Annotated in this window: 52 protein-coding genes and 1 other annotated feature; of the genes, 30 read left to right on the top strand and 22 right to left on the bottom strand. The window is 35.7% G+C overall.

The genetic code is table 11. The annotated features are described in order from the left end of the window. Positions 1-244: 244 nt before the first annotated feature. From GMD78_RS19905 to GMD78_RS19900, 3 genes are all read right to left on the bottom strand, one after another. Positions 245-445: a DUF3813 family protein gene (locus tag GMD78_RS19905; RefSeq protein ID WP_155671553.1), complete on the bottom strand. Its 201-nt coding sequence runs from the start codon at positions 443-445 to the stop codon at positions 245-247. After that, positions 446-595: a hypothetical protein gene (locus tag GMD78_RS21465; protein ID WP_196493880.1), complete on the bottom strand. Its 150-nt coding sequence runs from the start codon at positions 593-595 to the stop codon at positions 446-448. A gap of 115 nt (positions 596-710) precedes the next feature. After that, the gene (locus tag GMD78_RS19900) at positions 711-1,547 is read right to left on the bottom strand and encodes a Cof-type HAD-IIB family hydrolase (protein WP_155671551.1); all 837 of its coding nucleotides are present in this window, start codon (positions 1,545-1,547) and stop codon (positions 711-713) included. 129 nt (positions 1,548-1,676) lie between these two features. Here GMD78_RS19900 and GMD78_RS19895 point away from each other — a divergent pair, with 129 nt between their 5' ends. The 6 genes from GMD78_RS19895 (at position 1,677) to GMD78_RS19875 (ending at position 5,681) form a co-directional block, all read left to right on the top strand. Further along, positions 1,677-2,438 (top strand): prolyl oligopeptidase family serine peptidase, encoded by a 762-nt coding sequence (locus GMD78_RS19895; protein WP_155671549.1) that lies wholly within the window; start codon positions 1,677-1,679, stop codon positions 2,436-2,438. A gap of 77 nt (positions 2,439-2,515) precedes the next feature. Further along, the gene (locus GMD78_RS19890; RefSeq protein ID WP_155671547.1) at positions 2,516-2,827 is read left to right on the top strand and encodes a metal-sulfur cluster assembly factor; all 312 of its coding nucleotides are present in this window, start codon (positions 2,516-2,518) and stop codon (positions 2,825-2,827) included. A 255-nt stretch (positions 2,828-3,082) separates the two neighbouring features. Next, on the top strand, positions 3,083-3,610 hold the full coding sequence (locus GMD78_RS19885; RefSeq protein ID WP_155671557.1) for a sigma-70 family RNA polymerase sigma factor: 528 nt from the start codon (positions 3,083-3,085) through the stop codon (positions 3,608-3,610). Further along, the gene (locus GMD78_RS19880; RefSeq protein ID WP_155671545.1) at positions 3,594-4,472 is read left to right on the top strand and encodes an LCP family glycopolymer transferase; all 879 of its coding nucleotides are present in this window, start codon (positions 3,594-3,596) and stop codon (positions 4,470-4,472) included. Before GMD78_RS19885 ends, GMD78_RS19880 begins: the two co-directional genes overlap by 17 nt. Positions 4,473-4,595: 123 nt before the next feature. Next, the gene (locus tag GMD78_RS21460) at positions 4,596-4,772 is read left to right on the top strand and encodes a hypothetical protein (protein WP_196493879.1); all 177 of its coding nucleotides are present in this window, start codon (positions 4,596-4,598) and stop codon (positions 4,770-4,772) included. Between the two features lie 48 nt (positions 4,773-4,820). Then, a complete protein-coding gene (locus GMD78_RS19875) occupies positions 4,821-5,681 on the top strand; it encodes a proline iminopeptidase-family hydrolase (protein WP_155671543.1) in 861 nt (286 codons plus the stop codon). Between the two features lie 46 nt (positions 5,682-5,727). On the opposite strand, the gene GMD78_RS19870 is transcribed toward GMD78_RS19875, so the two are convergent. From GMD78_RS19870 to GMD78_RS19850, 5 genes are all read right to left on the bottom strand, one after another. Next, entirely contained in the window at positions 5,728-6,030 is a 303-nt protein-coding gene (locus tag GMD78_RS19870; protein ID WP_155671541.1) for a metal-sulfur cluster assembly factor, read from the bottom strand. Between the two features lie 21 nt (positions 6,031-6,051). Then, positions 6,052-7,299 (bottom strand): hypothetical protein, encoded by a 1,248-nt coding sequence (locus tag GMD78_RS19865; RefSeq protein WP_155671539.1) that lies wholly within the window; start codon positions 7,297-7,299, stop codon positions 6,052-6,054. A 2-nt stretch (positions 7,300-7,301) separates the two neighbouring features. Continuing rightward, positions 7,302-7,520 (bottom strand): DUF2249 domain-containing protein, encoded by a 219-nt coding sequence (locus tag GMD78_RS19860; protein ID WP_155671537.1) that lies wholly within the window; start codon positions 7,518-7,520, stop codon positions 7,302-7,304. Then, a complete protein-coding gene (locus GMD78_RS19855) occupies positions 7,507-7,767 on the bottom strand; it encodes a DUF2249 domain-containing protein (RefSeq protein WP_155671535.1) in 261 nt (86 codons plus the stop codon). Before GMD78_RS19855 ends, GMD78_RS19860 begins: the two co-directional genes overlap by 14 nt. A 170-nt stretch (positions 7,768-7,937) precedes the next feature. Then, positions 7,938-8,630 carry a Crp/Fnr family transcriptional regulator gene (locus GMD78_RS19850; protein ID WP_155671533.1) on the bottom strand — a complete coding sequence of 231 codons (693 nt, stop codon included), beginning with the start codon at positions 8,628-8,630 and terminating at the stop codon, positions 7,938-7,940. Positions 8,631-8,835: 205 nt separating this feature from the next. On the opposite strand from GMD78_RS19850, the gene GMD78_RS19845 reads away from it, so the two are divergent. After that, positions 8,836-9,075: a DUF2249 domain-containing protein gene (locus tag GMD78_RS19845; RefSeq protein WP_155671531.1), complete on the top strand. Its 240-nt coding sequence runs from the start codon at positions 8,836-8,838 to the stop codon at positions 9,073-9,075. A gap of 174 nt (positions 9,076-9,249) precedes the next feature. After that, a complete protein-coding gene (locus GMD78_RS19840) occupies positions 9,250-10,380 on the top strand; it encodes a TIGR04053 family radical SAM/SPASM domain-containing protein (RefSeq protein ID WP_155671529.1) in 1,131 nt (376 codons plus the stop codon). A gap of 127 nt (positions 10,381-10,507) precedes the next feature. On the opposite strand, the gene GMD78_RS19835 is transcribed toward GMD78_RS19840, so the two are convergent. Further along, the gene (locus GMD78_RS19835; RefSeq protein WP_155671555.1) at positions 10,508-11,317 is read right to left on the bottom strand and encodes an undecaprenyl-diphosphate phosphatase; all 810 of its coding nucleotides are present in this window, start codon (positions 11,315-11,317) and stop codon (positions 10,508-10,510) included. 115 nt (positions 11,318-11,432) lie between these two features. On the opposite strand from GMD78_RS19835, the gene GMD78_RS19830 reads away from it, so the two are divergent. Further along, entirely contained in the window at positions 11,433-11,960 is a 528-nt protein-coding gene (locus GMD78_RS19830) for a hypothetical protein (RefSeq protein ID WP_155671527.1), read from the top strand. 161 nt (positions 11,961-12,121) lie between these two features. On the opposite strand, the gene GMD78_RS19825 is transcribed toward GMD78_RS19830, so the two are convergent. Continuing rightward, positions 12,122-12,301 carry a DUF2929 family protein gene (locus GMD78_RS19825; RefSeq protein WP_155671524.1) on the bottom strand — a complete coding sequence of 60 codons (180 nt, stop codon included), beginning with the start codon at positions 12,299-12,301 and terminating at the stop codon, positions 12,122-12,124. 176 nt (positions 12,302-12,477) lie between these two features. Between GMD78_RS19825 and GMD78_RS19820 the strand changes: the two genes are divergently transcribed. The 6 genes from GMD78_RS19820 to GMD78_RS19795 all read left to right on the top strand — a co-directional run bounded on the left by GMD78_RS19820 (position 12,478) and on the right by GMD78_RS19795 (position 17,911). Next, positions 12,478-13,089, top strand: coding sequence for a hypothetical protein (locus GMD78_RS19820; protein ID WP_155671523.1), 612 nt, complete (start codon positions 12,478-12,480; stop codon positions 13,087-13,089). A 32-nt stretch (positions 13,090-13,121) separates the two neighbouring features. Then, on the top strand, positions 13,122-14,081 hold the full coding sequence (locus GMD78_RS19815) for a BMP family ABC transporter substrate-binding protein (RefSeq protein ID WP_155671521.1): 960 nt from the start codon (positions 13,122-13,124) through the stop codon (positions 14,079-14,081). Positions 14,082-14,210: 129 nt separating this feature from the next. Continuing rightward, entirely contained in the window at positions 14,211-15,152 is a 942-nt protein-coding gene (locus GMD78_RS19810; RefSeq protein WP_155671519.1) for a beta-ketoacyl-ACP synthase III, read from the top strand. 65 nt (positions 15,153-15,217) lie between these two features. Next, a complete protein-coding gene (fabF, locus tag GMD78_RS19805; RefSeq protein WP_155671518.1) occupies positions 15,218-16,459 on the top strand; it encodes a beta-ketoacyl-ACP synthase II in 1,242 nt (413 codons plus the stop codon). 343 nt (positions 16,460-16,802) lie between these two features. Beyond that, positions 16,803-17,009: a YuzI family membrane protein gene (locus tag GMD78_RS19800; RefSeq protein WP_155671516.1), complete on the top strand. Its 207-nt coding sequence runs from the start codon at positions 16,803-16,805 to the stop codon at positions 17,007-17,009. A gap of 128 nt (positions 17,010-17,137) precedes the next feature. Then, positions 17,138-17,911, top strand: coding sequence for a YjbA family protein (locus tag GMD78_RS19795; protein ID WP_155671514.1), 774 nt, complete (start codon positions 17,138-17,140; stop codon positions 17,909-17,911). An 8-nt stretch (positions 17,912-17,919) separates the two neighbouring features. Here GMD78_RS19795 and trpS read toward each other — a convergent pair whose 3' ends face one another. Next, positions 17,920-18,921 carry a tryptophan--tRNA ligase gene (gene trpS, locus GMD78_RS19790; protein WP_155671512.1) on the bottom strand — a complete coding sequence of 334 codons (1,002 nt, stop codon included), beginning with the start codon at positions 18,919-18,921 and terminating at the stop codon, positions 17,920-17,922. A gap of 61 nt (positions 18,922-18,982) precedes the next feature. Beyond that, positions 18,983-19,158: a binding site (T-box leader), on the bottom strand. A gap of 593 nt (positions 19,159-19,751) precedes the next feature. Further along, positions 19,752-20,657 carry a nuclease-related domain-containing protein gene (locus GMD78_RS19785; protein ID WP_155671510.1) on the bottom strand — a complete coding sequence of 302 codons (906 nt, stop codon included), beginning with the start codon at positions 20,655-20,657 and terminating at the stop codon, positions 19,752-19,754. Between the two features lie 338 nt (positions 20,658-20,995). On the opposite strand from GMD78_RS19785, the gene GMD78_RS19780 reads away from it, so the two are divergent. From GMD78_RS19780 to GMD78_RS19770, 3 genes are all read left to right on the top strand, one after another. Further along, positions 20,996-21,286 (top strand): HesB/YadR/YfhF family protein, encoded by a 291-nt coding sequence (locus GMD78_RS19780; protein ID WP_155671508.1) that lies wholly within the window; start codon positions 20,996-20,998, stop codon positions 21,284-21,286. A 190-nt stretch (positions 21,287-21,476) separates the two neighbouring features. Further along, on the top strand, positions 21,477-22,703 hold the full coding sequence (locus GMD78_RS19775; protein WP_155671506.1) for a putative glycoside hydrolase: 1,227 nt from the start codon (positions 21,477-21,479) through the stop codon (positions 22,701-22,703). A gap of 165 nt (positions 22,704-22,868) precedes the next feature. Further along, positions 22,869-23,465: a GNAT family N-acetyltransferase gene (locus GMD78_RS19770; RefSeq protein ID WP_155671504.1), complete on the top strand. Its 597-nt coding sequence runs from the start codon at positions 22,869-22,871 to the stop codon at positions 23,463-23,465. A 44-nt stretch (positions 23,466-23,509) separates the two neighbouring features. On the opposite strand, the gene GMD78_RS19765 is transcribed toward GMD78_RS19770, so the two are convergent. Together GMD78_RS19765 and GMD78_RS19760 are read right to left on the bottom strand one after the other, a co-directional pair. Next, complete coding sequence (locus GMD78_RS19765) at positions 23,510-24,877, bottom strand: ammonium transporter (RefSeq protein ID WP_155671502.1); 1,368 nt, start codon at positions 24,875-24,877, stop codon at positions 23,510-23,512. 26 nt (positions 24,878-24,903) lie between these two features. Next, a complete protein-coding gene (locus GMD78_RS19760; RefSeq protein ID WP_155671500.1) occupies positions 24,904-25,245 on the bottom strand; it encodes a P-II family nitrogen regulator in 342 nt (113 codons plus the stop codon). 472 nt (positions 25,246-25,717) lie between these two features. Between GMD78_RS19760 and spxA the strand changes: the two genes are divergently transcribed. From spxA to pepF, 4 genes are all read left to right on the top strand, one after another. Next, a complete protein-coding gene (gene spxA, locus GMD78_RS19755) occupies positions 25,718-26,113 on the top strand; it encodes a transcriptional regulator SpxA (protein WP_155671498.1) in 396 nt (131 codons plus the stop codon). Between the two features lie 267 nt (positions 26,114-26,380). Continuing rightward, the gene (gene mecA, locus GMD78_RS19750) at positions 26,381-27,070 is read left to right on the top strand and encodes an adaptor protein MecA (RefSeq protein ID WP_155671497.1); all 690 of its coding nucleotides are present in this window, start codon (positions 26,381-26,383) and stop codon (positions 27,068-27,070) included. Between the two features lie 90 nt (positions 27,071-27,160). Further along, positions 27,161-28,327: a competence protein CoiA gene (locus GMD78_RS19745; RefSeq protein ID WP_196493878.1), complete on the top strand. Its 1,167-nt coding sequence runs from the start codon at positions 27,161-27,163 to the stop codon at positions 28,325-28,327. Between the two features lie 124 nt (positions 28,328-28,451). Continuing rightward, entirely contained in the window at positions 28,452-30,263 is a 1,812-nt protein-coding gene (pepF, locus tag GMD78_RS19740) for an oligoendopeptidase F (protein ID WP_155671493.1), read from the top strand. A 730-nt stretch (positions 30,264-30,993) separates the two neighbouring features. Here the strand turns inward: pepF and GMD78_RS19735 are convergent. The 3 genes from GMD78_RS19735 to GMD78_RS19725 all read right to left on the bottom strand — a co-directional run bounded on the left by GMD78_RS19735 (position 30,994) and on the right by GMD78_RS19725 (position 33,330). Continuing rightward, on the bottom strand, positions 30,994-31,881 hold the full coding sequence (locus GMD78_RS19735) for a ClpXP adapter SpxH family protein (RefSeq protein ID WP_343042452.1): 888 nt from the start codon (positions 31,879-31,881) through the stop codon (positions 30,994-30,996). A 118-nt stretch (positions 31,882-31,999) separates the two neighbouring features. After that, a complete protein-coding gene (locus tag GMD78_RS19730; protein WP_155671489.1) occupies positions 32,000-32,380 on the bottom strand; it encodes a globin domain-containing protein in 381 nt (126 codons plus the stop codon). Positions 32,381-32,760: 380 nt separating this feature from the next. Further along, entirely contained in the window at positions 32,761-33,330 is a 570-nt protein-coding gene (locus tag GMD78_RS19725) for a CYTH domain-containing protein (protein ID WP_343042451.1), read from the bottom strand. A 142-nt stretch (positions 33,331-33,472) separates the two neighbouring features. Here GMD78_RS19725 and yjbM point away from each other — a divergent pair, with 142 nt between their 5' ends. Genes yjbM through GMD78_RS19710 form a run of 3 tightly spaced genes read left to right on the top strand, consistent with a single transcriptional unit; the run spans position 33,473 to position 35,849 of the window. Further along, positions 33,473-34,078, top strand: coding sequence for a GTP diphosphokinase (gene yjbM, locus GMD78_RS19720; RefSeq protein ID WP_155671487.1), 606 nt, complete (start codon positions 33,473-33,475; stop codon positions 34,076-34,078). 46 nt (positions 34,079-34,124) lie between these two features. After that, a complete protein-coding gene (locus GMD78_RS19715; protein ID WP_155671485.1) occupies positions 34,125-34,952 on the top strand; it encodes an NAD kinase in 828 nt (275 codons plus the stop codon). A 15-nt stretch (positions 34,953-34,967) separates the two neighbouring features. After that, positions 34,968-35,849, top strand: coding sequence for an RluA family pseudouridine synthase (locus GMD78_RS19710; protein ID WP_155671483.1), 882 nt, complete (start codon positions 34,968-34,970; stop codon positions 35,847-35,849). On the opposite strand, the gene prpE is transcribed toward GMD78_RS19710, so the two are convergent. Together prpE and GMD78_RS19700 are read right to left on the bottom strand one after the other, a co-directional pair. After that, positions 35,846-36,592 (bottom strand): bis(5'-nucleosyl)-tetraphosphatase PrpE, encoded by a 747-nt coding sequence (gene prpE / locus GMD78_RS19705; RefSeq protein WP_155671481.1) that lies wholly within the window; start codon positions 36,590-36,592, stop codon positions 35,846-35,848. The genes GMD78_RS19710 and prpE overlap by 4 nt on opposite strands. A 21-nt stretch (positions 36,593-36,613) precedes the next feature. Beyond that, positions 36,614-37,786, bottom strand: a complete 1,173-nt coding sequence (locus tag GMD78_RS19700; RefSeq protein WP_155671479.1) for an FtsW/RodA/SpoVE family cell cycle protein — start codon at positions 37,784-37,786, stop codon at positions 36,614-36,616. 193 nt (positions 37,787-37,979) lie between these two features. Between GMD78_RS19700 and mgtE the strand changes: the two genes are divergently transcribed. Together mgtE and GMD78_RS19690 are read left to right on the top strand one after the other, a co-directional pair. Continuing rightward, complete coding sequence (mgtE, locus tag GMD78_RS19695; protein WP_155671477.1) at positions 37,980-39,338, top strand: magnesium transporter; 1,359 nt, start codon at positions 37,980-37,982, stop codon at positions 39,336-39,338. 342 nt (positions 39,339-39,680) lie between these two features. Beyond that, the gene (locus GMD78_RS19690; RefSeq protein WP_155671475.1) at positions 39,681-40,223 is read left to right on the top strand and encodes a CotO family spore coat protein; all 543 of its coding nucleotides are present in this window, start codon (positions 39,681-39,683) and stop codon (positions 40,221-40,223) included. A gap of 73 nt (positions 40,224-40,296) precedes the next feature. Here the strand turns inward: GMD78_RS19690 and GMD78_RS19685 are convergent, their stop codons facing one another. After that, complete coding sequence (locus tag GMD78_RS19685) at positions 40,297-40,779, bottom strand: CotY/CotZ family spore coat protein (protein WP_155671473.1); 483 nt, start codon at positions 40,777-40,779, stop codon at positions 40,297-40,299. 228 nt (positions 40,780-41,007) lie between these two features. Between GMD78_RS19685 and GMD78_RS19680 the strand changes: the two genes are divergently transcribed. The 3 genes from GMD78_RS19680 (at position 41,008) to GMD78_RS19670 (ending at position 42,022) form a co-directional block, all read left to right on the top strand. After that, a complete protein-coding gene (locus GMD78_RS19680; RefSeq protein WP_155671471.1) occupies positions 41,008-41,247 on the top strand; it encodes a hypothetical protein in 240 nt (79 codons plus the stop codon). 201 nt (positions 41,248-41,448) lie between these two features. Further along, positions 41,449-41,652, top strand: coding sequence for a hypothetical protein (locus GMD78_RS19675; protein ID WP_155671469.1), 204 nt, complete (start codon positions 41,449-41,451; stop codon positions 41,650-41,652). Between the two features lie 112 nt (positions 41,653-41,764). Continuing rightward, positions 41,765-42,022, top strand: coding sequence for a hypothetical protein (locus GMD78_RS19670; RefSeq protein ID WP_155671467.1), 258 nt, complete (start codon positions 41,765-41,767; stop codon positions 42,020-42,022). 33 nt (positions 42,023-42,055) lie between these two features. Here the strand turns inward: GMD78_RS19670 and GMD78_RS19665 are convergent, their stop codons facing one another. Together GMD78_RS19665 and GMD78_RS21500 are read right to left on the bottom strand one after the other, a co-directional pair. Beyond that, positions 42,056-42,754, bottom strand: a complete 699-nt coding sequence (locus GMD78_RS19665; RefSeq protein ID WP_155671465.1) for a DUF421 domain-containing protein — start codon at positions 42,752-42,754, stop codon at positions 42,056-42,058. Positions 42,755-42,824: 70 nt separating this feature from the next. Continuing rightward, a partial coding sequence (locus GMD78_RS21500) for a hypothetical protein (protein ID WP_215907227.1) occupies positions 42,825-43,038 on the bottom strand: 214 nt, incomplete at its 5' end.

Raw genomic sequence — 43,038 nt, 5'->3', positions numbered from 1 at the left:
CTAGCAAAGCTAGGCTAGTTGTGTGGGAGTTTATTTTCAATAAAAATTTCTTACTTAATAAAACAGTTATGACAGAATTAAAAAAGCTTGTAGAGAAAAAACACCTACTTTCTCTACAAGCTGAAAAGATGTCCTAAAAAAGGACATCTTTTCATTCTGCTTGCTTAAAGTAATTCTGTTTCATCGTTTTTAATGAATTAGAGATTACCATCACAAGCTTTCATTAACTTAGTGAACTCGGAGGTTAGCTAAGCTGGTGGTTTTGCAATTGTTGCTCTAACTGCTGTAACTGTTGTTTTTCTTGGGGGGAAGCGTCGTTATATGCAGCTTGAATTGCATTGTGTGCAGCTTGCTTATCTTGATCACTAGCCTGGTTATTATTTGTTAAACGATTGACGGCGTCCATAGCTTGTTGTAATAAGTTGTTGTTATTTCCGTTAGCCATTTAAAACCCTCCTAGCGTATGGTGATCTGCTTCATCGGCTTTGCGTTCAGCATCCGTAAAGTTGGATCGATATGGGAATTTCTCATCATGTTTTTTAACAGAATCAGCACTTTGTTGACTAAAGCGTTTTGATTTGCTCTTTTTACCCAAGATGATTCCTCCCAACAAATAAGTGAACGTCTTTTATAACGTTCACTAGCTAGTATGGATCATTTTCCTTTTTATATAGAAGGAAATTTTCGGCACAGGTTTAAAATACTAGTAATTAATACGTTTTAGATTCTAATTTTAAATAGTTCTCTAAAAACGTTCCAATTCCATCTTGTTCATTCGTATCGGTAACATGTTTTGCAATGGATTTTAACTCGTCAATGGCATTTCCCATTGCGACACCAACACCAGCATAATCAATCATTTCCAAGTCGTTATCTTCATCACCAAATGCAATAATTCGCTCGTTCGGGATATGATAATAATGAGCAATTTTTTGTAAGCCAACTGCCTTGTTCATCCCTTTTTTTACAATTTCAATGATATTCCAAGGCGCACCCCACTTACGGTGCTCAATGACCTCTGCATGAAATTCTGTTAAATGGTTTCTGATATCACGTATATGATCCTCTTTCGGATGAATTAGTAATGAAGTAGGATCCTCCGTTAAATTATTTTTTAAGCTACCAATTGTAAATGGAGATTCTTCATGACCTACATGTTGGAATAAATTAATGATTTCTTCATCATATTTATCTAAATAAACGTCATCCTTTACTTCTGCTAACAAGTTGTTAACATCTAAATCATAACAAGCCTCAACGACCCTAAGGGCTGTACGCTTAGGCATAGGACTATGAAGAGCATCCCATTTGTGATCAGTAGGATGATGGATTAGAGCACCATTAAAGTTAACCATCGGTGTTTTTAGTCCGAGTTGGTGGTAATATTGAATGCTTGCGCGGTGAGGTCTTCCTGTTGCTATGACAACTATATGACCTTGTTTCATGGCTTGAAATATAATTTGTTTGTTTTTAGTACTGATCTCTTTTTTATCAGATAGTAATGTCCCATCTAAATCTAGAGCAATTAAATGTTTTTTATTTTCCATCTATTTCACCTCGTATTTATTTAGTGTATAAGGGATTTTCAAATAAGTAAAGGAGTAATTCCTTTGCCTATCGTAAAAAAGGTATTATGATATTTAGTATAGATAAATTTTGATGAGGGGATTAACTATATGATTAGTGTATACAAAGAATCCATACAAAACATACCAAGTTTAATTGTAGTGGATATAGCTAAAAAGGAAGAACCGTTACCAGTCATTACATACTTTCACGGCTTTACGAGTGCCAAAGAACATAATTTGCCTTTAGCTTACCTTCTGGCTGAAAAAGGATATCGTGTGATTTTACCTGATAGTAAATATCATGGGGATAGAGAAGTAGATATTTCATCCATTAAACTACAGATTTCATTTTGGGACATTGTCATGCAAAACGTAAAAGAATTAAATGACATTTGGAATGATTTAGAGCAACGCGGACTCATATTGGATGGAAGGTTTGGTGTTGCTGGGACAAGTATGGGAGGAATTACAACCTCTGCAGCACTAACTCAATATCCTTGGATTAAAACAGCTGCTATCTTAATGGGCTCTCCTAAAATAACCACATATGCCAAAACATTGGTCAGCAGCTTTAAGAAAACAGGGAACCTGCCTTTAACGGACGATGTAATCGAACAGCTATATGAGCAGCTTGAAAATCTTGATCTATCCTTGCAGCCTGAAAAGTTAGACCAGCGACCATTACTATTTTGGCACGGAGATCAGGATCCAACCGTACCATTTGATCATTCTTATACATTTTATGAAGATGCAAAAAAACGATATCATCAACAAGATGATATTGAATTCATACAAGAATCTGGTCAAGGTCATAAAGTAACTAGGTATGCGATCTTAGAAACCGTTAAGTGGTTCGATCAACACCTGTAATGTGTGATGAAAATCATTTTTAATTGCTTGGAAAATATGTTTAAATAATAGTATGAATGGTAAAGGAGGTTGAGGTCATGGATGAAGCGTTAAAAGAAAATTTGATGGGCGCATTAGAAAATGTAATTGACCCTGAATTAGGAATTGATATTGTTAATCTAGGCTTAATATATGATGTAGATTTAAATGATGAGGGTTTATGTACGGTAACAATGACTCTTACTGCAATGGGGTGCCCTCTTGCTGGCCATATTGAGTCAGATGTTAAACGTGCACTTTCAGATATCCCTGAAGTAAAGGAAACGAAAGTAGATATCGTTTGGAACCCACCATGGGGCAAAGAAAGAATGTCACGTTACGCTAAAATTGCATTAGGTATTCCTGATTGATCGGAATCGGATAAAACATAGAGAAACACTTGCAGGTTTAGAAATAAATTTGCAGGTGTTTTTTTATTTGGCAGGTAGGAAAGGATGAACTTCCTATCCTGCATATTTGCAATTAAGGTATTCACCATAAAGGCTTGACGAAATATCAAGTTTTCTAAATAATCGTTAGAAAGTTGAGGAATGTTGAAACCATTTTTATTCGGTAGTCGTCAAATGGTCAAATTACTATATAGATTGAAGAAAGAAGGGGGAATTATGGATACACCAAACGAAGAGATATTAGAAAACATAATGATAGAACACGGAAGTGACTTAGTACGATTAGCATATCATTATGTTAAAGATAAAGAAACGGCAAAGGATATGGTCCAAAATACGTTTATCAAGTGTTATGAGAATTTAGATGATTTTCGGTATGATTCCACTATTAAAACTTGGTTATATCGAATCACAATTAATCAGTGCAAGGATTATTTAAGAAGTTGGCATTATAGAAAAGTTCAATTGAAAAATGTATTAGAAAGTACCATTCCAACCTTATCAAGAACTGAAGATGCAGTGATAAAGGATCTACATAGTGTGGAGATGAAACAGGTTATATTTTCACTACCTAAAAACTATCGAGAAGTTATTTTTTTGTATTACTATAAGTCACTTTCAATAACTGAAATAGCTGAAGTAACTGAACAAAAGGCAAATACAGTTAAAACAAGGCTCAAAAGAGCAAGAGAAAAATTGAAACCTTTAATAGAGGAGGCGGATATCTATGGGGAAAGAGTTTAATAAGGAATCTTTTTCTTACCTTGATGAAGAGGGTCTACTCTTTTCTAAAGAAGATAGGGAAAAAACATGGAATAAAATTAAAAGAAATAATAATAAAAAACGAACAAAGAATTCCATGCTTATGCTTTTTGGAAAACGATATGTAACTCCTATCGTTGGAACACTGATGGTATTGCTATTAGCTATTGGTGTGTTATTACCAACTCTATTTTCAGGAAATGATCTACGTATGCAGGGAGAAAATGATCACCAAAAATCCCAGTCAGAAAGCATATCCTTTTCTGTATTATTAATAGGTGAAGAACCTATAAGCCATAGGAACACATTGAATATTTTGCTTACGTATAATAGTGGAAATAATAGTATAAAATTAGTGCCAATCCCTCATGACGTATATGTTAATTTATATAATTCTGAGGGGGAAATGATAGGTGAAGACAAATTAACTCATACCTTAGCGTATGATTCAGAGCCGGAATCGGTGTTAATAACTGTATCTGATCTGTTTAATATTCCGATTGATTATTATGCTGTTTTTCCTAGCGAAGATATGTATCAAATCTTAGAAATTAGTGATCAGGAAAAAAGTACTTACCACGATCAAGATATAGTTGATTTAGTAAAAGAGCGTTTAACATTTTCTGAAATTAAAAGTATTATTAGTGAGAATAAAACCAATATGACGGAGGATATATACAATAGATTTCAAATGGATGAAAATCGTCCACAAGCGATACAAGTATTAAATCTAGTAGAAGGAATTGAAGAAAAATATATTGATGATGTCTATTATTTAGATATCAATCAGAGCGTATTAAACATGACTTCTCAAACCTTGAAACAGCATTTAGGTAAGCAATAATCTATTCTTAGGTTTCTTAGGCGGTATAAAATAAGGACCACCAACGTTTATTGAATCTTTTGCCTTTGTAAATCGTAGAAATGGTAGTAAGGATATCAGTGGATAAGGGAAAGGAGGTATCATATGAAATTCGTTAAGGGCTTATATGTTTCGCTAGTACTAATGAATTTTGCTGTTCTTATCAATACAACGATATTTGATGATGCCTATTCTGGTATAGTTATGTTTTTATGTGCTGCATTATTTTTAATTGGTACAGTTTTTTATATAAATGCTGTAAAGTTAGATAAAGAAAGGTGAAATTAGTTTGTAGGAAAAATAGGGGAAGTTGAAATTGGAGGAAATAATTTGACTATTAAAGAAGGTTTTATCGAAGTAACGGGTGGAAGGGTTTGGTACCAAATACATAATAGACATTTAGAAGAGACACCTGTCATTTTATTACATGGTGGTCCAGGCTCATCTCATTGGTCCATGCAAGGATTGGACGTTTTAGCAGAGGAACGACCAGTTATCTTTTATGATCAATTAGGGTGTGGAAAATCTGATCGACCAACAAATACTTCTTTATGGAACATTGACCGTTTTGTGGAGGAATTACACCAAATAAAAGAAGCGCTCCAGCTAAAGGACTTTCATATACTTGGTCATTCCTGGGGAACAACACTAGCTGCAGCTTTTTATTTAACATATCCTGAGGGAGTGAAACGTATCATTTTCTCTAGCCCATGTTTAAGTGCACCGATGTGGGCTCGAGACCAGGAAAGAAATCGCAAGAAATTACCAGTTGATGTACAAGAAATTTTAAAAACATGTGAGGAGAATGGAACAACCGATTCGGAGGAATATAAAGAAGCAACGAAAGTATTCAATAAGCACTTTGTTTGTAGACTAGAAGATGTACCAGATTTTCTCAAAGAGGGTTCACAGTATAAGAATAGAGAAGTTTATAATATAATGTGGGGACCATCGGAATTTCATGTTACCGGTAATTTGAAAAATTTTGATTGTACCTCAAAACTTAAAACAGTTACAATTCCAACCCTATACACCTGTGGTCGGCATGACGAGGCAACACCAGAGTCAACGAAATATTTTAGTAATCTAACACCAAATAGTAAATTCCATGTGTTTGAAAATAGTGCACATATGCCATATATAGAAGAGCCTGAATCGTATGTACAAGTAATTAGGGATTTTTTGAAATAAATACGTTTAAACGCTTGGAAAACGAGACATTTTCCAAGCGTTTATCTTAGGAAAATCCAAGCATTTCTTTAGCCTTTTCACTCATTTTTGCAGGAGTCCAGGCTGGTTCCCAAATAATATTTACATCTATTTCGCCCACACCTTCCACCTGGCTGACTTGATATTGGACACCATTTTTAATACTGTCATGCATAGGACATCCAGGAGTAGTTAGTGTCATTGTGATTTTTATGTTATCTTCATCATCGATTTCAATGCCATAAACAAGGCCTAAATCCATAATATTAACACCAAGCTCCGGATCAATTACTTCAAATAAAGAAGCTCCGACCTTTGTGAGTAAGGACAATTTGAACACTCCTCTCTGATATTACAGGAATAGAATACGTATGATGGAAATGGTATAAAGTAGGGAAGCAATAGTAAGAATTCCTTGGAAAAGGACAACCACTAATCCATATTGAGCTAGTGCTCCTAAAGTTAACCCCACAACACTAATAATAAAAAGACTAAACAGTACAATATTTGCTTTTTCATTAATCAGATCTTTAAGTAGCGGAACTTTTTCCTTACCAATTTTCTCTGAGTACTTATATGTCCACCAAAGAACAGGAACAATTTTATTTAGATAACCAAGGATGCTAAAGATGATCCATCCCATAATATAAAGGAAAATAAGCCAACTCCACACGATCGAGTCATTCATTCCTACTAATCGAAATATTAATGCTAGGGCATGTATTGTCAGGCCATTGATAATTGCTAGCAAAGCAAATGAGAATGACTTATCTAGCTTTTTCTTTACACGCTTTGATAGGATATCTTTTATATCAAGGCAAAAGAAACCAAATCCAAAAAATAAAAGCCCCCATCCAATTGTTTGACCAATTTCCCTACTCGACCAAAAAGAGCTTATTAAAACAATAAGTCCGATTACGTAAGTTAATAGTGCCGGTTTAGCCCACTTCATTGAGAATCCATGGGATAGACTAAACATGGGAACAAGCTTATACGAAAAACCAAAAATTAATAGCGTAAACCACCCTGCAACACCTAATAGGATATGAGTTGATAATATGGTGTTGTGGTTTCCAATTCCTCCAACAGAGATATTCCAGGCTAAAAGAAAGCCAGCTATGATGGTTAAGAAAAAGCAGGCAATTGCCCCAATGACAAAATAAGTCATCATTGTTTTCTTTTCCTGATTCCAAATCGACATAACCATTTGGAAAATAAACATAAGGATACCGGCAATAGCGATAATTCCTCCAAATATAGCCTTGTCTGGGTTAACTCCTAATAAAATGGCGAAAGCAGTCACCCCAATTACGGTTATTCCTAGCTGAACAAAACCAAATTTCTGACTCCAAATGGGTGTTAAAAATGCTACAGGAACGAGCTGGTACATAGCGCCCATTGCAACCATTACGGCATAACCCAATAGAAGAAAATGTGCTCCCATCCATATGTCAGGAATTCGAAAGTGACCTGTTAGTAAGGCATCATTGCTTACGAATAGAATTACTTGTGAGATTACAAGAGCTAATAGACCATAAAGAATAAACGATAATGGTAAGCGAATGTCTGTATCTATTTTCATATTTGCTCCAGGCATCATTATTAATCACCTGTTTTCGTTATGGTTATTTTAAAGCTTCCATCCTCCTGAGGCTCCGTTTCATGTAAGTATCCCAGGTCGTTTAATTCTTCGTACAAAAACATTGGTCGACGATCGTTTATAATAGATAGCTTTTCGCCTTCATCCATCTTTTCTAATGCTTTTAATGTGCGCATCATTGGTTGTGGTGGTTCCAGCCCGCGATTATCAATTACTAGCATTATTTGGAGCCTCCTCCTTGGTATAGGTCACTTTCCAATGCTTCTTTTCTATTTTTTCTGATTCATAGGTAAAGCCTTTTCGACCCAATACTTTATGAAGTGGAACAGGGTTAAAAGGGGCGTGTAAGATAAAGGCCTGGCCATCCTTTAATTCCTTCACAGTTCCCATGATTTTATCGAAAGGCTCTTTCTTTAAACGTAAATCTTCACGAACATCTAATTCAACAAATGATTCATTGTTGCTCATTCTCATCACCTCATGATTAGAATTAATAAAGGATGTTTCCCTCTAAACCTATGATAATCATTTTCAATTAGAAAAGAAGTGACGAAACTCACGGATGTAAAAGGAAGTAAGAAAAAACGAGGAGTGCCTGTCACTTGTCGAATTTTGACAGGTGACGGGCACTCCTTCGATTAAAATAATTCAGCTTCGAGGGCTTCTACGTCTAAGAGGATGTTTCCTTTGCTGTCATTACTGATTAGTTCTGCTTTTTTTAGTTGGGTTAGTGTCCGGCTTACGGTTTCACGACTGGAACCAATCATATTTGCCAGCTCTCGATTGGTAAATTGTGTCGTTATTTTGACATTTCCATCTTCTAGTTCCTTTCCATATTTCTTGGATAGGCGAATCAATAACATAATAATTTGCTCATATGTATTGAGCATGATTTTTTCTTCAAGCCTTCTTTGTAGATCAACAATAATATCACCAAGTACTCGAAATAGTTTTACGCAAATTTCCGGATGTGTGAGAAGAAAGTTTTCAAATAAGTTAATTGGAATATAGATTAGCATGGCATCCTCAGCAACCTCTGCATGTGCCGGATAATCATCTTGCCGGAAGAAGCCTTGGTGTGGAAACATATCCCCTTTTTGCAGGACATTCACAATTTGTTCCTTTCCATGTAAATCCGTTTTATATATTTTTACTTTTCCTTGGTGAATAAAATAAACATTGGTGAGTGGGTCTCCTTGCATAAAAATATGGGATCCCTGCCGATACATCCGATGCTTCGCCAAGTCTAGAATTGGTTCCATTTCCGCATCGTTTAAATCTTTGAAGATAGGAAACTTTTGAAGCAACTCTTTTACAGATTGTATATTCATAATAAACTCCTTTCATATATGTAAAGAAATATAATTTTATAGGTGTTTGTAATTCCACCTAAATAGTAACACGATATGTTTCAAATGTAGACATAAATCTTAGCGTCCGTGATAAAAATCATATGCTGAACGTGTGTTTTCTCACATAGAGAGAGTAAAAAACACTTTAAGATATAGACGTAAATGAATAATAGGAGGGATTTCAATGAATGAATTAAAATATGCTGCAAAATTACACGCTCCAGATATTGAGCCAAGAATAAGACATCCAAGAATCTTTGAAGTGTTTGATGGACTAAAAGAAGGTGAGTTTATGGAGCTTACCAATGATCATGATCCCAAACCATTACACTATCAATTTATGATGGAAAGAGAAGATACGTTTACTTGGGAATACGTAGAAGAAGGACCAACACTATGGCGTGTTGTTATAGGTAAAAAATAAAGATGTAGAGTAGATCCTGGCATTAGGGGGTCTACTTTTTATTTTTATCTTCCAATCGGTGTCATTTTTTGTCCGTTTTATGAACAATATCGTAATTAGTGAAATATATCACATCTTTTGAGTGTGAACTATATTAAGGTTGAATTAAGTCATTAAGAAGGCTGGAGGGATAATATGTTTTCTCGAGATTATAATGAAAACCCATTTATCGTCATATGGGAGTTAACCCGAGCATGCCAATTGAAGTGTCTACATTGCCGTGCAGAAGCTCAATATCATAGACATCCATTGGAGATTACATTTGAAGAAGGTAAAAAGTTAATTGATGATATATATGACATGGATAATCCAATGCTTGTATTCACTGGAGGAGACCCATTAGAACGACCAGACGTATTTGATATTGCTGAATATGCTGTTAAAAAAGGTGTACGTGTTTCCATGACTCCATCTGCAACACCAAATGTGACGAAGGAAGCAATGCAAAAAGCGAAAGATGTTGGATTGTCCCGTTGGGCATTTAGTATTGATGGTCATTGTGCAGAGGTGCACGATCATTTCCGTGGAACATCTGGTTCTTTTGATTTAACGATGAATGCGATCAATTATTTACATGAGCTAGATATGCCATTACAGATCAATACGGTTATTTCTAGATATAACTATGAATATTTAGATGAAATGGCTGAAATGGTAGAAAAGCTAGGTGTTGTATTATGGAGTGTATTCTTCCTCGTTCCAACTGGCCGTGGAAAAGAATCCGATATGATATCACCAGCAGAACATGAAAAAGTACTTCGTTGGTTATATAAACTTTCTAAACGAGTTCCATTTGATATCAAAACAACTGCAGCACAGCATTATCGACGAGTTGTTATACAGAGCAAAATTCGTGAGCAAAAAGGAATGAGCGACAAGGATCATATCTTTTATGAAGATGCGCTTATGAATGGAAAAACGGGTTCTATTGACGGTTTAGGACGAGCACCAAAAGGCGTAAACGATGGAAACGGATTTGTATTTATTTCCCATACGGGTGATGTTTATCCAAGTGGATTACTTCCAATTAAAGCTGGGAATATTCGTCAAACTCCATTAGCTGAAATCTATCGTGAATCCGAAGTGTTCAAAAATCTACGGAATCCAGACAAGTATAAAGGGAAATGTGGAGTATGCGAATTCAGACATGTATGTGGGGGATCTAGGTCAAGAGCCTACAATGTCACAGGTGACTACATGGAAAGTGAACCATACTGCGTATATATCCCAAGAGCAATGCGTGAAAAGAAAAAAGCTAAAGCATAGGATTTGGGCTCCTTGCTCGTACAGGGAGCTTTTTGGTAGATAGGAAAGCATAAAGCCTATGTGCTAATTAATATATTTACCAAAAATAAAAAGGAATTGCATGCTTGTGCAATTCCTTTCTCTAATTTTAGCGCATAAATAAGATAGCCAAAATACCCACGATGAAACAGTAAAACGCAAAATATTTTAAGTTTCCTCTAGCCATAATTCCCATAAACCATTTTAGAGCAAAATAAGATGCGATAATGGATGCCATAAATGCTAGCAAGTATGGGATCGCTAAGGCACTCATATTAGGATCTGTGATCATATCTCCAACAGATAGTATTCCGAGTCCTAAGCTAACTGGGATATATAATAGGAACGAAAATCGAAGTGCAGTTTCCTGTTTCATGCCAAGAAGCATGGCAGCAACGATGGTAGCACCAGATCGACTGATTCCCGGAATTAATGCAACTGATTGAGCTAGTCCAACGATAATGGCATCTTTAACCGTAATTTCTCCATCATTTTTGTTCCCACGTAGGTTACGGATAATCCATAATGCCCCTCCAGTTATCAGTAATGTAATCCCTACTGTAAATGCAGTACTTTCTCCAAATAAATCTTCAAAGAGGAACCCAATAATTCCAGTTGGGATCGTAGCGATAACTAAGAATAAAATAAATCGAAAATCACTTTGTGCCTCTGGGTCACGTGATACAATGTACCGAAATCCGTTCTTTATTAAACGAATAATGTCATTGCGATAAACAAGTAAAACGGCAATCAAGGAACCAAAGTTTACGAATATCTCAAATGACAGCCCTTCCACCTCTAAATCAAATAAATCTCTTAAAATAACTAAATGACCACTTGAAGAAATCGGAATAGGCTCCGTTATTCCTTGGATGGTTCCTAATAAAATATATTTAACTATTATCCAAAATTCACTCATCGCTTCCAAACTATTTACCTCCTAAAACGTTTTGCTATCAATTCCATTTACTCTCTCCGCCATTGTCACCATTTACTAGGCATATGAATAGTCTGTTGGTGAGGAGGTTGGTAAAATGCACAAACATAAACATATGTACGATTTGTGTAAAACTCACATGCATTCGTATGTTTTAGCAGAACTTAATGATGGATCCCAAGTTGATGGAATAATTACGGGGTTAGACGATGATTATGTCTATATGGCAATTCCAATAGATGGTGATCCAGCAGCCCAAACTATGCCAGTGGGCCAAATGCCAGCAGGTCAACAAATGCCGATGGGCCAAATGCCAGCAGGTCAACAAATGCCGATGGGACAAATGCCGGCAGGCCAACAAATGCCAATGGGCCAATTACCAGCAGGTCAGCAAATGCCGACGGGTCAAATGCCAGCGGGTCAGCAAATGCCCCCTGGACAACAAATGCCGATGTGGCAATGGGACGATGATGATACCCGCTATGGTTTCGGATACGGATTTCCAGGTTATGGATTCCCGGGATATGGATTCCCAGGTTATGGATTTCGTCCACGTAGAAGATTCCGTAGACTTGTCTTACCATTAGCTGCACTGACTGCATTAAGTGTATTACCTTGGTACTAAAATTATGCAAATTTAAAGATGAAAACCCTTGCCGAGCTTTACCAGGTGGCAAGGGTTTTTCTTGGACACAGTAAGAAAGTATAAACTTTCCTATCCTGCGCATTAGCGCAATGGGGCACTAGTCAAAAGACTTAGCGAATGAATATGTAACATATTCACAATTAGTTTTCGCTATTAACCTTTAATACGCCATCACCTAAAACAAAGATAACAATGGAAACAATCGCTGATAATACAAGCGTATCTGTAACAGGAAATGGCTCTCCTGCCATACTAGATAATACGTAAGATAGTGTAGAACTTATTAACACAGCCCAAATAATCGTCATAAGATATCGCATACATAACACCTCATTCTTTAACCATATAATTTTAAAAACTAGTTTATTTATAGCACATATATAATATAGTTTACCAAATCATTAACCAAAATAAAAGCATTTCTTCACCGTTTGTCGGTGCCTGTCACTTGTCGAATTACATTGCGGATTACATGTGTGTGATGAGAGGGGATTATATGTCTATTTTAATTGCTAATTGTTTTCATTGGGTTGGGTTTCATTTATTAAATGAGTTACTTGATCGTGGGATAGAGGTAGCTGGGATCGATGCACTTGATACAGATAGAAAAGAGCATCTTTCCATGTTTATAGGTAGGAACAGTTCATTTTCATTCATTGATAATAGTGAAGCATCAAATTATGAAACATTTATTATCATTGATAACTCAGATGATATTCCATCCAATTTCACATCAAGAAAAATAAAAATTGGATTTGGAGAGAGTAGGGAGGAAAAAGAAAATATCGTTCATGTCCATGCACCAATATTATATGGGGAATGGATGCCAATGAACGAGAAGGGATGCCTGCATCAAGAACGATTTATAGACTTTGACTCTGAGGAATTTCAGTCAGAGGCGATTTATATTGGGGACTTTGTAAAAGCATTTATTCAATGGTTAAAGGTTGATAACTTACCAGGCCATATAGAAGTTCGAACAAAGAAAAATAATGAAGATCAAGCCCTTAAACTTGAAAATTCCATTTATATTCGTGACAATGTACCTAAAGAAGAAAATTTGAAAAGAGTCTTGGCCCATTATAGGCGCTATAAAGAATTCTATTAAGACGTATTGTTAACGAATGGAGTGCTCAAGTTTTGAAGAAGCGATACATCGTACTAATTACTATGGTTGCAACTCTACTCTTATTTACAGGCTGCAGTGGTGAAACCAAACAGGGTAATATTCAAAAAGTAGGCTTACTTTTAGAAGGGAAGATTACCGATCAAGCCTGGGGAGAAAAAGGTTACAAAGGATTATTAAACATCAAAGAAAAATATGAAGTAGATGTAGAATATAAAGAAGAAGTTATAACCGAAGAAGAAATAAAGGAAACGGTAGAAGAGTTTGCACGTGACGGTGTTAATCTTATTTTTGGACATAGTAGTACCTATGGAAAACCATTTTTTGAATTAAGCAATGAGTACCCTGACGTTCATTTCGTTTACTTTAACGGTACGTATTATAATGATAACGTTACTAGTTTAACCTTTAACTCGCATGCAATGGGGTTCTTTGCAGGAATGTTAGCAAGTGAAATGTCGACAACAAACCAGGTTGGTATTATAGCGGCATATCAATGGCAACCAGAGATTGAAGGGTTTTATGAAGGTGTAAAATATCAAAATCCTACGACTGATGTTCAAATGTCTTTTATTTATGATTGGAATGAATATCAAATTGCTTTAGAAATGTATGAGGATATGAAGGAACAAAATGTAGACGTGTTTTATCCTGCTGGTGATGCGTTCAGTGAGCAAGTAATTAAAAGGGCAAGTGAAGATGGATTATATGCGATTGGCTTTGTATCTGATCAATATGAGCTAGATCCTAACACCGTATTAACGAGTACTGTACAACGGGTCGATCGATTATATTCATTAACTGCTGAGAAGTTCAGTAAGGGAGACCTTGAAGGTGAAATTCTAACGTTTGACTTTAAGGATGACTATATTTCCTTTGGTGAATTTAGCCCCGAAGTACCAGAGGATTTTCAAGTAACGTTAAATGATGCAATTGAAGAGTATACAGAAACTGGATTTTTACCTAATCAATGATTAGGTATTTTTTTTATTCTAAAAAACCTAAAATTAGTATTCAACTTGCAAGAAATGTAATTATGCATTAAAATTAGTACCAAGTCATAAGAATTGATAATAAGATATACTACGTAAGGGGATGTCTATATGGGTGTTGGCGTATTAGGAACTGGACATTATGCTCCAATGAAAGTCGTTACCAATAAAGACTTAGAAAAAATAGTAGATACAAGTGATGAATGGATTCGTACAAGAACTGGAATAGAGGAAAGAAGAATTGCAGAGGATGACATGGATACATCCGAAATGGCTTTTCAAGCATCTTTGGCTGCATTAGAAGAGGCAAAGGTTAAAGCAGAGGATTTAGACCTTATCTTAGTAGCAACTGTAACTCCAGATACACCATTTCCATCAGTATCTTGCATGCTCCAAGAAAAATTAGGTGCAGTTAAGGCAGCAGCAATGGATCTTAGTGCAGCATGTGCAGGGTTTATGTATGGGATGGTCACTGCGAAACAATTTATTGAAACTGGTGTTTATAAAAATATTTTAGTAGTAGGGGCCGAAAAGCTTTCTAAAATTACGGATTGGTCTGACCGTAATACGTGTGTACTATTTGGTGATGGTGCAGGTGCAGCAGTAATCGGCGAAGTCTCTGATAATAAAGGAATTTTGTCCTTTGAATTAGGAGCAAATGGTGCAGGGGGAGAACATCTGTATCAGGATGCAAATGAAGGGTATTTACAAATGAATGGTCGTGAAGTCTTTAAATTTGCTGTACGCCAGATGCCAGAATCATCCGTTAATGTCATTGAGAAAATTGGCTACAATAAAGAAGATGTTGACTATTTAATTCCGCATCAAGCAAATATTCGTATCATGGAAGCGGCACGTGAAAAATTAGGAATTTCAGAAGATAGAATGGCTACTACCATTAAAAAATATGGAAACAATTCATCAGCATCTATACCTATGGCTTTATCAGAAGCTGCGAAGAGTGGTAGAATTAATGATAATGATCTAGTCGTATTAGTAGGATTTGGTGCAGGACTAACATGGGGCGCAATCGCTCTACGTTGGGGAAGGTAAGGATTCATTTTAGGAAAAAATATGCTAATAATTGTAGAATTTTAAGTAAGTAGGAGGGAGTATTAATGGAGGAAAGAAGAGTGGTCGTAACAGGACTAGGAGCGGTAACCCCTGTAGGTAATGATGTGAATTCAATGTGGGAGAGCATTATTACGGGCAAATCAGGTGTTGATTTTGTAACTCGAGTAAATAAAGATGACTTTCCAGCTAAAATTGCAGCAGAAGTAAAAGATTTTGAACCAACTGCATATATGGATAAAAAAGATGCACGTAAAATGGATGCATTTACTCAGTACGCGGTTGCTGCATCTAAAATGGCTGTTGAAGATGCTGGATTAACGATAGATGATTCCATTGCTAATCGTGTTGGTGTTTGGATCGGATCGGGAATTGGTGGTATGCAAACATACGAGGATCAATTCAGAAAATTTTTAGACAAAGGGCATAAAAGGGTTAGTCCTTTCTTTGTACCAATGATGATTCCAGACATGGCAGCTGGGCAAGTATCTATCCAACTAGGTGCAAAAGGAATAAACTCCTGTACCGTTACAGCGTGTGCATCAGGTGCAAACTCAATCGGTGATGCATATAAAGCAGTACAACGTGGAGATGTTGATTATATTATTGCAGGTGGTGCAGAAGCGCCTATCACAAACATGTCTTTTGCAGGTTTCTCTTCTGCTAAAGCATTATCATTTAATCAAGATCCGAAAACAGCTAGCCGTCCGTTTGACAAAAATCGTGATGGATTTGTTATGGGTGAAGGTGCAGGAATTTTATTACTAGAATCATTAGAAACAGCACAAGCACGAGGTGCACATATATATGCTGAAATCGTAGGATATGGCTCGACAGGTGATGCTTACCATATAACTGCTCCAGCAGAACACGGTGAAGGTGCAGGAAGATCCATGAAGCAAGCACTTGAAGATGCTGGAATTGACCCTACAGATGTTGACTATATTAATGCTCATGGAACAAGTACTGATCTTAATGATAAATACGAAACACGCGCAATTAAAGATCTATTCGGAGAACATGCATATAAAGTAGCCGTTTCATCGACGAAGTCAATGACCGGTCATTTACTTGGAGCAGCAGGTGGAGTAGAATCAGTTATTTCAGTTAAATCTATTACAGATGGAATTATACCACCAACAACTAACTATGAAACTCCAGACCCAGAATGTGACCTAGATTATGTACCAAATGAAGCTAGAAAACAAGAAGTAAATGTTGTAGTTAGTAATTCATTAGGCTTTGGTGGACATAATGTAGCGTTAGTATTTAAGAAGTTTGACGCGTAATTTATAATATTTTTTATGTGTAAAGGCTGATCCTTTTTGGGGTCAGTCTTTTTGGTTTTACTGTAGACTTTTTGAGGTATTATCTGCTCTTTATTGAGAGTTATCGGCTTTCAAGAGGGAGTATCGTCTCTCAAGCGGAACTATCTGCCTTCGAGTGTAGATATCGGCTCTCAGCCCCAAAATATCGTCCTCCATCTCACAAAATAAACCACACCCCGGATTCCAATCAAAATCATCCCTATATACCAGTCCCGATAACATCTCTCTATTAAATTTATCATTTATTCACATTTCCTAGCATAGGATGAATTAATAATATAACGGACAAGCATGGTGATAAAAAATGGGATATATGTTTTTATTTTTAATAGGATTTGGACTAGCTGTTACAGGTGGAGTAACTACCATTGCTTATATGAACTTTTTACCTGCAGGTGTTTCTTGGGTAGAATATTTTATTTTTATTAAAGGTAGAATAGAATTCTACTTCCTCCCAATCGGCCTTCTCATCATGACTCTTGTGATTTATCGTTTTCCAAATAAACCATAATCTTACTATCACTTAGAATAAATTTTTTAAGGATGGTCATAATGTATGTTAAGTGATGTTCAAGATCGCATAAATAAACGGTTTTGAACAACCTCGAAAATGATTCATTCAAAAGTGAGGGGTGTTGTATGTTATATTTGCACGATGTTTGGGTGAACTGGTTTGAAGGTGAGGAAAATGGCTATAACGTTTGTTATTATCACGAATGGCGTAAGGATGATAAGATTGAGCTATTAGACCAGGTTCCATTGTTATACATAACAGAAGGCTTATATAATTATATTGAAAATGATATGCATGACTTACCGAAGGCCTTACTAGATAGCATTTACAAACGAGCATATACTAGAAAAGGCCAAGAAAGAACCGGTTTAGACTATGCATGCGTTGTAACCGATGGGAATGATATAATAGCTTTTGACACAATTGGATACCGCATTCCAATTCGAAAAAGTAGACTTATTCCAAGGCAGGAACAACTCGTATACGATATGATTGAGAAAGTAAAACCGCAAGACTTTGATTTTGATGAAGAATCTTATGAAAAAGAATATCACATGCTTTCTATGTCACCAGATTTGGTATTTGGATTAACTAGAAGAGAGCGTCAACTTAAACAATTACTAATGATGGGACTAGATCAACTGCGTACAACCAACAATATTGAAGAATTAAGATATTGGTTAACCGAATGGAATCCGAAAAAATATCCATTCATACGATTTATGAATGAAGAAAAAGTATGGGAAGCATTATATGAAGGTGTAAAATATGGTTGGAGCCAAGCTCATGAGGAGCTTTGTGCAAAATTAATTAAAGGCCAACCGTTCTTAGAGAAAATGTGGGAAATTGAACACAGTTATGAACAAGGGATACCCAAACAAAAATCAAAAAATCAGTGAGAAGCGTCTCACTGATTTTTTTTCTTTTTAACCCGACCTAAGCCCATCGCTTTTTTTGCTTTTGAGATTGTTTTATTTGCTGTAAACGATGCTTTTTCAGCACCTTGATCAAGGATATCGTCTAGTTGCTCGGAGTCAATTAACTCATCATAGCGATCCTGAATTGGCTTAAGCACACTAATAACGGCATCAGCTACACCTTGCTTGAATTCCCCGTAGCCTTTACCAGCGTATTTTTCTTCGATAACTTCGATTGACTCACCAGTACAACTCGCATAAATATTAAGTAAGTTTGATACGCCAGGCTTGTTTTCTTTATCATATTTTACAATGCCTTCGGAGTCGGTAACAGCACTTTTAATTTTCTTTTCAATTTTCTTCGGAGTATCCAGCATCGAGATAAATCCTTTTTCGTTTTCATCAGATTTACTCATTTTTTTCGTAGGCTCTTGCAAGGACATAATACGAGCACCTACCTTAGGAATACTAACTTCTGGAATCTTGAAAATATCGTTAAATCTGTTGTTAAATCGTTGTGCTAAATCACGTGTTAGCTCCAAATGTTGTTTTTGATCTTCACCAACAGGAACAAGGTCTGTATTATATAAAAGAATATCTGCTGCCATTAAAGATGGATAAGTGAATAATGCAGAAGATACAGCTTCTTTTCCTTCTGACTTATCTTTAAACTGAGTCATGCGTTCTAGTTCCCCCATATAGCTTATCGATTGTAACATCCATCCCAGCTGAGTATGTGAAGGTACTTCCGATTGAACAAACAGCGTTGATTTTTGCGGATCAATGCCAGAAGCCAGGTATAATGCTGCAAGTGATCTGATATTCTGACGCAATTTTAAACGATCCTGTGGTACTGTAATGGCATGCTCATCAACAATACAAAAGTAACAATCTTCTTCTTCCTGTAGTTTTACAAACTGCTGGATAGCTCCCAAGTAGTTTCCGATTGTTAACGTACCACTAGGTTGTATCCCAGAAAAAATGGTTTTCATCTTGAAATTCACTCCTCTATAATTTTTGGGGAACGTAAAAAAAGCCCATTCATTCCCTCTGCTAAGGGACGAATGAACCGCGGTGCCACCCTAATTATTCTGTTCGTACAGAATCACTTCATTTAATAGATCAGCTCCAAAGTCCAATTCCAATTTACCTTGATGCTTGTTTCCACCAACCACAAGCTCTCTAAAAATCAGCGGGTAATTGTACTACGCCTTTTTCATTGCTAATGATATTGAGTTTTTTATATTATATAAATCCTGTTGAGGAAATGCAAGGGGAAAACTCATGAATTGTTATTTATAAGAATTTGATTATCCAAATAAAGATGGTAATGGAGGAGGACGGTACGAAAATAGAAGTGGGAGAGTTTGCAATAAAAATAGAGTCGATGAGTTACCGAATGAGGTGATGAGGAGTTCAAACGGTAACTCATAGAGCTGATGAGTGCCCAAATGAAGCGTAGAGAGTTCAAACGGTAACTCAAAAGTGAGATGAGTGCCCAAATGAAGCGATGAAGCACTCAAACGGTAACTCATAGAGCTGATGAGTGCCCAAATGAAGCGAGGAAGCACTCAAACGGTAACTCATAGAGTTGATGAGTGCCCAAATGAAGCGAGGAAGCACTCAAACGGTAACTCATAGAGCTGATGAGTGCCCAAATGAAGCGAGGAAGCACTCAAACGGTAACTCATAGAGCTGATGAGTGCCCAAATGAAGCGAGGAAGCACTCAAACGGTAACTCAAAAGCGAGATGAGCGCACAATGAAGCGAAAAAGTGATTAAACGAGCTTAGCTTTTCATTCTGATCAACCCCACTAAAAAGTTATTCATAGTAGGTCCATTGCTTGGCTCCTACAACTTTAAAATTATTTACCAAGATTCTTCTAAGGGTCTTCTTCGACCCCACAACGCGACACCAATCATAAATAACAGTAGTAGTAATTTTTTTATCTGGAAATAGAATCTTAAATTCTTTTATAGCTCTTAATACAGCATTTGTTACGAGCTCTACATTCCCACACTCCAGACACACGCATTTACTATTTGCAACAGTTACTGAAAATGAGTTACATGAAAGACAGGTAATTCCTTTTCGTAATTCATCATATTGATAGGCAGTAATTTGACTAAATGGGGAGTCGTCCAGATTCAATGACAATAGTTTCTCTGCAAGTTTCTTATGATTATCATTCAGTTTTGAAGGGGTTACATTCAAATCTTCCATGTGTTGATTAATTTGGGTGGGAAAAATAAAAGGTTTATCCAGAGGTGCTTGGTATAAGGTGAAAGTAGGGTTGATAAAAACAACGGATGCGTCAATGGGTGGATTGAAACCGAGGCTGAGGAGTAGTTGACGGAGTAGGGATTCGCTTCTGCTCAATTGGTGGAGAGGGTTAATAACTTCTATTCTTGGTTTCTTGAATAGTTTATCCGATTCGTAAATATAATCGCCTTCATAATTTTTCACCTCATAAAAGTAGATTTTCACTGGCGCAATCAGGAGGGAGTCAATTTGGAAAGTGGTATTATTTACTTTTAGCAATAAATCATTTAATATCAAGCATTCACACTGTAATTTTTCTGTTAGGGTATCAAATATCAGCTCTCCATCATAGCCCTTTTTTAGATTGAAAAGGTGTTGTTTTTCCTTGTTCGTTAACGTTTTGCGTTTGTTTAACAGCTCAAGAATGATCAATTCATTCGACTTGGTACGTGGTTTGTGTGGCATAATCTACATCTCCTTTATATAAATTATTTACTTTTAGTCAAATACGACTGTTTAACGACCCCTTTGTATATTATACTAAAAAATCCTACTTAAAATATAAAAAATTCAAATAATAAGTAATCCTATAACCGTGAGAGGAAGTAATATCCAAAGTATTTACGTCACCCAACAAAATTTCACATAAAATTCAAAGTATCATTGATAGACTGTCATACTTAAATGGAAAAAAATGAAAGCGGTTAAGTTTTGTGTTATCAAATTCGAATAAACTTGCAGAATAAAGATAGACTGAGTAGACTTGAATTGTATAAATAATTTCCAACAGAAGAGGTGTGACAATGAGTATCCATATTAGTAATGAAGCTGCAAAATGGTTTAAAGAAGAAATGGATTTGGAACAAGGTGATCACGTTCAATTTTTCCTAAAAATATACGGAGGCATCCCAACTGTTCATCCGAATTACTTTTTAGGAGTAGCGGTTGGAAAACAAGGAAGTATTAGAGAAAAAGATGAAACAGAAGGTATTACATTTTATTATAATGATGAGGACGAATGGTTTTTCTCTGATTATAATTTAGAAGTTATTCGAAAAAATGATGAAGTGGAATATATATTTAATAATAAATAACAACTTGCCGTCTGTTGAACAGACGGCTTTCAATTAAACTCCCCTACAAATCCAGTTCGACAAGTACTCCGAAAAAATCGACAAATTCTATCATTTTCCATTTAACTATTCTGTATTGTGCTATATAATAGACTCAAAGATTGTCTAGTAGCTATTTGTTTTTTAATACAAGAATAGGAGATTGATATATATGAAATCAAAACAACTTAAAATTGTAACCTTCGTTAGTATTCTCCTAATAATTATTGCCCTTCCCTATGTGATTCCGGAAAAAAGTAGTGGAGAAGAAGAAAGAGTAAGTAAATTGCATCAAGAAAGACAAACAAGTGTTCAACCTATTGATGAGGAAAAAGAACACCAACGGTTCACATTTGAATCTGGTTATCATTTTGAATATCCAGATGCTGTAAGAGGAATCTATGTTACTGGACATTCTGCTGGCGGCAGTCGTTTTGATACGTTATTGGAATTAATTGGTAAGACAGACTTGAATTCAATGGTAATTGATATAAAAGATGACCATGGATACTTAACATTTGAACCAGGTGAAGATTCACCATTTGAAGATATCAGTCAAAAATATATTCATGACCCTGAAAATATGATGCGTGTTTTAGAAGAAAATGAAATTTACCCGATTGCTAGAATAGTAGTGTTTAAGGATACTGTTTTAGCGAAGAAACGACCTGATTTGTCATTTACAGAAGATGGTGAGGTTTGGATCAATGGTCGTGGAGAAGCGTTTGTTAGTCCTTTTCAAAAAGAAGTCTGGGAATACAATGTAGAAATTGCAAAACTAGCTGCTCAAATGGGCTTTAAAGAAATTCAATTTGATTACGTTCGTTTCCCAGAAGGATTTGAACATCGTGATGAAATATTAGAATATACACAAGGTGACTATGCTGATTCTGAATTAGATAATATTAAGCGTCGTGTAGAAGCTGTAACTAACTTTGTCACATATGCTAAGAAGGAATTAGAATCATACGATGTGGATGTATCTGTAGATATTTTTGGATATTCTGCGACAATTGAAGAAGCTCCGGGTATTGGACAAAACTTCTCAAGAATATCTGAAAATGTAGATGTCATTTCATCCATGATTTATCCGAGTCACTGGACAAATAATTATTTTGATATTCCAATTCCAGATAAAGAACCTTATCGACTAACAGATGAATATGCTAAGGTTGAAAATGAAGTTCTTGGTAAATTGGAAAATCGTCCTGTATCTCGTCCGTGGATTCAAGATTTCGAAGCACCTTGGATTTATAGCGGAACAGGGGTCTCTGTACAACAATATGGAAAAGAAGAAGTAGAAGCACAAATCCGAGCGCTTCAAGATAATGGGATAAATGAGTTTCTCATTTGGAATGCAGGTAACACATATACGGAAAACGTTGATTATACGCCATAATAGCCGAAAAAAGCGGAACTTAAGTGAAAAGTTCTGCTTTTTTTTAGGTATGCGGAGAATACGTTTACAATGCATACTAAAAGCGGATTTAACAAAAACTGTTCAATGACTTATAATAATAACGGTAAAACGGACTGGAATAGCAACTAAAAAAGGAGTAGATCAATGAAAAACTGGTACGAAAAACTAAATGAATATTTCCCTGTAGAAGAAATGAAATCAAAGGAGCATATGGAACTTCTTCTAAAAGAAAAAGGGGATGTATATCACAAAGATGAAAGTCCAATGCACGTAATGATGTATGCGGAATTTGATACATTTATTTTTATAGATTATGTGTGGGTATCCTCTAAGGCAAGAGGACAAGGTATTGGGCACAAGCTTATCGAAAAGCTGAAAAAGAAGAATAAACCGATTATCCTAGAAGTAGAACCGGTTGATTATGATGACACAGATACGGAAAAGCGACTTCATTTCTACAAACGTGAAGGATTTACCCACGCTCAATCCATCGGTTATAACCGCCGTTCCTTAGCTACAAATGAAGAAAATCCTATGGAAATATTATATTGGTCACCAAGTAATGAATCAGAAGAAATGATTTATGAGCAAATGAAGAAAATGTATGAAAATATTCACACCTATAAAGATGAAGAGATATATGGTCAGTCATACCAACCAGTTGACGAAGTATTAACTTATGATGAAAATCGAGAAGCAGAAGACATTCTTGGAAGCTTAAATGCAACGAAAAATATGTAAGTATATAAAAAACGAAGCCTTATGATGAAGGCTTCGTTTTTCAGTTACTCTGTTTTCATACTCTTTCCAACAGGTAAGTTATTTAAACGATCGGCAAGCGCTAAACCTGTTGCTGTATCAGTATCATCATTGGTTAGTAATGTGTCTTTGAAGTCATAGGCATTCGAACCATGTTCAGCAAAGTCAAGACCTGCGACCTCTTCTTCCTCCGAGACGCGAATTGGTGAAATGAGGTTCAATATATACGTAAATCCACCGATAGTTAAACCGACCCAAGCAATTACCGCTAGAACTCCAATTGTTTGAATGGCTAACTGAGAAGTACCATACCCATAAAGTAATCCGGTATCCGTTGAGAAGAAACCAATCGCGATCGTACCCCATATGCCGCAAATCCCATGAACTGCAATTGCTCCTACAGGGTCATCTATTTTACATGTTGCATCTAGGAAACGAATTCCTTCAACAAGTAGAACCCCAGATACTAAACCAACGATAATCGAACCACTTAAAGAAATTTCCGCACAGCCTGCTGTAATACCAACTAGCCCAGCCAAAACACCATTAAGTGATAGAGAGGCATCCACTCTTCTAAAACGTAGCTTTGTATAGGCGACAGAAGCTACTAATGCAGCAGATGTAGATAATAACGTTGTTCCGATCACCATTGGAACTAATTCTGGATCAGCGGCAAGTGAACTACCGCCATTAAAACCAAACCAACCTAACCAAAGAATGAATACGCCAAGAGCCCCTAGTGGAATATTGTGTCCTGGGATAACATTTACTTTTTTTCCTTTATATTTCCCAAGGCGTGGACCTAAAATTAATACAACCATTAATGCACCAACAGCTCCAGTTAAATGTACGACAGTTGAACCTGCAAAATCACTGAAACCTAACGTAGTTAACCAGCCGTCGCCTTGCCAAATCCAGTGACCTACCACCGGATAAATTACTGCTGTCATTACAATGACAATTAATATATAACTACCTAGCTTAATTCGTTCTGCAACAGCTCCAGACATGATGGTCGCACAAGTTGCAACAAACATAGCTTGGAAAATAAAGAATCCGATATCGTCGACACCACTTAATAAGAAACCATCCACTCCAATGAATGAACCACCTGAAGTTCCGAACATGAGGCCATATCCTATTACATAGAATAAAATTGCTGCGACACTGATCGTTAGAAAGTTTTTCATTAAAATGTTAAGCGTGTTTTTGGAGCGTGTGAAACCTGATTCCACCATGGCAAAACCTGCATGCATAAAGAATACTAGAAATGCACCAAGCATCACCCACACAAGATTAACGGATAATTCCAGTGACTCTACGGTTGGTGCCGCGTAAACTGGTGATGCAATTAAAAAAACAACCAAAAACAAGAAAAAACTTTTTCTAAACAATGAAACTCCTCCTTTAGATTTTAAACTTATCGTACTGCTTCAACTCCACGTTCTTTAGTTCGTATCCGTATAATTTCTTCAATAGGATGGATAAATATCTTTCCATCACCGATATTTCCAGTACTGCAAGTATTAATGATGATATCTACAATTTCATCCACTTGCAGATCATCTACAACCATTTCCACTTTTAATTTTGGCAGTAATTGAATCTGAAACGTATTTCCTCGAAATACTCCTGTTTGCCCTTTTTGTTTCCCAGTTCCAGCTGCTTCGGTGATGGTTAAACCTCCGATACCAATGGAAGAGAGTTCGCTTCGAAGTAATTGGAACTTCTCAGGGCGAATAATTGCTTCAATTTTCTTCATCCAAACACCCCTTTCTTTATGTTAGGTTTTCTAACATGAATAAGTAATATAAATTATCATAAAATTAAAAAACAAAAAAATCAAGGATATTTTGTTATTTTTACAAAAAAATAAATGATAATAATGTAATTCATGTTAAAATACCTTACAAAGGGTTTTTGTTTGAAATAAATTATGTTATACTCATTTTCAGGCAAGAGGGACGCCTTGAGGAATTCTAAAAGGAAAATAGTTAACAACCTTTTTTCAAATAAAATGTTTAATTGAAAACGATTTAGGGTATGTTACAAATAAATGAAAACATTTTGTGAACATCTAGAAAATAACCAACTTTTTCTCGGAAATTCCCTACCTTTTGCTTGACAATTATAGTATACTTATACATATGAGGTTATTTAAACTTATTTTAATTTAATAAGTTATTAAATGTTTATGAAATGAAGATAAACATTAGATTGAGGAGTGAAGTTTCATGGTTACACTTTATACCTCACCAAGTTGTACATCTTGCAGGAAAGCAAAAGCATGGTTAGAGGAACATGATATTGCTTTCAAGGAACGAAATATATTTTCCGATCCATTAACATTAGATGAGATAAAGGAAATATTACGAATGACTGAAGATGGAACGGATGAGATCATTTCAACACGATCAAAGGTATTCCAAAAACTAGACGTAAATATTGATCAACTTCCATTGAAGGAATTGTTTAATTTAATCCAAAATAACCCTGGATTATTAAGGAGACCAATTATTCTTGATGAGAAACGTCTGCAAGTTGGGTACAACGAAGATGAGATCCGACGATTTCTACCAAGAACAGTTCGTACATTTCAGCTACGAGAGGCACAACGGTTGGTTAACTAATGATCATTACCACATAACAAGTGAAATAAGAAGCGTAGATCCCATTATTGGAAGGTCTACGCTTTTATTCTCTATTATAGATGACAAAATCAATGAAATACGTTAAAATTAAACTTTAAATAATTGATTTGTATAGGCATATTAATTTTCAAAAAGTAATATGCTATCATACAATTGTTAATAAGATAAGAAATCACTTAGTGATTATTGGATATATGGAGAAGAACCTCTTCGACTTAAGGACAAAAAGAAGGGAGAGAAGTGCAGATGGAGATAGAGAGAATTAATGAAAATACGGTTAAATTTTATATCTCGTATGTTGATATTGAAGATCGTGGATTCGAACGTGAGGAAATATGGTATAACCGTGAACGTAGTGAACAGCTATTTTGGCAAATGATGGATGAATTGAATTATAAAGAAGACTTTCATGTAGAAGGTCCACTGTGGATTCAAGTCCAAGCGTTAGAAAAAGGATTGGAAATTATAGTAACGAAAGCACAACTTTCCAAAAATGGTGATAACCTTGAACTTCCAATTGATGACGGAAATACGATTGACATCCCTGTTGATGAAAAAGTTGAAAGTCTGTTGGAAGAAAAGTTTGGTAAAAATATATCAGATGACGAGTCATTGGAAGATGTAGATGACTCCAATTTATGGATAATTGTCAGCTTCGAAGACTTTGAAGATGTTATTCAACTAAGTCATTCATTTCAAGATGAAACCAATAGCATTGAAGAAGCCTTGTACGCATTAAACGATAAATATTATCTATATCTTGAATTCTCAAATGAAGATTCAGATGAAAGTCTACAAGAGGATATAATCAGTAGAGTCTTGGAATTTGCGGATGATTCTGATGTTACCATCCATTATCTAGAGGAGTATGGTAAAAAAGTCTTTGCTGCAAATACGTTTTCACAGGTACGCGAATATTTTCCACCTAAAGCATAGATGCCTTTTCATGAGGTGTCTATGTTTTTTCTTATTGTTTGCAGGATAATGGCCACCAATAGCGAATATATAGAGGAAGGAGGTGGTCATTTGTTGCAAGCAAAGACCCAAATAGGCGTTGTTACATCGCTTACTAAGCTAACAAGTAATGAAATTTTAGAGCTTAAGAAACATAAGCGATTCTTCTGTCCAACCTGTAATGAAGAAGTCATCATAAAAGCTGGTTCTCAAGTAGCACCACATTTTGCACATCTTTCGAAAGTAAATTGTCCAGCGAATGAGAAAGGAGAAGGAGCATATCACGAACAAGGCAAGCTTTTATTATTAAAGTGGTTAAAGGATCAGGGATATCAAGTAAGCTTAGAAGCGTATCTTCCCAAAATAAATCAGCGTCCAGATATCCTACTTAAGATCAACGGAAAACATATTGCGATTGAATATCAATGTGCTCGAATTCCGACCGAAGTGATTCACAAACGAAATACAGGATATCGATCAATCGGCATTACACCGCTTTGGATTCTTGGAGCAAATCAATTTAAAAGAGAAAGCTCCAATTTGATAAAAATAGATCCGTTTACACTTCAGTTTCTGCATCAATTTAAAACCCCTAATCAACATTCCCTTTACTATTTTGATCCGAATACTAATGTACTTACTACTGCCCAGGATTTATATGAAGTCAAAAAAAGAAAAGCCCTAGCCAAACTGAAATTCTCCCATTTAGATCAAGTGCTTTTCCGAAGCATGTTTCTTTATCGACAATTTACAAAAAATCAATTGTTAACTAATTGGATTTACGAAAAAAATAAGTTTCGTGTTCAACCCCGAAAAAATTCTTATGGAAATGATTTAAAGTGGAAACGCTTGCTATACCAAAAAGGGATAGCAATCGACCACTTACCGTCTATCATATATCTTCCAGTTTCCTCTCAATTTTTAATGAAAACTCCACTCTGGGATTGGCAAAGCAGAATTGTCCTAGATATGATTAATCCACTAAAAATTGGTGCGCACTTCTCCATTGGGAAATGTTTTGCCCTATTAAGAAATCAATCCTTTTCCTCGGACCATTTTTCCATGCTTCACACGATAGAAAGTCCTATAAAACAATACCTTCAGTGGCTTTGTAAGTTGAATATTATTCAGCAACGATCGGCCACAATCTATGAAAAAATAAGGGAAGTTGAATTTTATCAACATATTGAAGAGGCTGTTATGGGAGATAAACAATTAATCTATACATTAATGAATTAATTTTGAGCAAAATAGGAGCGTGGAGGGTAATTATTTCGGTATACTAAATAATGTAATAGTTTAAAGGAATATTTTTATACGTGTCGAATTAACATGGTATAGAAAGAAAAAGGAGGAGTTATAATTGGCTAAAGCTACAAAAGAACTTCAAAAACGAAGTGAAGTGCCAGTAGAGAAAACGTGGAGATTAGAAGATATTTTTGAAACAGATGATGCATGGGAGAAAGAGCTAGAAAGCTTAAAAAATGATATCCCGAAAGTAACAGATTATCAAGGGAAATTAGCTGACTCTGCAGATACTTTATATGAAGTGTTAAAACTGCAAGATGAAATTTCAGAACGTTTAGGAAAGTTATATACATATGCTCATATGCGCTATGATCAAGATACAACTAACTCATTCTATCAAGCCTTAAATTCAAAAGCAGAGAATGTTTTAACAAAGGCATCTAGTTCTATGAGTTACCTTATTCCAGAAATATTATCAATGGATGAAGGTAAAATTGAAAGCTTCTTAAATGAAAAAGAAGAATTAAAAATATATGAGCATACATTAAATGAAATTACTAGACAACGTGATCATGTATTAAGCGAACGTGAAGAAGAATTATTAGCTGAGGCATCTGAGCCAATGTCAGCTGCGTCTCAAACATTTAGTATGTTAAATAATGCGGATCTAACCTTCCCATCTGTAAAAAATGAAGAAGGGGAAGAGGTAGATCTCACACATGGTCGCTATATTGGGTTCTTAGAGTCTAAGGATCGTCGTGTGCGTGAAGATGCATTTAAAGCAATGTACGCTAAATACGGTGAATTCAAGAATACATTTGCTTCAACCTTAAGTGGAGTAGTGAAACAGCATAACTTTAACGCAAAAGTGCGTAATTACGATTCAGCTAGACAATCAGCTTTAGACAACAATAACATTCCAGAACAGGTTTACGATAATTTAGTAGAAGCAGTTAATGAAAAATTACCATTGTTACATCGCTATGCTAAATTGCGAAAAAAAGTACTAGGTGTAGACGAATTGCACATGTATGACATGTATACACCATTAGTAAAAGATGTTGACATGAAAATTCCTTATGAAAAAGCACAGGAGTATACATTGGAAGCATTAAAACCACTTGGTGATGAATATGTAAATATAGTTAAAGAAGGCTTCGAAAATCGTTGGGTTGATGTAGAAGAGAACAAAGGAAAGCGTAGTGGAGCTTATTCTTCTGGAGCATATGGTACAAACCCATACATCCTAATGAACTGGCAAGACAACGTGAGTAACTTGTTTACGCTTGTGCATGAATTCGGCCACTCTGTACACAGTTACCATACTAGAAAGAATCAACCATATCGCTATGGAAACTATTCTATTTTTGTGGCAGAGGTTGCATCTACATGTAATGAAGCGATTCTCAATGATTATTTATTGAACAATTTAGACGATGAAAAGCAAAAACTATTTATCCTAAATCACTTCCTAGAAGGATTCCGTGGTACCGTATTCCGCCAAACCATGTTTGCAGAATTTGAACATGAAATCCATAAGCGTGCTCAAGATGGTGAGGCATTGACTGCAGATATGTTAACAGAAATTTATTATAACTTAAACAAAAAATACTTTGGTGACGATGTCGTTTCTGATGAAGAAATTGGACTGGAGTGGGCTCGAATCCCGCACTTCTATATGAATTATTATGTATATCAATATGCAACAGGATATTCAGCAGCTACAGCATTAGCTAATAAAATATTAGAAGGTGAAGAAGGTGCAGTTGACCGTTACCTTGACTTCTTAAAAGCTGGTAGCAGCGATTACCCAATTGAAGTATTGAAAAAAGCTGGTGTAGATATGACATCCAAACAGCCAATTCTCGATGCTCTAGAAGTATTCGAAGAAAAGCTAGAAGAAATGGAAAAAATGTTAGTAGACTAATGTGTATTAATAAAACCACCAACTTGTGAGCCAAGCTGGTGGTTTTGTACTGTTTAGCAAATGTGTAATGGTATGTTATATTTAACTTCGACCACAGAATGTCATAGGAAAATAGAGATGGCATCTATCATTATTCGATAGATGCCATCTCTAAGCTATAGATACTAACATTTTTACCGCATCCTTCCGCGGTAGGCGTCTCTGTGCGTGAAAGAAAAGATCGTAAAATAAATAGAAAAGAAGAAGAGTGGTAATGTGAAATAAAGTGGGATTAACTGCATTAATCCTAGAAGGTTAAGGAAAAACGCAAAAATAGTTACCACAAGAAATAAAAAGGGAAGTAATTCTTTCATGCAATCAGCCCCTCCAAATATAGTATATGGTTAGTAATATCTATATGTTTCCAAAAAATGAATTAGAAGTGACGATTTTGTGAATGTATGAACATTTGTATTGCGCAAATAAATGAATCTTGTTATATTATAAATGTGAGATGACTCACAAAACAAAACCCCTTTGTTTGATCATGAAACTTTCTCCCATCCCCCTTTGTTTTTATACAAAGAAGTGAGAAGTAAAAAGATATACGCTGCCCCGTATATCTTTTTTTTTGCCCAAAAATGGGCGGAGGTATTAAATTTTAGTTATCCTTCATGTAACGGACAGTACGATTCACACTTTAAAAATCAAAAATATAAAGGGTGGAAGAAAAACCTCACTAATGGAAGGTTTATTTTATATGCTTCCAAAAAGAACCATACTTTGCAGTGATTTTTTCCGTTTTTTGTCTCAATTGTAGCTTCTTCATTTCTCGTTCTGCCTTATTTACCGTCCAGTTATAAACAACCGATACTTCTTTACTTCCTACCACATCGTAATAGGATAAAAAGTCTTCAAGAGGTGGCTTTTCAGATGGGATCGGCTGCTTTTGTAGCATTTCACTTAATACACGTACATAAATATCATATGGATAAAGTCCAGAAATCTTAAGGCCTTGTTCTTCGGCATTTTGATTAAAGAAAACAATAGTAGGTGTGTAATCGACATCCATCTCTTTAGTTAATTTTAAGTCACATTGCAGTGCTTTTTTGGCAGATGGGGAATGCAGGTCATTTTTAAATTCATTTAGGTCAAGTTCAGCATCTTTAGCACATTGTATTAACACATTCTCGTCGGATATATCCTGCTTATTAAGGAATACACTTTCCTGTACTTTTCGTAAAAATACTCTTCCGGCACGTTTTCCTTGAAGTTCAGCTGCTTTAATAGCTAAGAATGCCATTTTCGGAGAATTAATTGGGTTCTCAATCCACAAATCACCATCACAGCTCATCCCAGTTCGCTTTGCTGTTTTTTCCCAAATATCTTTTAATTTCTTCGGTTGATCAAATTTATCTTTTGTTAGTGGATTTAAATATCCGCCCATGATTGGGTAGAGTGTAAAAAAACGACCATATTCAATAGATAATTTTTTTAAATAAGGTTCTAATGACCAACATTCAGGACATAATGGATCAATAAAAACGTAAATTTCAATCGGTTTATTGACAACGTAGCTATATTTATGCGATGTGTTCGTCTGATTGGAGCTTTCTAGCTCAGCATGATTCCAGCTCACATCGATTCTCCTTTCTAGTGTATTAAGAATGTGCAAAGTTTTGGAGTTCCTCAACTCATTTACAGGAACCAGCCATGTCCAGTACATACCGATAACAAGGATGTTTGCACGTTTACTCTTAATCTGGTGTATTCATCATATGGTGGGCGGTCATTGTTAGTCTTTCAAATATAGCTGTACGATATGGTTCTTCAATGTTTGCTTCCTCTAATGCTTCAGCCATGCATTCTAACCATGCATCTTTTCTAGTTGGAGTTATTTCAAATGGTAAATGACGTCTTCGTAACATAGGATGCCCAAATTCTTCTGAATAGAGTTTAGGACCACCTAAGAATTGTGTTAGAAATAAACTCTGCTTTCTAGCAGTTTCTGTTAGATCATCTGGAAATATAGGAGTTAGTTTCGGATGATTGCCAACTCGTTTATAAAATGCAGTCACTAATCGTTTGACTGTTTTAAAGCCACCTATTGCTTCATATAGTGTTCCGTATTCTGTCATAATTATTTTCTCCTTGGCAGATGAGAAAGTATACTTTTCTATCCGGCATAAGTACAACCAGGTCATTCACTATAAAGTCTTGGCGAATGCAAGTTTTCTAAAAATGTTAGGACGATTTCCTTGAATCTCTATCTGTTAAGTTCATTTATCCCGCATGTAACGGGCAGTAAGACCCCCACTTCAAGACTTTGAAGTGAAGAAGGATAAGTGGGGGATCAACTGCCCGTAAATGTCCGATTGGTTCAACTAACATTCAGTGGGGATGAAGAAAACCCCCACTGAATGAAGTTTCACTTTATTATTTATGAAATAGTTGTATACATTGTAGCAACGAAACTAGTATTGGGCAAATGATCTGATTAACATTCAGTTAATATTTCTTATTTTTTCAATGTTGAGAAAAATCTTTGAATCTTGTTAGCTGTTTCCCGTTGAGGTATGTGAAGCTCTTCCAATAAAGAATGAAATGCTTGAATTCCTTCCTTTTTATGAATAGCTTCTATTTCCAATTCGTAATCTTCTTGGTTATTATAGGTACTGTAATCAAGAACATATATGATGCCATTATCTTTATATTCCCGCCGTTCAGTTGTTAAGCTTCCAAAATATTTCAGATCTTGTAAAGATACATTTATTTGGTTTAACTGCTTCAAAATATTCTCTTTTGGAATACAATTTCCGTTTAACCATTCATTTGCTTCCTCCACTGTTAAGTGATCATGTGTTTCAAGGAGGCCATCTGGATGAGGTTCCTTTAATGTTAAACGATAATTGCCGTTCTTTTGGCGAATACGTAATGCTGATTTATTTTTTCTAAGTGAAAAATCCATTGTTTCAAAGTAAAAGTTGGTTTGTTTGTCGGCTTTTTCTGGAAAAGGTAATCGGTTTAATATACGATCAAATTCAGGTTTCGTTAGTAAATTTTTAAATTCTATTTCGATTTCTTGCACGATTTAATCCTCCATGTAAATGTAAATTGATTATTAATTGATTATGGCTAAAGAAATGGATTTATGCAAAGATTATCCATTCACGTATCTTATGGTAAAATAAAACTATTGAATTGTTGAGAATTTTAGGTGGTGTTAGACAATGAATTGGGAAGCAGTACTTGCACCTTATTCACAAGTAGTTGAAGAATTAAAGGTTAAACTAAAAGGTATGCGGGCTCAATATGAATACGAATCCCGGCATTCACCAATAGAGTTTGTAACGGCTCGAGTTAAACCGGTAACAAGTATTATAGAAAAAGCTGAGAAAAAAGGAATTCCTCTAGACAAAATTGAAGAATTGCAGGATATAGCTGGAGTGCGAGTAGTTTGTCAGTTTGTTGATGACATTTATACAGTAGTTGAAATGATCCGTTCGAGAAATGATTTAACAATTATTGAAGAAAAGGATTATATCGCTAGAGAAAAAATCAGTGGATACCGTTCCTATCATATGATTATTGAATATCCTGTGGAAACTATTCGTGGGATGAAACTTGTTTTAGCAGAAATTCAAATTCGCACGCTAGCAATGAATTTTTGGGCAATAAATGAGCATTCCTTAAATTATAAATATGAAGGGGCTATACCAGAGGAAGTAAAAGAACGATTACAGCGAGCAGCAGAAGCAGCATTTAAACTAGATGAAGAAATGTCGAAAATAAAGAGTGAAGTACGTGAAGCACAACGAATATTTCGTCGAAAATAAGAGTAGAATACATATTTCCAAATCGATATAAGGGGGATTCCAGCAGATGAAATTTAAAATTGTATCAAAAGGCGACGAACGATCCGAGCGAATAAAAGCGACAATGAAAAATTACTTAACAGAATTTGATCTAGTATATGATCGAGCTGAACCAGATATTGTTATATCAGTTGGAGGAGACGGTACGTTTCTAGAGGCATTTCATCGGTACGTCCATCGGTTAGATAAAACAGCTTTTATCGGAGTTCATACAGGTCATTTGGGTTTCTATGCAGACTGGGTACCTGATGAATTAGAAAAGCTTATTATCGAGATTGCCAAAACACCATATCAAGTTGTCGAATATCCCTTACTAGAAGTAATTATTCGTGCAAAGTCTGGAGGAAGTGAGGATCGCTTTTTAGCCTTAAATGAAGCGACGATTAAAACACCAGATGGATCAGTAGTTTTTGATGTGGAAATTAAAGGGGAGCATTTTGAAACGTTTCGTGGAGATGGACTATGTATATCAACACCATCTGGTAGTACAGCTTACAATAAAGCGCTAGGTGGAGGAATTATACATCCAACATTGGAAGCTATCCAATTAACAGAAATGGCATCCATTAATAATCGCGTTTTCCGTACAATAGGTTCACCACTTATTTTACCGAAGCATCATACTTGTTTGTTAAAGCCATTAGTAGATCGAAGCTTTTTAATTACCATTGATCATGTTACGAAAAACTATACTAATGTAAAATCAATTCAGTGCCGTGTAGCCAAGGAAAAAATTCGTTTTGCGCGTTTTCGCCCATTTCCGTTTTGGAATAGAGTACGTGACTCCTTTGTTACAGATGATGACCGTAAAAGTAGAGATGATCTTATTAAATAACGCAGGTGAAACAGCATGAAATGGACGATCACGAAAAAATGTAATGGAATGCTTATTCGAGAGTTTTTAAAAACAGAGCATTCCTTTTCTAGGCGTATTATCAAAGCTATTATTTATGATGGTGGAAAGATTTTAGTAAATGGAACTCCAAAAACAGTTAGATATCAATTGAATACGGGAGATGTATTAACGATTCAATTTCCTGAAGAACAAAAGGGAACATATATGAAACCTGAAGAAGTCCCATTAAATATCGTGTATGAAGATGAAGCGGTGTTAGTTATTAATAAACAGGCAGGTATCGCTAGCATTCCTTCCCTACATCACCAATCTGGAACGATAGCAAATGGTGTGTTGGCTCATTATCAACAAACGAATGTTCCTTACACTGTTCATGTTGTAACAAGGCTTGATCGGGATACCTCGGGTTTATTGTTAATCGCCAAGCATAGATATAGCCACTCGATTCTATCTTCCTTTCAAAAACAAGGATTGGTAAAAAGAAAGTACTATGCAGTGGTGGAAGGCTTGGTTGAGCAACAGGCTGGAACCATCGATGCTAACATTGGTCGAAAAGAAAATTCAATCATTGAGCGAGCTGTCATGGAGGAAGGGCAGAGAGCCATCACACATTATTCCGTAAAAAACAAGGGTAGTGGTCACTCTCTACTCGATATTGAATTAGAAACGGGAAGGACACATCAAATTCGTGTTCATTTTTCACATATTGGACATCCATTAGCAGGTGATGATTTGTATGGTGGAAAGCTAAAACATATTAAACGGCAGGCGTTGCATTGTTACCAGCTTATGTTTCTACATCCGACTACAAAGAAGAGGGTAACCTTTACCTCCCCTCTTCCAGAGGATATGGGTACAATCGTCTCTAGTAATTAGTCCTCTGGGAATGACCGGAATTTTTCTTCTACATATGGCTGTTGAGATGGAACAGATACGGTTGTTTCTTCTGGCAGCCTAAAGGCAGTTAATGAATTTCCAAAAACACAACCGGTATCGATATTAATTGTTTTATTGATAATTCGTGGTGATTTAACAGGAGTATGACCATACACGATCCAACGATCTCCAGTATAATGTTGTGCCCAATCTCTTCGGATTGGTTTACCATTTTCATCAAACTCACCATTTATATCTCCATATAAAACAAATGTTTCTACCTTTTTATCACTCCGACCAATATAAGACTCTTTTATACCAGCATGGGCAATTACTGCGTTAGCTTCTGGAATAACCAAGTAAAGGTCAGCTTGGTCATACAACGTCATAAATTGTTTTCGGATCGTTTTCTGCATTTGTTGATCTAGTATTTTGTATTCCGCAACGGTTGTTTCTAAGCCGTGCTTTTGCTGTACATTATTTCCAAGAAAAAAGCGGTACAATTTATTACAATGGTTACCTGGCACATATTTGGCCTTCTTCTCTTTGACAACCATATGATAAACGAGTTGAATGACAGCAATGGAGTCAGGTCCGCGATCGGTAATATCTCCAACGAATACAGGTAATCTACCATCTGGATGGATATATATATCATCTTGGTGTTTATAGCCTAGTTCCTGAAAAAGAGTGCATAGCTCTTTATAACAACCATGAACATCACCAATGATATCAATTTGCATACTTCACACTCCTATTCTCATCTATTCAAACATATATTTTCTCGTTCTCGAGTGAACATTTAATACAATGCCAATGGCAATTAAATACGTTAATGTCGAACTCCCACCATAGCTTAAAAATGGAAGTGGTAATCCTGTAATTGGCAACAACTGAATAGACATGCCAATGTTTTGGAAAATTTGATAAGCAAACATCCCAATTACCCCAGTCACCAAATAGCTCCCGTAACTATCATTACTTAAAATAGCTATATGAATGAGCCGATAAATAAGAAAGAAAAACAAAGCAATAACAATACTGGAGCCAACAAAGCCAAATTGCTCTGCAATTGCAGTGAAAATCATATCTGTATGACGTTCAGGTACATACACTTCCATTGTTTGCATTCCTTTTCCCATTAGCTGGCCAGAACCAATCGCAAGCATAGCTAAAATTAACTGATAGCCTGAATCAGAATATTGTTCAGGACTAATCCAACCATAAAAACGACTTGATACGTGTTTAAATACTGACTCCTCTAGGAATGTAGCAACCGAATCAGGGAAGATATAGTATGCAATAATAATTAATGCAATAGAACTAGCACCTACTAAAAGGATCGAAAAAATAATACGCCATCTTATTCCAGATACAAGAATCATAAATGTAGTAATGGCTGCTAAAACTAACAAACCACCCAAATCAGGTTGAACAGCGATAAGTCCTGTTGGTGGTAAGGAAACTAGTAAAATTTTTGCTAAAAGCAATAAATCACTTTTAATTGTTTGGTTTTGATACTTTTGATTATGGTTATATATAACATGGGCAAGAGCCAGTATTAAAATTACTTTCATAAATTCAGCGGGCTGCAATGTTCCCATCACAGGAATCTTGAACCAGCTAACCGCTCCATTTGCCTCATGAATAATCGCTGCAGGAAAACGGAAGAAGAGCATTAATAGCATCGTTATTCCGGTCCCATAAATAACCCAGGTGAGTTGGCGAAAACGATCATAGTCAATCAGCATAATCAAAGCGATTATAAACCCACCAGCTAAATACCAAATGAATTGTTGTAGAATAAAGTTAGTATTATCATATTTTGCTGGTAGGCTAGGTGTAATCGTATATAGTGTAAATAAACTAACTAGGCCTAAAAGAATTACAATTAGTACCAATGTATAGTCAATCGTATTATTTTTTAAATTATTCATCTTATAACCTTTCTTTCTGTTAATCTATGAGGGGGGCATTAAAGAAGTTAAAGACTCTATGGTTAATTTTACACGATATTTGGGATTTTTTTAAGTAGAATCGCGAATATATATTTTACGTAATGTAAATGTATAATAATTTATGATGATATGTTATAACTAAAAGGGTACATTGGTGAAGGGGGATGTAATTATGGAAGAAAACAACATTCAAGAGAAAAATATCGAAGAAATCAAAAAAGCCCTTGTCAATGAGCAAATCGAGGATTTTCGCTCACTGTATTTAGATTTGCATCCATATGACCAAGCCCAATTTTTCATGGAAATTGAGCCAGAAGACCGGCTTAAAATTTATACTTACTTGTCTCCTGAGGAAGTTTCAGACCTCATGGAACATATTGATTTTGAAGATATCGAACCTTTTTTCACAGAAATGGACCCGAGATTCGCTGCTATGGTGCTCTCTGAACTGGCAACAGATGACGCGGTTGATATTCTAAATGAAATGGAAAAAGACAAGGTTGCCAGCTTTTTAACCATTATGGAAAAAGAAGCTTCTGATGAAATAAAAGAGCTTCTCCACTATGAAGAAAAAACTGCTGGTAGTATCATGACGACTGAATTTGTTTCAGTTTATAAAACGCAAACCGTCAAACAAACAATGATCCAATTAAAAGAAGAAGGTCCAGACGCTGAAACGATTTATTACATGTATGTTGTTGATGATGATAAACGATTAGTTGGAGTTGTCTCATTACGAGATCTTATAATTTCTGATGATGAAATAGTCATAGAAGATATCATGAGTGAAAAAATTGTACATGTTTCTGTCGCAGATGACCAAGAAGACGTTGCCCAAACAATTAAAGACTATGATTTCTTAGCTGTTCCTGTAGTTGATTTTCAAAAGCATTTATTAGGGATTATCACGGTTGATGATATTTTGGATGTTATGGATGAGGAAGCAAGCGATGATTACTCCAAGCTAGCCGGTATTTCTGATGTGGACCGTCCAGATGGAAATCCTTTCACGGCAGCAAAAAAACGACTCCCATGGCTAATTATTCTTTCCTTTTTGGGAATGTTAACAGCCAGTTTAATTGGACAATTTGAGGATACATTAGATGAAGTCGCAGTTTTGGCTATTTTCATTCCATTAATTGCTGGTATGGCTGGAAATACAGGGACGCAAGCTTTGGCTGTGGCTGTTCGAGGGTTGGCAACTGGTGACTATGGAAACGAAGGAAAGGTTAGTTTAATCTTACGAGAAACTGGTACAGGCTTGATTACTGGTACTGTCTGTGGGATTGTGATTGCAATCGTTATTTCCCTCTGGCAGCAGAATTTGTTCCTTGGACTCCTTGTTGGAATTTCTATTATGGCTGCTTTAGTTGTCGCTACACTAGCAGGATCATTGGTACCACTGATTATGGACCGATTAAAAATAGATCCTGCAGTAGCTTCGGGACCGTTTATTACGACGATCAATGATATTATTTCTATTTTAATTTACTTTGGTATTGCAACAGCGTTTATGGGGTTGTTGGCTTGATTAGAAACGTATGGATCTTCGTTAGATTCATACGTTTTTGTTTTGAAAAGGCTATTTGTATTGTTGTTTTTAGTATCAGCGTATGTATAGAATGCGGAGGTACTCCTCATCCTTTGTGCAGTAATGGAACGAGGATTCGCTTCACTGACACTGATGGATGGATATCCTCCCTTCCGTTAAATGGCTATTTCTATTTCAAATTTTGATAAATGCATATCACCAAAGTTAAACACTTCCAAATCAACATGACTCCTTCCCAATTCCTACCACCTCATACAAACACGTTTCAATTTCTGGGTTCATATAATGAGTTGAATAGATGTATAGAAGGAGAGGTGCCCTATGGGAAAAAGAAAAATTGCCAATGATCCATTGATGTATATCCATCAACCAAGACTTAAACGATCTGGAGCAAAAATGCAACATCAGTATTCTTCAACAAATAAAAAATCGGAAAAAAATACAAGTGCAAAAGCAGAGGAAAATAATGAGCAACAAAAAAAAACGATTCCAAAGCGACCTTCCGGGAATAGATTTACCCAGCAGCTACAGGAACAAAAACCCAATACAATAAAAAAACCGATTAAAGCTAAAAAAAATGAACCAACAGAAGAAGAAAATGAATCTAGTGAAGAACAAATGGAAAATGCACGAGAGGAACGTAGGAAATTTAAAGATATGACTTTACGAGAAAAAGTAGAGTATTTTGCTAGAACACCAAAGCACTTGCCAAAGTTGAAATGTGAGATTAAAACATCCGAAAGATCCTATCGAGGAGTTGTTTTAGAAATAAAGAAAGATGATACGGTTCTAATGCTTGCTGGTAGAAAAAGTGTTTCCATAGTTTTTGATGATATTCAAGAAGTTAGAATGCTAGGATTTTAACTTCTTATATATGTATTTTTAAAAAGTAAAAACACCATTGGAAGTAAATCTTCCAATGGTGTTTTTGAAAGGATTAATCAATTACAGAAATTGCTGGTAGGCATGTTACATGACAGAAGCATTCTAGATCTACTGTAATACAAATTCCAGTGTTATCTAAGTTGCTTAAGTCTTGGTCACAAGGATCTTTTAAGTGATCACAATGTGTTGGATCATCTGGAGCTCTTAGTAATTCTAATACAGCACAGCAATCGTCGTCGACATTTTTTACTCGGAAGACAAAGCTTGATACACACTCACCGATTTCTCCTAGCATGTTACCTCGGAAAGCACCGAAACCTTTGAATGGTTTACAGCTATCTTTGCAGTACAAGATTACTGGAACGGTATCCAATCCAGTTCCTGGAGCAGTTTCTCCTAATAAATCATTGATTGATTGTTCACAACTAGTATCACAGCATGCCTCTACAACATCACTTTGCGCATCCAAGATTTCGCGAAGGATATCACATACACAGTTATCAGCTGCACCTTCTTTTTTGCATCCACAACCCATGAATTATTTCTCCTTTCTGTTTGTTTATTGACGTATTGTCCCTATTAGAATATGTGGTATCGGCTTTATGGTGTGGGCGTGCGTTTGGATTTAAATAACTTTACTGAATCGGTACTTTTAACACTCATATTGGGTAAAACATTGAGAATAAGGGCACCTGTCTATACCGTATGACATTTTTTACATAGACTAATATCGACTAAATTTCTATAGGGAGAGTGACCATTAATGTCTGATAACAAGAGAGTTATTCGTGTGAAAGATTTAGTTATAAAAGCAGACAATGTATTTGTTGAGCCACCTAGACGTCGTGATCCGTTTTTTGGTGGATTTCGTGATCGTCGAGTAGATGATGACCGCCTTGAGTCAAGTAGCCTTTCACTGGAGTCAAGCAGCAGTGAATTAGTTGGTGGGGAGAGCGACGAACAAGATCGTAAAGATGACAGAAGACCTTTCTCCTGGATCTAATAGCATGAAAAATCCTACCCCTTTGTTTGATGCAGCTTATACTTAGCTGCATTCTTTTTTTAGCAGATAGGAAGTATAAACTTTCCAATCCTGCATAAGTGCAACTTAGACATTCACTATAAGGGATTAGCGAATGCCAAGTTTTCTAATCAGCTTTGAGTTTAGTAAGCAAAATATAATACGAGTGAAAGGAGGGGGAATATGCGGCCTGGAAGACCTTTGTGGATAAAACATATTCAGGCAATTGATAAACATCTAGATAAAAATGAAAAATGGTTTCAATATCCAGAGAAAAGAATGTTGGAGTTTGAAAAGCGAATGGATCAGTGGAATGGAAGGTTTATGAAAAACATGAATGTACTCGAAGACTGGTTTGATAAGTTTGAAAAGAAAATGGAGGAATAATAGGTTTGATTTTTCTGAAAAAAGGGTAATAATTATTAAATAAGCAGTCATAAAATAAGAATTAGCTTCGAATTATATAGTAAGTATACGAAATATATAGGAGATGGTTAGAATGGGGTATATATTACCGATCCATCAACATGAATATACGGACTATCAAAAAAGAGTAACCAAAGCTAGAAAGAATCATTATGAAATTGAGCGACCATTTAAGGTTATTTTGGAAGCACAATATGAAGAAATTAGGAAAGATAACTACCAAATCAATAAGTATAACTCACAACGATTAAACAAAGAACAACCATATCCTACTGATCATTTCTTTATACAAATGACAGGTATAGGTGAGTATATAAATGAGAAAGTATAATGCATGAATAAAACGAGGTTTTCATACCTCGTTTTAATTTTGTTTGTTTTTATTAATATAAGGGAAGATAAGGAGTTTTTGGCCTTTCGTATATTCCGCATAAAATATATCTTCAATACGTGTATACCCTTGTTGAATCATTTCATCCATCAACCATTCTTCTGTTACTCCTAGTTCTTCTAGGTTATCGTAAATAATCTCTCCGTCATTAATTATTGTATATGAGAGTTTAACTTCATGGGGAGGGAGATTTAGATCTTTTCTGGAAGGCGTTTGATAGTCTGATTTTCTTAATACAGAAACTGTACCATTTGATTCAAGGATTGCAAATTGTACTTCCTCTATTGTAAAAACACTCTTTTCTCTTAAGAGATGCTGAAGTTGATTCACATCGAGCCTATTCTTTTTCATTACATCTCTAATAAGTTTACCGTTATGAACCACAATAGCTGGTTTTCCTTCTAAAAAACTACGTGTTCCTTTTAGTTTTTGTGTTATGATCTCAAGAGTTAATAATAATCCGCCCCAAAGTAAAATGACAAAACCGATATCAAGTATTCCTGCATTTTTATCAAATAACGCATTACCGACTAATTCGCCTAATATTAATGCTGAAATAAAATCAAAAGGAGTAATCTGATTTATTGAAGTCTTTCCAAGTATTTTGGTCAGTGTAAATAATGCCACGAAACCAAATAATGTCTCGTAGAGCATTGGTAAGTAATGATTCATAAAAAAGTCCCCCTAAAAAGAGAATTTCTATTTTTAATATGTCCTAGAAGAAAAAAGAAATTCATAGCATTCAAGGTGAGGGACTGTTAAAAATAATAAAAGACCGCAAAATAGCGGTCTCAGCTTGTAGAGAAAGTAGGTGTTTTTTCTCTACAAGCTTTTTTAATTCTGTCATAACTATTTCATTAAGTAAGAAATTTTTAATGAAAATAAACTCCCACACACCTAGCCTAGCTTTGCTAGGTGTGTGGCAATCTTCTTCATGTTCTGGCACGCTGCTGTGA

This window comes from Ornithinibacillus caprae, from assembly GCF_009728145.1.
GTDB lineage: Bacteria > Bacillota > Bacilli > Bacillales > Amphibacillaceae > Ornithinibacillus > Ornithinibacillus caprae.
This window is presented reverse-complemented; position numbering and strand designations above follow the sequence as displayed.

What these genes read in the sequence shown, in the direction of transcription:
- GMD78_RS19905 (WP_155671553.1), bottom strand. Translation starts at nt 445, where the DNA reads ATGGCTAACGGAAATAACAACAACTTATTACAACAAGCTATGGACGCC.
- GMD78_RS19900 (WP_155671551.1), bottom strand. Translation starts at nt 1,547, where the DNA reads ATGGAAAATAAAAAACATTTAATTGCTCTAGATTTAGATGGGACATTA.
- GMD78_RS19895 (WP_155671549.1), top strand. Translation starts at nt 1,677, where the DNA reads ATGATTAGTGTATACAAAGAATCCATACAAAACATACCAAGTTTAATT.
- GMD78_RS19890 (WP_155671547.1), top strand. Translation starts at nt 2,516, where the DNA reads ATGGATGAAGCGTTAAAAGAAAATTTGATGGGCGCATTAGAAAATGTA.
- GMD78_RS19885 (WP_155671557.1), top strand. Translation starts at nt 3,083, where the DNA reads ATGGATACACCAAACGAAGAGATATTAGAAAACATAATGATAGAACAC.
- GMD78_RS19880 (WP_155671545.1), top strand. Translation starts at nt 3,594, where the DNA reads ATGGGGAAAGAGTTTAATAAGGAATCTTTTTCTTACCTTGATGAAGAG.
- GMD78_RS21460 (WP_196493879.1), top strand. Translation starts at nt 4,596, where the DNA reads ATGAAATTCGTTAAGGGCTTATATGTTTCGCTAGTACTAATGAATTTT.
- GMD78_RS19865 (WP_155671539.1), bottom strand. Translation starts at nt 7,299, where the DNA reads ATGATGCCTGGAGCAAATATGAAAATAGATACAGACATTCGCTTACCA.
- GMD78_RS19860 (WP_155671537.1), bottom strand. Translation starts at nt 7,520, where the DNA reads ATGCTAGTAATTGATAATCGCGGGCTGGAACCACCACAACCAATGATG.
- GMD78_RS19855 (WP_155671535.1), bottom strand. Translation starts at nt 7,767, where the DNA reads ATGAGCAACAATGAATCATTTGTTGAATTAGATGTTCGTGAAGATTTA.
- GMD78_RS19850 (WP_155671533.1), bottom strand. Translation starts at nt 8,630, where the DNA reads ATGAATATACAATCTGTAAAAGAGTTGCTTCAAAAGTTTCCTATCTTC.
- GMD78_RS19845 (WP_155671531.1), top strand. Translation starts at nt 8,836, where the DNA reads ATGAATGAATTAAAATATGCTGCAAAATTACACGCTCCAGATATTGAG.
- GMD78_RS19840 (WP_155671529.1), top strand. Translation starts at nt 9,250, where the DNA reads ATGTTTTCTCGAGATTATAATGAAAACCCATTTATCGTCATATGGGAG.
- GMD78_RS19835 (WP_155671555.1), bottom strand. Translation starts at nt 11,317, where the DNA reads ATGAGTGAATTTTGGATAATAGTTAAATATATTTTATTAGGAACCATC.
- GMD78_RS19830 (WP_155671527.1), top strand. Translation starts at nt 11,433, where the DNA reads ATGCACAAACATAAACATATGTACGATTTGTGTAAAACTCACATGCAT.
- GMD78_RS19825 (WP_155671524.1), bottom strand. Translation starts at nt 12,301, where the DNA reads ATGCGATATCTTATGACGATTATTTGGGCTGTGTTAATAAGTTCTACA.
- GMD78_RS19820 (WP_155671523.1), top strand. Translation starts at nt 12,478, where the DNA reads ATGTCTATTTTAATTGCTAATTGTTTTCATTGGGTTGGGTTTCATTTA.
- GMD78_RS19810 (WP_155671519.1), top strand. Translation starts at nt 14,211, where the DNA reads ATGGGTGTTGGCGTATTAGGAACTGGACATTATGCTCCAATGAAAGTC.
- fabF (WP_155671518.1), top strand. Translation starts at nt 15,218, where the DNA reads ATGGAGGAAAGAAGAGTGGTCGTAACAGGACTAGGAGCGGTAACCCCT.
- GMD78_RS19800 (WP_155671516.1), top strand. Translation starts at nt 16,803, where the DNA reads ATGGGATATATGTTTTTATTTTTAATAGGATTTGGACTAGCTGTTACA.
- GMD78_RS19795 (WP_155671514.1), top strand. Translation starts at nt 17,138, where the DNA reads ATGTTATATTTGCACGATGTTTGGGTGAACTGGTTTGAAGGTGAGGAA.
- trpS (WP_155671512.1), bottom strand. Translation starts at nt 18,921, where the DNA reads ATGAAAACCATTTTTTCTGGGATACAACCTAGTGGTACGTTAACAATC.
- GMD78_RS19785 (WP_155671510.1), bottom strand. Translation starts at nt 20,657, where the DNA reads ATGCCACACAAACCACGTACCAAGTCGAATGAATTGATCATTCTTGAG.
- GMD78_RS19780 (WP_155671508.1), top strand. Translation starts at nt 20,996, where the DNA reads ATGAGTATCCATATTAGTAATGAAGCTGCAAAATGGTTTAAAGAAGAA.
- GMD78_RS19775 (WP_155671506.1), top strand. Translation starts at nt 21,477, where the DNA reads ATGAAATCAAAACAACTTAAAATTGTAACCTTCGTTAGTATTCTCCTA.
- GMD78_RS19770 (WP_155671504.1), top strand. Translation starts at nt 22,869, where the DNA reads ATGAAAAACTGGTACGAAAAACTAAATGAATATTTCCCTGTAGAAGAA.
- GMD78_RS19760 (WP_155671500.1), bottom strand. Translation starts at nt 25,245, where the DNA reads ATGAAGAAAATTGAAGCAATTATTCGCCCTGAGAAGTTCCAATTACTT.
- spxA (WP_155671498.1), top strand. Translation starts at nt 25,718, where the DNA reads ATGGTTACACTTTATACCTCACCAAGTTGTACATCTTGCAGGAAAGCA.
- mecA (WP_155671497.1), top strand. Translation starts at nt 26,381, where the DNA reads ATGGAGATAGAGAGAATTAATGAAAATACGGTTAAATTTTATATCTCG.
- GMD78_RS19730 (WP_155671489.1), bottom strand. Translation starts at nt 32,380, where the DNA reads ATGACAGAATACGGAACACTATATGAAGCAATAGGTGGCTTTAAAACA.
- yjbM (WP_155671487.1), top strand. Translation starts at nt 33,473, where the DNA reads ATGAATTGGGAAGCAGTACTTGCACCTTATTCACAAGTAGTTGAAGAA.
- GMD78_RS19715 (WP_155671485.1), top strand. Translation starts at nt 34,125, where the DNA reads ATGAAATTTAAAATTGTATCAAAAGGCGACGAACGATCCGAGCGAATA.
- GMD78_RS19710 (WP_155671483.1), top strand. Translation starts at nt 34,968, where the DNA reads ATGAAATGGACGATCACGAAAAAATGTAATGGAATGCTTATTCGAGAG.
- prpE (WP_155671481.1), bottom strand. Translation starts at nt 36,592, where the DNA reads ATGCAAATTGATATCATTGGTGATGTTCATGGTTGTTATAAAGAGCTA.
- GMD78_RS19700 (WP_155671479.1), bottom strand. Translation starts at nt 37,786, where the DNA reads ATGAATAATTTAAAAAATAATACGATTGACTATACATTGGTACTAATT.
- mgtE (WP_155671477.1), top strand. Translation starts at nt 37,980, where the DNA reads ATGGAAGAAAACAACATTCAAGAGAAAAATATCGAAGAAATCAAAAAA.
- GMD78_RS19690 (WP_155671475.1), top strand. Translation starts at nt 39,681, where the DNA reads ATGGGAAAAAGAAAAATTGCCAATGATCCATTGATGTATATCCATCAA.
- GMD78_RS19685 (WP_155671473.1), bottom strand. Translation starts at nt 40,779, where the DNA reads ATGGGTTGTGGATGCAAAAAAGAAGGTGCAGCTGATAACTGTGTATGT.
- GMD78_RS19680 (WP_155671471.1), top strand. Translation starts at nt 41,008, where the DNA reads ATGTCTGATAACAAGAGAGTTATTCGTGTGAAAGATTTAGTTATAAAA.
- GMD78_RS19675 (WP_155671469.1), top strand. Translation starts at nt 41,449, where the DNA reads ATGCGGCCTGGAAGACCTTTGTGGATAAAACATATTCAGGCAATTGAT.
- GMD78_RS19670 (WP_155671467.1), top strand. Translation starts at nt 41,765, where the DNA reads ATGGGGTATATATTACCGATCCATCAACATGAATATACGGACTATCAA.
- GMD78_RS19665 (WP_155671465.1), bottom strand. Translation starts at nt 42,754, where the DNA reads ATGAATCATTACTTACCAATGCTCTACGAGACATTATTTGGTTTCGTG.